We start from the raw sequence: 55,292 nt of genomic DNA, 5'->3' as shown, positions 1-55,292 counted from the left end.
TCTTCCGTGTACTTCGATGGACGCCCCAACGGGGACACCCCTTCCTCTGGACCAACGTCCAGTCTCAGGGTGTCCACATCTCAGGGGGAAGCCCAGTGGGCTGTGGGTCGTGTATCGGGTACGGCCGTCCGGACAGCCGGCGTCCGGGTCGCGGCAGTGGTCTTTGCGCTGACGTGGCTGGTCTTTCCCGGTTTCGGCCTGCCCGACCTCGCGGTGACGTGGGACCCGGCCTGGGCGGTGGCGCTGGAGGCCGGCTGGGGACTGCCGTTCACCGTGTTCGTCGCGGCGGCGTTCGTCCGGATCGCCGCGCGGCCCCAGCGGTCAACCCCCGCCGTCGTGCAGTTGCTGTGCGTTGCGGCGGCCCTCGCGGTCTCCGCCGCCGCCTCGCTTGAATGGGCCTTGGTTCTCGTCGCCCTGGCCGTGGCCGGGGAGGCGCTCGTCGTGGCGTTCGCGCCCGGGCGCGAGCCGCTCACGACGGTCGGTGTCCGGATGGACCGGCCGCTGGCAGTCCTGGCCGGGCTCGCCGCGCTGCCCTGGCTGGCGTACGCCCACGCGATGTACGCGGCGAACCGGGTGAGGCTGCCCGAAGACGTGAGTATCGGGATCGATCACTACGCGGTGCAGGGCGCGGTGGGCCTCGTCCTCGTGGTGCTGAGTGGGACGGCAGCGTGCTGGGTGCGGGGCCGGCGGTTCGTCGGGGTCGGGGTCGGGCTTGTGGCCGCCTATCTCGGCCTCGTCTGCCTCGCCTGGCCTGGCACGCCTGGCGGGTTCGGGCCGGTCTGGTCGGCGCTGAGCATGGCCTGGGGCATCGCCTTCGGCACGCTCGCCGCCGTCCGAAGCGCGGGTCCTGGCACCACCCGAGGCGCCGGCCGGGAGGGTGCCACACCGGCGACCGCGCGGGACGCGGAGGCAGCGGGGACCTCCGGTGCCGGAACACTGAGTGGCTGATCCACCCAGAGATCAAGCATGGCATGCATGCCGCCAATGCGGCGAGAATGGACGCGCCGTGATGCGGCGATGCCGCCGTCCGTGTTTGCTGATTGATCGCGAGCGGTCACCGTCGGCAGCTGGCCTGTGTCGAGGGGGAATCCTGAACTGCCGATGAGCGGGCACACTCGCCGCGATGGGCGTGGCTGTCACCCCACTGGATGATCATTGGTCCAGGGATCGGCCAGGCCCGAGGACCGGGCTTCGTCGCAATCCCGATCCCCGGGCTCACCGCCCGCGTCTCCAGTTCACGTCGATGATGCGCAGAGGCGCGTCGTCACACCGCGGCCACTCAAGCCTTGCTCTGACGCGGTGGGTCTCCCTCACTCAGACGTCGTCGAGGGATGGCACCACCTGCCAGCGTCGCGAAGCCACGCGTCTTGTTCAGGGTCGGGCATGAGCTCCCTGACCTCTTGGGCGCATCGGCAAGAGACGGCGATCTTGGCAGCCCACGCCAGCGCCTCCTCGCGTGAGGCCACGTCGACGATCGAGAACCCGCCAATGACGTCCCTGGTCTCCGGGTAAGGGCCGTCGGTGACCATCCCGTCTGTGGCCACAACGCTCGCTCTTTGGCGTTCGAGTCCGGCGCCGAACACCCACACGCCGGCGTTCACTGCCTCCTGGACCACCGCGTGCGAGGCCTTGCCCACGTCGGGCATCTCCTCGTCGGGGATGTGGTCCATCGCGCCGTCATTGAACGAGATCAAGTACCGCGTCATCCCATCGCTCCCTTGTCCCGGCGGCCTTCTCCGGCCGCCGCTCGCCTGTTCCACGATCTACTCGCCCTGAAGGGCGGAGGTTCCCTCCGCGCTGCAGCAGTTGACAACCCCCATGCACCGGTCCGGGGTCAAGGCACTATGGCGGATACCTACGACATTCGCGTGGCCCGGGGCCAGCCCGAAAAGGCCGAGAGCCCAGCACCTCAGTCCGCCCGAGCCCACAGGCCACGGCCAGGACCGCCTCGGCCGGGCGTACCGGACCGGCCGGTGCGAGCGCGCCGCCGACCGCGCAGGGCCGCCGCGGCGGCGGACCCGGGAGGACAACGGGGAACGGCTGCAGACTCCAGCGTGACCAACTCGCATCCCCAAGCCAGCTCTTCGGAGAAGTCACTTCCCGGACCCGCCGACACCCAGCCCGCTCGCGACGGTGTCATGACACAGAGGGGAGCCATATGTGTGCACCTGATCAAGATGCCACCGGAAGGTGAGCCGTTCGGCTCGTCGAGCAGGAGCCACATTCGGTGTACCGCAAGCCCTGAGCCCGCCCCCAGGAGTCGGGGGCGGGCTCAGACGTCAGCTGGAGCGGTGCCGGATCCACCAGAAGCCGAAGGCGGCCAGCAGGAGGGTGACCCCGAGATACGCCGAGAGCTCGATCCACTGGAACGGCCAGTAGCGGTTGGCCGGCTGGTAGGTGTAACTGAAGTGCAGGTTCTGGCCGGCCATGCAGGCCATGTTCTCGGCCGGCAGGCCCTTCCCGCACGCCACCGCCTGCCGGTTGGTGTACGGGGTGCCGTCGGCGTTGAGCACCTTGGCCTCGTCCGTCAGGGACCAGGCGCCCGCCATGGTGTAGCCCACGATCGTGGCGCCGCGGTCGTTCATGCCGAAGGCGTCCGACCGGCTCATCGCGTCCTCGTCGAACGCCACGGTGCTCGTCACCGACGTCATGAGGTGCTCGCGGACCACATTGGGCACGATCAGTTGGACGACGGCAAACACTGCCAAGGTCAGCGCCATGGCCAGCAGCGTGCGGCGCACGACGAGCCCGATGACGGTGCCGAGGACGAATGCGAAGGCGGCGTAGCCGAGGGGGACGATGTTGCGGGAGGCGAAGTTCAACGCACCGAAACGGTTTCCGATGAACTCGTCGTAGCGGCTCGCGCTCCAGGTGAGTAGGAGGCTGAACAGGCCGGTGACCGCGACGCTGGCGAGTGTGAGGAGCACCAGCTTGGTCGCCAGCCAGCGGGTGCGGGTCACGCTTTGGTTCCAGACCAGGCGGTCGGTCTTCTCCTCCAGCTCCCGGGTGATCAGGGGGGCGCCCCAGAAGATGCCGATGAGGGCGGGGGCGGCGATGAGCAGCACGCCGACGGCCGATAGCTGGCCGCTGTAGGCATCATCGAAGGCGTGCCGCGCGGTGACGCAGTCGCTGGGCTGGCAGCCCAGGACGTCGGTGTAGTCGTCGCGGACACGGGAGCCGAGGTACACCAGGTAGATCGCGACGGCGGCCAGGGCGGCGGCGGCGACCAGGGCCTGGGTGCGGAACTGCCGCCAGGTCAGCCAGATCATGCCGCACCGCCGATCGACGCGACCGCGGCGCGGGTCATGTATGCCATGCCCAGGTCCTCGAGGTCGACCGGCTGCGCGCCCGGCACCGCGGCGTCGCAGCGCACGACGTCCTCGTGAATGCGCTCGGCGCTGGACGGCAGGGCACCGGCCACCCGGTGGTGCACGGCCAACAGGTCAGCGACGTCACCCGCCAGTTGGACCCGGCCCGCGGCCAGCACGATTAGGTGATCGCAGACTTTTTCCAGGTCACCGAGCAAATGTGAGGACAGCACCACGCTGACCCCGAGCTCGGCGACGAAGTCGAGCAGGTCGTGCAGGAACGCGCGGCGCGCCAGCGGGTCCAGCGACGCGACCGGCTCGTCGAGGATGAGCAGCTCGGCGCGCTTGGCGGCGGCGATGGTGAGGGCGAGCTGGGCCCGCTGCCCGCCGGAGAGCCGGCCGGCCTTCTGCGCGGGGTCGAGGCCGAGCCGCTTGACCCGCCGCTCGGCGAGCGGCCGGTCCCAGCGGGGGTTGAGCCGGGCGCCGAGCCGCAGGTGGTCGGCGACCGACAGGCCGCGGTAGACCGGGGCGTCCTGCGCGACGAACCCGACCCTGGCCAACTGGGCCGCGCCGGCTCCTGGGCGGTTGCCGAGCACCTCGATGCTGCCCGTCGTGGGCGCGACTATTCCGCAGGTCAGCCCGAGCAGCGTGGACTTGCCGGCGCCGTTGGGGCCGACCAGGCCGACGATCCGCCCCGCCGGTACGCGCAGGGTGCAGTCGGCCAGGGCGGTCGTGCGGCCGTACCGTTTTCCGAGCCCCCCGGTCTCGATGACCGGTGTCGTTGCTGTCGCCACGATGCGATCCCCTATCTCGAGTAGATATGGCGCCAGTTCTAGCCAGCCGGCGGTCACAGCACGGTCAGCGTCGCTGTGACCGTGGTGTGACGCCGGTGCGGATAATCTCGGCCGATGAGGGTGCTCGTGGTCGAGGATCAGGTGGCGCTCGCCGACTCGGTGGCGCGGGTGCTACGCCGCGAGGGGATGGCGGTCGACGTCGCCTACGACGGCGCCGCCGCGCTGCAGCGCACCGCCGTGCTCGACTACGACGTCGTCGTGCTCGACCGCGACCTGCCCGGCGTGCACGGCGACCAGGTGTGCCGCGCGCTGGTGGCCCGGAAGTCGCCCAGCCGGGTGCTGATGCTGACCGCCTCGGGCACCGTCGCCGAGCGGGTCGAGGGGCTCGGGCTTGGCGCTGACGACTACCTGCCCAAGCCGTTCGCCTACGCCGAGCTGGTGGCCCGGATCCGCGCGGTCGGCCGGCGCTCCCACCCGGCCGCCCCGCCGGTCCTCGTGCACGGCGACCTGCGGCTCGACCCGGCGCAGCGGATCGCCACCCGGGCCGGCGCGCGGCTGGCGCTGAGCCCGAAGGAGTTCGCCGTGCTCGAGCACCTGCTCACCGTCCAGGGCCGGGTGGTCTCCGCGGAGGAACTGCTCGACCGGGTGTGGGACGAGGCCACCGACCCGTTCACCACGACGGTCAAGGCGACGATCAACCGGCTGCGGGCCAAGCTCGGCGACCCGCCGCTGATCGTGACGCTCGCCCGAGCCGGCTACCGGATCTGACATGCGAATCAACCGGCTCAGGTGGCGCCTCACGCTGCTGTACTGCGCGGCGTCGATCGCCTCCGGCGTCGTGCTGCTGCTCATCATCGTGGTGCTGTCCCGCAGCCTGCCACCGGCCGACGCGCCCGCGCCCCAGGGCGTCCCCGTCGGGCCGGGTCGAGGCCGCCTACCCGTCGCCGTGCCGGTCGAGCTCGAGAGCTATCGGTCGAACATTCTGGTCCTGCCGGGCATCGCGCTGGCCATCATGGCCGTGCTCTCGCTCGCGGTGGGCTGGGTGATCGCCGGCCGGATGCTGCGCCCCGTGCGCACGATGACCGAGCGCCTTCAGCAGATATCGGGCCGCAACGTGCACGAGCGGCTCGCGGTGGCGGGCCCCCGCGACGAGCTCAAGGACCTCGCGGACACCGTCGACGGGCTGCTCGGCCGCCTGGAGACCGCACTGGACGGGCACAAGCGGTTCGTCGCCAACGCCGCGCACGAGTTGCGCACGCCGCTGACGGTCGAGCATGCCCTGCTCGAGGAGCCGCTCATCGACCCGGACGCGACCGTCGAGGCGTACCGCGCCAACTTCGAACGCCTGATCGCGGTCAACCGGGAACGGAGCCGGCTGCTGGAGTCGCTGCTGACACTGGCCGGCAGCGAGCACGGCCGGGGTCGGGCGGAGCCGGTGGACCTCGCCGGGCTGGCCGAGCAGGCGGTACGCGACCGGGCGGCCGAGTTCGACCGGCACGGGCTGCGGGTGAAGACGATGATCCGGCCGGCCCGGCTGCTCGGCGATCCGGCGTTGATCGGGCGGCTGGTGGCCAACCTGTGCGACAACGCCGTGCACCACAACACCCCCGGCGGGGTGGTCGAGGTGGCCACCCGCCTCGCCGCCGGCCAGGCGCTCCTGGTCGTCACCAATACCGGTCCGGTCGTACCACCTGAGGATGTGGACCGGCTGTTCGAGCCCTTCCAACGCATGCGGCGCGTGGCCGACGACACCCACCACGGGCTGGGCCTGTCGATCGTGCGGGCGATCGCCGTCGCCCACGGCGCCGTGCTCACGGCCCACGCGCATACCGAGGGCGGGCTCACCGTCCAGATCAGCTTCCCCGCTGTGTCGTGATCCGGCGGTACGTGCTGCTGCGTAAGCACCGGGTCGACAGCGGAGCAGTTCGACGCGATGCAGGCCCAGACCTGGCCACCACACGACACACGCAATTCGGCAGGACCGCGCCCGCTGCCCGGCCCTTCGTGACGCACTGCGGCGCCCGGTCAGCGGCTTGACTGGGCGGCGCTAGCCGGCTTCGACGAGTCTGGCGAGGTTCGCCAAGGCGATCCGCGTACCTGTCTCGTTGTCTTCGGCCGGGATCGCGTCGGGAATTCCGTCGTGCACGACGACGACTTCGGTGCCGCCGTCCACGTCGGTGAGCGTCGTGGTCATGGTCATCGCGCCGCGAAGCGCGGGATCGTCGGTCTCGAACTCGACGACCTCGACCACCTGCTGGTCGGGCACGATCTTGACGAAGTGGCCGTGGTAGCTGTCGGTGTGTGCCGTCGACTTGCCAGTATTGTCCGGCGCCTCGTAGGTGAGCGAGACGCGCAATGCGCCGCCCTCGCGCGCGTCGAACTCGTGCACGTGGCCGCTCATGCCGGTGGGCACCCGCCACTTGGCGACCGCAGCCGGGTCCAGCAGTGCCCGATAGACGGCCGAGCGCGGTGCCTTGACGAGTTGGGATACCCGGGTTGAGTACATAGAGTGAATCTAATGTCCAGCCCCCGGGATGGCATCGAGGCGCACTCACATCGGCAGGACCGCGGGTCGAGCGCCGCGACGTCCCATCACTCAACGTGACGCACGGTCGGCGGCATCCCGGCGGTGTGGCTGGAACGCCGCGAGCCGCCGCGCGGCCGCCGACACAGCGTGCGGGCCCGTAGCTCCATGCACGCTACGGAAGCTCATCGCTGCGGGGCGGCCGTACCACGTCCACGTACCGCCGGTGGCTCGCCCCGTAGATGGCGAAGTTGAGTTGGGCATCGCTCAGACTGACCTCCCCATTGGGGCCACCGGCCACCGTGCCGCCGTCTGCATCGCTCTGTCCGTCATCTGTCCAGAAGCAGACCGGGCAGGTAGCGCACCCGGTCCGATAGCCACAGCAGGGACACCGGCTGACGGAGTGGTAGATCACACCGGCAAGCCTTCCATGACAACCCATCAATAGGCAGCCCGGCGGACTGCAATTTCTTGAACGATATGGCGCCGGCGATAACCGGGGTCATCCCTGCGGCCGTCCACGCCGCGACCGGAGCGACCCCCGGGAACGCGTGTGCAGGTCGTGGTAGGCAGACGTTCAGGTCGCACGGAGCTGGATCTCGCGTCCGTGCCACCTGGAGCGCAGCCACCGGTCGTGGCTGGCGACCACGACGGCGCCGGGGCTGCCGCCGAGGGCGTCCTCCAGTTCGTCGCAGAGTCGGGGCGAGAGGTGGTTGGTGGGCTCGTCGAGCAGCAGCAGGTCGGGTGGGTCGGCCACCAACAGTGCCAGGGCGAGCCGGCGTCGCTGGCCGACCGACAGCTCGCCGATCGGCCGGCGCGCGTCGTGGGCGGTGAGCAGGCCGAGGTCGTCCAGCGGTACGGCGTCGGCGCGCACATCACCCAGGACGTCGGCGTAGATCTCCTCGGCGGTGCGCTCGGGCCGGTCGAACACAGTGTCCTGTGTCAGTACACCGATGCGCAGATCGGGGCGGCGCCGGACGTGACTGCCCGGGTCCAGCCAGCCGGCGAGGACGGCGAGGAGCGTCGATTTGCCCGCACCGTTGGCGCCAGTGACCAGCAGCCGATCGGTGGCGGTGAGGTCGAGACGGTCGAGGGTGAGTCGGCCGGGTATCCGCACGTGACGCAGGCTGACGAGGGTTCCGTCGGCGGTGGCGGTGGCGAGCGCGGTGGCGCGGAACCGCAGCGGTTCGGGCGGTGCCGGGACGGCGGCGCGTTCGAGGTCGTCGAGCCGGCGGCCGGCGGCGCGTACCCGTCGGGCGATCTGGTTCTGCACCCGGCCGGCGGTGTGGCCGTATCCCATCTTCTCGTTGTCGCGCCGGTCCCGGCCCGGCGCGACCTCGTGCGCGGTCACCGCGAGCTGCCGGCGCAGCTCGGCCAGTTCCTCCTGCTGTTCGGCGTGGCGTCGCTGCCAGCGCTCCCGCTCGTTGCGCTGGTGAGCCAGATAGTCGCGGTAGGTCCCGCCGAAGCGGACCGGGCCGGAGACAGCGGGGTCGAGGTCGATCAGGTCGGTGCAGACCGCGTCGAGGAAGGCCCGGTCGTGGCTGGCTACGACGACGACTCCGGGCAGGTCGCGCAACTGCTGTTCGAGAAAGGCCGCTGCGGCGTCGTCGAGGTGGTTGGTGGGTTCGTCGAGCAGCAGCGCCGAGGGCAGGCGGATGAGCAGGGCGGCGAGCGCGAGCCGGCCGCGTTGGCCGCCGGAGAGCGCGGCGAGCGCCCGCTCCGGTGCCACATCGCCGAGACCGAGTGCCGCGAGGACCATGCCGGCGCGTCGCTCGGCGCCCCAGGCGTCGATGTCCCGCGCGCGGTCGAGCAGATCGCCGTAGTCGGCGAGCAGCCACTCGTGGTCGGGTGTGTCGTCGGCGGTGCGGGCGAGCTGATCGGCGAGTCGATCGAGGTCGGTGAGGAGGGCACGGGCCTCGCGCAGGGCTTCGTCGCGCACGTCCGCCACGGTCGCGGTCGCGTCGTAGGGGGCTTCCTGCGGCAGGTATCCGAGGTCCGGTGGGCGAACGACGGTGCCGGCGTCTGGTTCGTCCGCACCGGCGAGCAGGCGGAGCAGGGTGGACTTGCCGGCGCCGTTCTCGCCGATCAGGCCGATCCGGCGGCCGGGGGCCGCGGTGAGGGAGACGCCGTCCAGCACCCGGCGGCTGCCGAGGGTATGGACGAGGTCGTGAGCGAGCAGTGCCTCGGGCATGGCGGGTCACCTTCGGGGTGCCCCGGGCCACGGGCCGGCAGGACCCGTGGCCCGAAGCGGGCGGAGTCGGTGGTCAGGCGCGGTCGGGTGCGGGGATTTCGCGCAGGTGGCCATCGTCGAGGCGGAGCCACCGCTGCACACCGATGTCGGTGAGGAACCGTTCGTCGTGGCTGACCACCACGAACGCACCCCGGTAGGCGGTGAGGGCGCTCTCCAGTTGGCTCACGCTGACCAGGTCGAGGTTGTTGGTGGGTTCGTCGAGCAGCAGCAGGTGGGGTGCCGGCTGGGCATAGAGGACGCAGGCGAGGGTGGCGCGCAGCCGTTCGCCGCCGGAGAGCACGCCGACGGGAAGGTGGGCTCGGGCGCCGCGGAACAGGAACCGGGCGAGCAGGTTCATCCGTTCGGCCTGCGGCCGGTCAGGAGCGTACGCGGCGAAGTTCTCCGCGACCGTCCGGTCGAGATCCAGCAGGTCCAGGCGTTGCGACAGGTACGCGACGCGACCGTCGGCGCGGTGCACCTGCCCGGCGTCCGGGTCGAGGTCACCCTGCAACAGGCGCAGCATGGTGGACTTGCCGGCGCCGTTGGGGCCGGTCAGCGCGATCCGCTCCGGTCCCCGGATGGTCAGGTCGGCGCCGTCGCCGGCGAAGACGGCCCGGTCGCCGTGGTAGACCTGCATACGCTCGCCTGCGACCACGGTGCGGCCGGCGGGAACGGTGGTGTCGGGCAGGTCCAGGGTCAGCACCTGGTCGTCGCGTAGCGTCCGACTGGCCTCGTCGAGCCGGGTCTGGGCCTCGCTGACCCGGTTGGCGTGCGCCTGCTGTGCCCGGCCGGCGGACTCCTGGGCGCTGCGCTTGAGCCCACCGGCGACGATCCGGGCCAGACCGGCGTTGCCGAGGTTGCGGGCGGCGTTGCTGGCGCGGCGTTCGGCCCGCTCCCGGGCCTGCTGCATCTCCCGCTTCTCCCGCTTCACGTCCTGCTCGGCGCTGCGTACGCTCCGCTCCGCCGCCTCGCGTGCCACGCGCGCCGCCTCCTCGTACGCGGTGAAGTTCCCGCCGAACAGGCGCACCTCACCACGGTCGAGCTCGGCGATGCGGTCCATCAGGTCCAACAGGACCCGGTCATGGCTGACCACCAGCAGACACCCGGACCAGCCCTCCAGCACCGCGTACAGCCGGTGCCGCGCGTCGATGTCGAGGTTGTTGGTCGGCTCGTCCAGCAGCAGCACGTCCGGACGCCTGAGCAGCTGCGCCGCCAGGCCGAGCGATACCACCTGCCCGCCACTGAGAGTACGCAGGCGGCGGTCCAACCCCACGTCACCGAGGCCCAGCCGGTCAAGCTCGGCGCGGCTGCGCTCCTCCACGTCCCAGTCATCCCCGACGGCCGTGAAGTGCTCCTCCGCCGCGTCACCCGCCTCGATGGCACGCAGTGCCGCGAGGACCGCATCGATCCCTAGCACCTGCGCGACGGTCAGGTCACCGGCGAAGGGCAGGTCCTGCGGCAGGTAGCCGAGCACACCCTCGACCGTCACGCCGCCACCGGTCGGGGTGAGGTCGCCCGCGATCACACGAAGCAGGGTCGTCTTGCCGGCGCCGTTGGGCGCGACGAGGCCCGTGCGGCCGGGCGGCACGCTGAAGGACAGATCCCGGAAGACCGGAGTGTCGTCCGGCCAGGAAAAGGACAGGTTGGTACAAACGATGCAGACGTCAGACATCGGGAGACACCCTCGAAGAGAGAGCCGGGGTACGCGACAGACGCCCCGGTCGGGCAGACAGGTCTACGACAAGGCAGGCCACCGTCGGCGCAGGCCGGCAGGCGGCCGGGGCCGCTCACCCCGAGATGTCGTCGTCCCCCGTCACCATGATCCGCTCCCTCGCACCCTCATCGCGGTCTCCGCCGCGCAGCAACAGCCTAACAACTTCCGGCGTGCCACCGGCACCGCAACCGCCTCGCGCTTCGGGTGACCGACGGGCTGAGCTCGCCGCAACCGTCGACCAGCCGGAACACACGCCGCCGTCCTGCCACCAGTCGAGCCGACCCCCACCTTCTCTGGCGTAACGCCGACGCCCCACCCCGACATCCCGGCAGCGTGAGCGCCGACCTGGACCGCAGCATGGCACAGGTGGCGATCATGTTGTTGGTTCGGGGTCACCACGGCAGGTGACACCGCCACAACAGGATGCGCTCCCAAAACGGATCCAGTCCTGGTCGGCGTGGGTTTCCGTCGGGCTCCGCGCGCCAACTTTGGCGCCATGGTGCGGTGTCCGAGAATGCGACATTGCCCCATTCCCGTTCCACCAACTCCCGGAAGGCCGCGCGCACGGCGTCGTCGGTGAGGTCGACCTTGTACTCCCGCGGCCCCCGGACGTCGTCGTTCGACACCGAGTACGGGTACTCGGCCTGGCCAAGGGCGACCAGCGCCTGCCACAAGAAGGTGGTCCAGCGGCTCATCTCGCCACTCCTCTGTTCGGTCGGTTTCTCTTCAGCCGACGAAGTCCATCGCCCTGCTGTCGTCCTCGGGCAGCACTCCTGCAGGTGGGCGGTGGACGCCCTCGATCGCCGGAAGCAACGGCACGACCGAGCGGCACCCGCCCCGGGTGGCCCAGGTCGTTCGGGGCGTACTCGACCCGGGGCGGGTGCGGCATGGCGCAGGCTGCGCTCGAGGAATCCGGCGGATTCCTCAGCGGCCGGGAAGGCGTTCGGTGATCTCCTGCAGCAGGAAGCCGTTGCCGTCAGGGTCGCTGAACGACGCGAACGAGCCGTACGAGCGCCGGCCGGGGTACAGCCCGGGCACCCGCTTCTCGGTCCCCGCGTGGTGGAAGACGCCGCCCTCGTCGTGGAAGATCTCGCTCACCTCGACGCCGTGACCGATCAGCTCGGCCCGCGCCTGCTCGATGTCGCTCACGATGAGGTGCAGGTTCTGCACCGAGCCCGGCTCCGCGGTGCTGATCCCCTTGCCGACCACGATCGAGCACTGCGAGCCGGGCGGGGTGAAGTGCACGACCCGGAAATCCTCACCGTCGACGTAGTCGAGGTCCTCGCGGAAGCCGATCCGCTTGTAGAAGTCCTTGGCCCGGTCGACATCCGCCACCGGTAGCACGATCAGCTCAAGCTTGTACTCCGTCATTGCCCCTCCTCAACGATGCCGGATGCTGTCCGGCGTCCGGCATTCACGATCGCGTGCGGGGCGATGCCGTCGCCCCAGGGAAACACCCTGGCGACGACCCTGGGGCACCGGTCCGACGCCGCGGGCAAGTCGCGGCGTGAGCAGATGCCGCCGCTCCGTGAAGACCTTGTACCGGTGCCGTCGACGGCACGCGGGCTGGCGAACAACGTGGCGCCGATCTCGGGGTTTGATCCGCCCGGCGAGGCCAACCGGGCGCGCGGGATGCGGGATGTGCCGGCAGGCCCCGAACCCGTCGCTCGCCGATTAGCCGCGCTGGGATGCGCCTCCGCGAGGAACCGCTTCCGATGTCCGGTGCGGACCGGCACACGAACGCGGAGGCACTCACCCGTATCGAGTCGACTCGTGCGGCCCCCGGACACATACTCAGCCGCACCCCAGGTGGCGCCGCGGCGCGCCACGCCCCACGTCAACGCCGATCAGAAACCGTCGACTTCGAGGACTGCCGCCGCGAACGCTTCGGGGGCCTCCTGTGGCACGTTGTGACCGACGCCCTTCAACGTCCGATGAGCGTACGGGCCCGAGAACTTGTCGCGATAGTTCGCGCCGTCTCCCGCAGGCGTGAAGGGATCCACCTCGCCATCAAGCGTGACCGTGGGCACTCCGATGACCGGACCTTCGGCAAGTCTCTCTTCGAGGCGGTCGTATCGCGGGTCACCCTTGGCCAGGCCCAGACGCCAGCGGTAATTGTGGATCACGATGCTGGTGTAATCCGGGTTGTCGAACGCCCTCGCGGTCCGATCGAACGTCGCATCATCGAAATCCCAGGTCGGCGAGTTGAACGTCCAGACCAGCTTCGCCAACTCGTCCGGATACGCCTCGAGGCCCAGTCGACCCCTCTCGGTGGTGAAGTAGTACTGGTACCACCAGGCGAACTCGGACTTCGGCGGCAGCGGCGTCTTGTTCATCTCGCGGTTGGTGATCAGATAGCCGGTCACGGAGACCAGGGCCTTGCAACGGTCTGGCCAGAGCGCCGCGATGATGTCGGCCGTCCGGGATCCCCAGTCGAAGCCGGCGAGAACAGCCTTGTTGATCTTGAGTGCGTCCATCAAGGCGATGATGTCGAGAGCGACCACCACCTGCTGGGCATTCCGGAACGTCCTGCTCGACAGGAAGCGCGTCGTACCGTGGCCGCGCAGATACGGGACGATCACCCGGTAGCCCTCCGCCGCCAGCAAAGGCGCGACGTCGACGAAACTGTGAATGTCGTAGGGCCAACCGTGCAGCAGGATGGCCACGGGGCCGTCGGCGGGGCCGACTTCGGCATAGCCGATTCTCAGGACGCCGGCATCGACATACCTCAGCGGTCCGAAGGACCTGGCCGTCCCCGGACTTTTCGAGGACAGCCGCGCCCCGTTTCTTCCGTCGGGCGTGGCCGCCGAGGCGGGCGCCGAGGACGAGGGCCAAATGCCCAGCGAGGCTGCGGCGGCCCCCGCGCCGACTGCCTTGCCGAAAGTTCGCCTGTTGATCATCTGATGCCTTCCATCGCGAGGGTGTGCCGGCTGCGTGCCGGCCTGGCAGTGGCCGGCACGCAGCCGTTGTGGACGGTCAGTCTGGTGGCGCGGCGGCCCCGGCGAGAGTTCCGTGGCCGCCGCGTCGTGTGGATGTGGTCAGGCGGCGACGCAGCGGTAGTTCGCGGCCGAGGCAGGGTCGCCGTGGCCGGTGTAGCGGGCCACCATCGGGTAGCGGCAGATGTTGCGGGTGACGCTGCCGTCGGGGGTGGCGGCGGCGAGGGTGGCCGGGGCCTGGCCCTTCTCCACCCAGTTGACCAGCGCGCCCAGGTCGTCCGTGGGCTGTGGGCCGGTGCCGCCGCCGCAGTGGTTCACGCCCGGGAGCAGGAACAGACGGTAGAAGTCGTCGACCCGCTCGTTGCCGCCGAGGGTGCGGTTGACCCGCTCGCGGTAGTCGACAGTGCCCTGGGTGGGCACCAGTTCGTCGGTCTGGCCGTGCCAGCTGAGCAGCTTGCCGCCGGCCTTGGCGAACGCGGACAGGTTCGGGTCGTCGGTCCCGATGATGTCGTTGAACTCCTGCTGCGACGCGCGGAAGATCTGGTCGAACGACTTGTAGGTCAGCTTCGTGGTGTCGAACGACGGGTTCTGCGTCACGAAGTACCTGACCCAACTGTCAGCGACGAAGAAGGGCGCGCCGGGGGCGGCCAGGGCGGCGAGGCTCGCGCTCTTGTTCGGCCCGTACCAGAGCTTCTTGCCGGTCGGGGAGACCGGGCCGGCCCAGATCTTGCGCACCGCGTCGGCGGTGGCGTAGGAGATCGTGATCTCCTTGCCGTCGCAGACGACCGTGGTGCCGGCCAGCCGCCGGGCGTCCCAGTGGCAGTCCTGCGGGTTGTCGATGATGCCGTCCTTGACCCCGTCGAGGGTGTCACAGGCCTCGACCGCGGCGGTGTTGAAGGCCTCCAGCTCACACTGGGTGGGCGCGACCTTCTCCTCGCTGAAGACGGCCTGCGACCAGAGCGTCGCGACCGCGAACCGGTCCCAGTTGATCGCCGGCGCCTTGGCCAGGATTCCGTCGAAGTCCGTCGGGTAATCCTGGGCCTCCTCGTAACCCTGGCGGCCGCCGGTGGAGCAGCCGTTCCAGTACGAGTGGGACACCGGGTTGCCGTAGAACTTCTTGGCCACGTCCTTGCCGATGACGGCCATGTCGTGCAGCGAGCGGGAGGCGAAGTTCTGCAGCAGCGGGGTGTTGACCTCGCCGGCCGGGGTGAGTGCCCAGCCGCTGACGTCGATCGGGTTCGTGCCGACACCGGCGTCGGTGGCCGCGGCGACGTAGCCGGCCTTCACCGCGGCGACCAGCGGGGATCCGAAGTCACCGGCGAGGTAGGCGCTGCCGCCGGTGGCCTGGAACCGTCCGGTCCACTTTTCCGGGTCCTGGGGCAGCGAGACTTTGATGTTGACGTGGTCGTCCGCTCCCGGGTGGGTCACCGTGACCGTGATGTCACACCAGGCCGGCACGTCGGTGAGCGTCTCCTCGACGGGGTTCAGCGGAGGAGCGGCGGGGAACGTGACAGTTCCGCTGGCGTTGGCGACCGCGTTCACCGCTTCCACTGTGGTGCCGGAGGGCGCGGAGACGGGAATGACGGCACAGGTCGTGGCGGCTACGGGGCCGCTGTCGCTGTCGGCGGCGTTGGCGACCATCGGCACCAGCGCCGCCGACAGCGGCACTGCCGCCGCCATCAGCAAGATCAGTTGTCGTTTCATGCCCATCACCCTCACCTGGGACACACGGGCAGCGCCCCAGGGAGACACCCTGGGGTGAACCCTGGCCGGGGCACGGGAACCGAAACCGGCGATGGGCCTGGTCGCCCTCGCGCTGTCCGTGGTGGTCCCGCGATCGGTCGGTGATGCCGTCCGACATCTGGCGCTCACGATCGCGTGCGGAATCCGACCCCAGGGTGACACCCCGGGCACCGCCCCAGGGTCACCGGTCGCGAAGGGCGGAGGCCAGCTCGCGGCGCGAGCTGATACCGAGTTTGGTGAAGATCTTGCGCAGGTGCCACTCGACGGTACGCGGACTGAGGAACAGCACGGCGCCGATCTCCGGATTGGTACGACCCGCCACGGCCAGCCGCGCGATCTGCGCCTCCTGCGGGGTGAGCTCCTCACGTACCCCCGGGGCCCGCTTGCGCACCGTCTCGCCAGTGGCGGCGAGCTCTCGCCCGGCGCGCTCGGCGAAGCCTTCGGCACCCATGGCGGTGAACGCCTCGTGCGCGGCGCGCAGCTGGTCCCGCGCGTCGCCGCGCCGGTTCTCGCGGCGCAGCCACTCGCCGTAGAGCAGGCGAGCGCGCGCCAGTTGCAGGCCGAGCCGGGTCGCGGCGAACTGCTCGATCGCCTCGCGGTAGTACTCCTCGACCGGCCCGACCGGGCCGGCGAGCGCGTCCGCGAGGGCCTGGGCGCCGCGCGCCCAGCTCGTGTCGACGACACGCGTCCGGGCGGCGAGGCGATCACGTGCCTCGGCCGCGACGGTGTGCGCCCCGGCGCGTGCGGCAGCTTCGATCAGCTCCCCGAGCGTCCACTGCAGGACGGCGAGGTCGTCGTACCGAGCCGCCTCGAGGGCTGCCTCCAGCGCGGCCGGGTACTGGCCGAGCCCGTTGAACAGCACCGCTCTGCTGTATCCGGCGACGGCGAGCAACCACCCCAGGCCACCCGCTTCAGCATCCCTGACCAGAGCCTCGTTGAGTTCGAGCGCGGGCTCCTGGCGTCCGCGATGTGCGGCCAGGATGACCGCGGTGGCCGGGTGTGGGGACGAGCGGGTGACGTTCCCGAGGGCCTCGGCCTCGTCGAGCAGGTCCGACGCGTCGGCGAAGCGGCCGCCGTAGATCAGCGCGGTGGCGCGGAAGGTCAGCGCGGTCGGCAGGAGGGACAGCGTGCCGGTCTCGCGGGCGTACCCGACGGCCCGTTCGGTCCTGGTGAAAAATGCCACGTCGTCCCAGACCTCGTGCACCACAGCCCCGCTCAGCCAGGCCAGGTCCACATCGTTGTCTGGAGTGATCGCGGCCAGGGCACGGGCGAACAGCGGCACCGCCGCCGCGTGCCCCTCCAGGCTCCACGCCGTCAATCCGGCGAGGAGCAGGCCGGCCGGCTCCTCGCCCGCGGGAACGCCGCGGGCGGCCTCGGCCGCCCGGCGCAGGTCGGCGCCGCCGAGCCGCCCCGCGTTCACGGCCGCGCCGATCGCCGCCAGGTAGGTTTCGCGGGCCGCGGCGGGATCCAGCGTCTCCAGGCGGCGTGCGGCCGCCAGCAGCGGCGGACCCGCTGCCCGTCCGGCGTTGAGCGCGAACGCGACCTTGGCGCGCAGCCGTTCCACTCCGGCCTGCTTCACCGGGTCGAGCGGACCGAGTTCGGCGGCGGCCAGCAAGTCCGGCACCTCGGCGAGGGCTCCGGCGGCGAATCGGGCCACGGCGGCTGCCAGGGTGCGCCCGGCGCGCTTCGCCGGGTCGGGGGTGAGTTCTGCTGCGCGCTCGAGGAAGGCGGCGGCCGCCGCCCGGCCGCCGCGGGCCGTTGCCCGGTCGGCCGACTGCTCCAGTTCGGCGGCGACCTCTTCGTCCGGTCCCAGCGCGGCGTGCGCCCGGTGCCAAGCGCGTCGGTCGGGGTCCTGCTCCGGGTCGGTCACCTCGGCGAGCGCCCGGTGCACTGCACGCAGTTCGGCGGGCTCGGCGGAACGCCGGCTGGCCGAGCGGACCAGCGGGTGTCGAAACCGCACCCGGGCCCCGATCTCGATCAGGCCCGCGGCCTCGGCGGGTGCGGCGTCCATCCCGACACCCAACCGCTCGAGCGCGCGCCAGAGTAGCGGCACATCGCCGACCGGTTCGACGGCGGCGGTGAGCAGCAGCGTGCGGGTGTCCGCCGGCAACGCGGCGATGCGCCGCTGGAAGCCCTCCTCGACCCGGCTCACCAGCGGCGTCGCGCTCTGCCCGCCGAACCCGAACGCCAGTTCCGCTTGCGTGAGACCGCGCGGCAGCTCGAGCAGGGCGAGCGGATTGCCGCGCGTCTCGGCGACGATCCGGTCACGCACCCGGGCATCCACCGGCCCGGGCAGCACCGAGTCCAGCAGGGCCCGCGCGTCCGCGTCCGGCAACCCCTCGACGTGCAGCGCCGGCAGCCCGTCGAGGATCCGTTCGTCACCGGGGCTGCGCGCACCGAAGACCAGCGCGACCGACTCGGCATCCAGCCGCCGGGCGACGAAGGTGAGGATCACCACCGACATCCGGTCCAGCCACTGCACGTCGTCCACGACACAGATCAAGGGCTGCTCCGACGCGGCCTCGGCGAGCAGCCCGAGCACGGCCAGCCCGATGAGCAGCGCCTCCGGCGGGTCGCCGGCGCTCAGCCCGAGAGCGGTGGCGAGCGCGACGCGCTGCGGCTCGGACAGCCGGTCGAGGTGGCCCAGCAGCGGCGCGCAGAGTTGCTGCAGGCCGGAGTACGCGATCTCGGACTCCGGCTCCACTCCGGCCGCCCGTATCACGCGACCAGCTGAAGCGTGCTCGGTCAGGTAGTCCAGCAGGACCGTCTTGCCCGCTCCGGCCTCGCCGCGCAGCACGAGCACTCGGCTCTGCCCGGCGCGGACGTCACGCACCAGCCGGTCGAGCGCCTCCTGCTCGCGTCGCCGCCCCCGCAGCGCAGGGGTCACGGTGTTGATCGGCACGTCAGCCGACGTTACAGCGCTCCTGATCTCCACCGAGTGGACAAGTGGGCCAGATCTCGTGACGTGCCGGTAACTGCATGCCGACGCGAATGGGACATGATGGCCGCCCCTGGCTGACGCCGGCCTTTGTCGCTGCTCAGAGCGGTTGGCAAACCCCTTTACCGGTACGACGGGACACACGGAGAACGGCTGCGGCCTCTCGGCCGTGACGGCCCCGCACGCCGTTCGGGTGTGCGGTGGCCCGACTCATGGTCAGACTCCGAGGCCAGCCGCCTTGGCCATGTACCCGGCGTACCAGGACGGCCAGTCCGCGTCCTCGTGGCCGAGTTCCCGCTCGTGCTCGCCGTGGGCGACGGCCGCGGCCCGCAACGCCTGCTCGATCTCGGCCACCGATCCGTACGCGACGTGGTTGATCCGTCCCGGTTTGCGCGCGGTCACCTCCTGCAGCACGAACTCGTTGCCGTCCGGGTCCGCGAATGACAGGAAGGAGCCGTACGACCGCCGGTCCGGGTGCGGGCCGGGCACCCGGGCCTCGGTGCCGGCGTGGTGGAACACCCCGCCGGCGTCGTGGAAGATCTCGCTCACCTCGACGCCGCGGCCGACCAGTTCGTCCCGGGCGGCGACGATGTCGTCCACGACAAGGTGCACCCCCCGCGTCGAGCCCGCGGCGGCCTCGGTGACCCGCTCGCCGATGACGATCGAGGCGGCCGAGCCGGGCGGGGTGAAGTGGACGACCCGCAAACCGTCCGCGCCGACGTAGTCGACGTCCTCGCGGAACCCGAGCCGCTTGTAGAAGTCCTTCGCGCGGTCGACGTCCGAGACCGGCAGGACGATCACCTCGATCTTGAAGTTCACCATGTCAGTTCCTTCCTCAACGATGCCGTACGGCATCCGAGGTCCTACCTTCGCGCCGTGGAGGGGTGGCTCGCCCCAGGGACAGTCCCTGGTCGACACCCGGGAGGCCCTCCGCCCGGGCCGATCCGTCCTGTCCTTTCTCCTATTCGACGGTTGCCAGCGCCGGTGCGCCGGATGCGTCGGATGCCTCATCCCGGGCGGCTCGGCGCCCGGCGACGGCCATGACGACCGCCAGCGCCAGGGCGATCAGGAAGAAGACGGCGGCGCCGGTGAAGGCGGCCCGGAAGCCGCCGGTCGGGCTCCCGGCGCGGGTGTATGCGATGGTGAGGATCGCGATGCCGAGCGACCCGCCGAGCTGGTGGGCAACGTTGACCAGGCCGGACGCGGCCCCAGCGTCCTGCGGATCGACGTCGGCGACGCCGGCCTGGGTCATCAGGATGATGGCGATGCCCTGGCCGACGCCGATGACCAGCAGCGGCAGTGCCACGTCGGGGAAGTAGCTGGAGCCGGCGGAGACCCGGGACAGCCAGGCCATCCCGACCAGCGCCACGACCAACGAGGCGATCAGCAGCGCGGGACGGCCGACCCGGTTCAGCAGCGGCCGGACGACGTACACCGTCGCGAAGAACATCCCGGTGATGGGGACGTAGGCGAAGCCGGTCTGCAGGGCGCTCAGGCCCAGCACGTTCTGCAGGTACTGGCTGAGGAAGTAGAAGGTGGAGAAGGTCGCGCCGACGATCAGGATCCGACCCGCGTACGCCCCGGAGCGTTCCACGCTGGCGAACAGCCGTAGCGGGGTGACCGGTTGAGACACCCGGTGCTCGATCAGCACGAAGACGGCCAGGAGCAGGACTCCCACCGCCAGCGACAGCACGGTCCCCGGGTCGCCCCAGCCGACCGCGGCGGCCTGGATGAACCCGTACACCAGGGCGGTCAGGCCGATCGTGGAGGTCAGCGCGCCGGCCAGGTCGAAGCTGCCGGGACGGCGCCGCGTCTCGGGCAGGAACCGGGGGGCCAGCAGCGCGATGGCGACGCCGATCGGGACGTTGACCAGCATTCCCCAGCGCCAGGACAGCAGGTCGGTGAAGACGCCGCCGACCACGATGCCCACGCTGCCACCCGCGCCGATCACGGCGCTGTACAGGGCGATGACCCTTGCCTGCGCGGCCGGTTGCGGGTAGCCGGCGACCAGCAGCGCGAGCGTGGACGGCACGGCTAGCGCGGCGGCGACGCCCTGCGCCACCCGCGCCGCGATCAGGACCGGGCCGGCGGGGGCGAGACCGGCCGCCAGCGATGCCACGGTGAACACGGCGATGCCGGCGACGAACACCCGGCGCCGGCCGAGCAGGTCACCGGCGCGGGCGCCGAGCAGCAGGAGCCCGCCGAAGGCGAGGACGTAGGCGTTCTGGACCCAGGACAGCTGCGCCGGTGAGAACCCGAACTGCCGCTGCACGTACGGCAACGCCGTCGTGATGATCGAGGTGTCGAGGGCCATCATCAGCTGCGAGCCGAGGATCAGGGTCAGGGCGACCCGGCGATCGGCGGGAGGGGCCGAGGACATGACGTTCTGCCTTTCTGGAAGGTGGATGGATGCAGGCCGGGTGAGCTCGTCCCGTAGGAGCGGCAATTCGCCCGACGAGCCCGTGACGGCCGGTCGAATGCGGAGATCGGCGTGGAGTTGTTCCTCAGCCCCCGCACCGTCGAATGGAACCTGGGCACAGTGCTCGGCGGCAGCGCCAAGCGCCGCACGCTGCCCCGCCCCGACGGCGGCCTGCTCGCCCGTCCCGGCCGAGCCCGACGCGGCTCAGCCGGGCACCGTGACGATCGGCCCGGGCATGACGGCAACCGCGCGTCCCCGCCCGGATCCGGGCGGGTCACCCGGTAGGCAGCTGCTTGTTGCGGGCCTCGACGACCTTGACCGTGTTGGCCAGCGCCTTTGCCAGAACCCCCCTGGCAACGGTACCGAGCAGGAACGCGGTCACCCGCCCCTTGGCGTTCTTGCCCTCCCGCACCACCACGACATCCACATCCGTCGTCCCGTGGGGAGTCCGAGTGATGGTGTACGTGTGTCCCGACGCACCGCCCCAGAGGTTCGAGTCGATCGTCCTCATCACCACTCGGTGCGGATCCGACCAGTCGTACCGCAGCCGTTCCCAGGCGCTACCGGTGCCCTCGGTGACATCCGCGAACGTCGGGCCCTGCTCGTGCACCCTCAGGAACTCGTCCGAGGTGGCGCTGAACAACGTCGATCGGCCCGGCCCGAAGTCGGTCAACGCGGCCAGGAACTGCTCCGGCGTCGCGGTGGTGGTCTCGTGAAGGTGAATCGTGGCCATGATCTGCTCCTTGTGGATCACTTCTGACTGGTCGTGTGACTCAGGCGCGCGCGACGGCGACGGCCCGCAGGATCGACCCGGCGACCGGGCCGGGCTGGGTGACCGGCAGGGCGTGCCCGGCATTGGGGATCTCGGTCAACTCCTTGCCGCCGGCGCGCTCGCCCATCCAGCGCAGTGCGGCGGCCGGGATGTTGCGGTCGGCACTGCCCCAGACGAACCAGCTGGGCAGCTGCCGCCAGGCGGCCTCGTCGCCGGTGAGGCCCTCGTTGAGCGCCGCCTCGGTGATCGGCCGCTGGGTGACGGCCATCAGCGCGGCCTCGGCCGGGTCGGCGTCGGCCGCGAACTGCTGCGGGAACTTCGCCGGATCGATGAAGAGTTCAGCACCACCGCCGGCCAGCGCGCGGGTCACGACGGCGTCACCCAGCGTGCTGCCCGCGAACCGGTTCGACAGCGCCAGCGCGGTCTCGCCGATCTCCGGCGCGAACGCGGCCACGTAGACCAGGGCCCGAACGGCAGGCTCGCCCGCGGCGGCCTGGGTGATGACCTGACCGCCGTACGAGTGGCCGACCAGGACCGCGGGGCGGCCGAGGGACGCGACGACGTCCCTCACGTACCGGGCGTCGGTGCGGACGCTGCGCAGCGGGTTGGCGACCGCCACCGCGGTGACACCCTCGGCGGCGAGGCGCTCGATCACGCCGTTCCAGCTGGACGACTCGGCGAACGCGCCGTGGACGAGGACGACGACCGGCTCGCGGGCGACATCGGACATGATTTCCTCCTGAGTTGGGGTTCGGCAGGGGTTCGTGTGGGTGAGGCCCACACCGGCCTCGCGGCCGACTAGATGCCGAGGGCGTTGAACAGGGCGAGCCAGATCTCGCTGCGGGTCGGGAACGGCGGGATCGCGTGGCGCAGTCGGCCGACCGGTACCTCCCCGACGATCGCGATGGTCGCCGCCTGCAGGAACTCGGCCACTGCGGTGCCCACGACGGTCACGCCGACCAGCACGTCGCGCCGTTCGTCGACGAGGAAGCGGGCCGTGCCACGGTCGCCGCCGGTGAACGACGCCCCGGCGTTGCCGTCGGTGGGCACGTCGATGATGCGTACCGGCAACCCGGCCGCGGCCGCGCTGGCGCTGGTGTGACCCACCGCGGCCAGCTGCGGGTCGGTGAAGATCACGCGCGGCGAGCCAGGCCCGTCGGCGAGGTGCTCCGCCGTCATGTCGCCGCCGAGTACGGCGGTGGCGGCGATCGCGGCCTGGTACTTCGCCATGTGGGTGAACAGGGCACGCCCGTTGAGGTCGCCCACGACGTACAGCCAGTCCAGGCCGGGCACCCGCATCCGGTCATCCACCTTGACGAAACCCTCGGCCGCGACACCGACGCCGTCCAGGCCGAGGCCGGCGGTCTGCGGCGTACGGCCCGCCGCCACCAGGACCTCCTCGGCGGTGACCGGGCCACCGTCGTCGAGCGTCACGTGCACCCGGTCGCCGTCGCGGCGTACGGCCGTGGCCCGCCGCCCCCTGCGGATCTCCACGCCCGCTTCGACCAGGGCCGCGGTGACCTGCTCGCGGGCAAAGTCCTCCTCGCGGGGCAGCAGCCCGCGCGAACCATCGATCAGGGTCACCCGGGCGCCCAGCGACGCGTACGCCTGGCTCATCTCGACGCCCACCACCCCGCCGCCGACAACGACCAGCGACTCGGGGATCTGCTTGGCCGTGGTGGCCTCGCGGTTGGTCCACGGCTTCGACTCGGCGAGGCCGTCGATGTCCGGCAGAGTCGCGGTAGTGCCGGCGGCCAGGATCACCGCCCGCCGGGCCCGCAGCGTCTCGCCGGCGACCTCGATCTGCTTCTCGCCGGTCAGCCGGCCCCTGCCGCGCACCAGCGTGATACCACGATCGGTGAGCCAGGGCAGCTGGCCGACGTCGTCGAGGCCGCCGATCAGCTCGTCACGGCGTCGCAGCACGGCGTCACGGTCGAGCCCTCCGGTCACCGCCTCGGCGACGCCGGGCACCCGCCGCACCTCGGCGAGCAGCTCGCCCGGGCGCAGCAGGGCCTTCGACGGCATACACGCGTAGTACGAGCACTCGCCGCCGACCTTGTCGGCCTCGACGATCGCCACGGAAAGGCCGGCCTCGGCCAGACGGCCTGCGGCCACCTCGCCGCCGGGTCCGGCGCCGACCACCACCACATCAAACGTCCGCATACGGAGCAGCCTGGCGGGCGGATGTCGGAGTCGCCCCAGGGTGCACCACTGGTCGCCCCGCACCAGTGCCCTGGCGACTCCTGCTCGCGGCCCTACGCGACCTGGCATCTCCGGTTCCGGTGCCCCGGGCTCGGGTGAGCCCGCGGCCGGAGACCGCCAGTTGCGCGATCGTCGCCTCCTGCGAGGTCAGTTCCTCCCGCGTGCCCACCAGCCGCCGACGTACGGTCTCCCCCGTGGCCGCCAGTTCCCGCCCGGCCCGCTCGGCGAACATCTCCGCTCCCATGGCCGAGAACGCTTCGTACGCCGCCCGCAACTCGACGCGCGCCTCGGTGCGTCGGTTCGCCCGGCGCAGCCATTCGCCGAAGAGCAGCCGCGCCCGGTAACCCTGGGTCGTGGTCTCGGTGACGGAGAGGCGCTCGACCGCCTCGCGATAGCGCTCCTCGGCCTGCTCCGGGGGCCCGGCGAGCGCGTCGGCGAGCGCCTGGACGCCGAGCGCCGACGGCGTCCCTGCGGCCGCCGTACGCTCGGCGAGCCGCTGCCGCGCCTCGGCCGCCACCACCGGCTCCCCCGCGCGTGCGGCCGCCTCGACCAGTTCGCGCAGCGCCCAGTGGTTGAGCGCCAGGTCTGCGTATACGAGCGCACGGCGGCACGCGCCGACGCGGTCCAGGCTTCCGGCCTCGAACCCCTGGACAGGCTGCGCGGCGTTCTGATGCAGGCGGCCTCCATCACGGACGACAAGCACGAGGAGGCCCGGGTATGGGTGGGTTTCCTGGCCGCCGCGCTCGCCGACCCGGAACTCGCCAGGTTGCATCAGGCCCACAACCGCGCGTTCCTGCGCCGGGTCCAGCACCTCCTCGCCACCTGCCGCCCCGACTGGAGCCAGGACCAGACCGGGCGACGCGCCAAAGCCCTCGTTGCGCTCGTGGAAGGGCTCAACGCCCTGGCGGTCGTCGACCCGGACGCCTACTCCCCCGCCGCGCAGCAGACAGCCATCGAGGCCGCACTGCACCAGATCCGTACCGAATGACGTCCCTACGCCGCGCTCGTTCCCCTGCCCGAGGAGCAGGCCGGGCTGTCCGGAGGTGTCGTCAACACCAGCCGATCGCACATGCCAGGGGCGCAAGCCCGAGCAAGCGCCCCTGGCAGGCGTCGGTCACGGCCAGCCGCGCTCGCGGATCGGCGCCACCACGGCTTCGGTGACGGTCAGGTGCGCGGGAGCAGAGACCAGCCAGGCGATGTAGTCGGCGACGTCCTTGGGCGGCAGCGCGTCTTCGGGGGCCATCTGCCTGGGTTCACCGCGGTCGGCCGGACTCCAGGCGCCCCAGTGGGTCGCCATGGCGCCCGGGTAGAGGCAGACGACGCGTACGCCGTGCGGAGCGCCCTCGGCGGCGAGGGCCTGGGTCAGTCCGGTGAGTCCGAACTTGGTGGCGCAATACGCCGACGCATTGGCCCAGCCGCGGCGGCCGGCGACGGAGGAGACGTTGACGATGGTGCCGCCGCCGGCCGCACGCATGAGCGGGAGCACAGCCCGGCTGAGTAGAAATGGCGCCGTCAGGTTCACCCTGATGACCCTTTCCCAGGCCTCCAGCGAGACTTCATCGGCCGGACCCGGGGCGTCGGTCGCCGCGACATTGACCAGTACCCGCAGTGGGTCGGCGCGAGTGACGATCCGCTCGGCGGTCGCAACGACGTCGGTTGGGTCCGAGAGGTCTGTCGGCAGCACGGAGGCGGCGCCGCCGGCGTCATTGATGCGGGCCGCAACGCGGTCGAGATCTGCCTTGCTCCGGGCGAGCAACGCCACCCGCGCCCCCAACTCCGCCAGCCGCAGAGCAGTCGCCTCCCCGAGCCCGCTGCTGGCCCCGGTGACGATCGCAATCTGGTCCCTCAGGTTCAGGTCGGGCATCTCGTTCTCCCTCCCGCCGGCCCCTCACTCGGAAGCGGCACGTCATCTCGGTGGTCATGGGCTGTTCTTCGTTTGGAATGGATCAGCGTGGACGCTACGCCAGCCACCGACGGGTTCCGGCCGCGAACAGTCCCCGCACAGTGTCTTTGGCAGGTGCGGGGCGATCGGGCGGATTCTGGTACCGGGACCGCGGTGAACCTGTGGCGCGACACCGACCCGATCGGCAGTTGGATCTTCCCCGGCACCGGCCCGGGGATCCGCCGGCCGTCCCCGGGCCGGCCGGGCCCAGGCACCCAATTGAGCGGGATGAATGGCGCCGTCATGAGAGCGGCCGACGCGTACTCGGGTGCCGACGAGCATCCGGCCGGCCACAGTAGTAGCCGGCCGGATGGGTGGCTTGGAACAGGCATCCTCGCGTCCCTGACGGGGTCCTTGCGGGTCGGAACCGCCCTCGTCAGTGGACCGCAGGCCGGAGCGTGCAGGGCTCAGCGGGTCAGCGGCTGCATGGGCAGGGCCACCGGGCTGGCCTGCCGCCAGTCCATCACCTGCGCCTGCGACTGCCCGTCCGCCACGATCACGTCGATGGCGTTGGGGTCAGTGGTGTCGCTGTCGTGGCTGGGCGTGTCGGTCCAGACACCCGCACCACCGCCGAAGCGGTACTGTTTGATCCACCACGGGTCGCCGGCATTCCAGTAGTCCCCGTCATACACCGGTCGGACGAAGCCGGTCCCCTCGCCCGGCTCCGCGTTGCCGAACATGGCGATGCCGTACCGTGCCCTGGCGGGGTCGACTGTGCCGAGCGCGGCACGGGGCACGATCGCCGCGATCTGCCGGGTCTCCGCGACGGTCAGCAGCCGGACGCCGCTGACCCTGCTGCCGTCTGGGGCGAACACGCCAGCACTGCCGTACCGACCGTCGACGACCACCGCGGCGCTCCAGGGTGACGCCGTGTCCATGTTCGTACCGGGCAGCGCCGGCACCGCTGCACCATCACCCGCGCCGAGGTACAGGTTGATCCGCTGCAGGGAGATCTGGTCGCCGCCCCACGGGTTGGTCACCTCCCCGGCGATCTTCGTGACGAAGAGGACATCCTCGCCCTCGGCATAGACGTCCACGCCGGTCAGGTCGAACGTCCCGGGCCGGAACACCGCGGCCGTCGGATAGGTGTAGTCGCCCGGGCCGTTGTCGTCGCCGGCGGGGTCGGTGAGGCCACCGATCCGCTGGCCGAAGGAGAGCACGGTACGGGTCGCGGTGTTCGTGCCTCCGCCCGCTGCGACGGCGGCGACCGTCACCTTGCTGCGGATGGCGGGGAGCTGCACCTCGACATCGAAGGACTTCCGGCCGGGTGACACCGGGCTCAGCTCGACGGCCTGCCGGACACCGTTGACGTCGACGAAGACCTCACTGCCGCTCGTCGTACCGGTGACCCGCACGCTGCGCCCGTCCACGGTCGTGACGTCGGTGGGGCTGGTGACGATGAGCTCGGGGGACTGCGGTGGCGTACCGGTCGCGTACCGCTGGGCCACCACCTTCGGCGTCTCCACCGGGCTGCCGTGCGCGAGGCTCTGCGCCAGGCGGACGTATTGCGCCATGGCCCAGGCGAGCGGCGCCGCCGAACCGGTCCCCTTGCCGAACACGTGCCCGAAGGAGGTCGGTTCGGGCCTGTCCCAGACCTGCTCAGGGATCAGGTACCCGGGGTTGGCCGCCGCCTGCATGGTCCGCAGGTACGGCATCGGGTCTCCCCCGTTGGCCAGGACGTACTCGCCCCGTTCGCCGGAGAGCAGCGGCCACAGCCGACCGACACCCGTACCGTCCCACGGCGAGCCGTCGGCCTTCTCCCCGTACCCGTCATAGGTGTAGCGGTGCCACATCCGCCCGCTGGGGGTGTCCTGGGCGATCGTGTCCGTCTCGGCCAGCGAACCGGCCACGTACGCGTCGTCCGGTGCCTTGACGCCGAGCCGTACCAGCTCCAGGAATCCGGCGTCGAGGACGCTGTTTTCCCTGTGCGTTCCGGCGCCGTTGGCGTAGTCGCGTTCCGCCCCGTCGTCCGGCCGCCCGTTCGCGTTGATGCGGACGTAGTACCGCCCGTCGCCGACCGGGCCGGTGGTCGTGTACATCCATTCCTCGGTCCTGCGTTGCCAGGAGTCGGCGGTGCCCTGGTACACCGCTGCGGCGGCCAGGTCGTCGTTGTCGCGGGCGATGGCGGCGGCCGCGGTGAGTCCAGCGATCTCGGCGGCGATGGTGGAGGGCGAGTAGCCTCCGGTCTCCTCCCAGCGCTCCTGGGGGCTCACCGGGCCGTGGGCGACCAGGTAGTCGGCGGCTGGCCGGATGTGGTCGCGGTAGAAGGCGCGGTCGGTGCGCCCGACCTGCCAGGCCAGCACGAGCGGGAAGGCTGTCTCGTCGAGCTGGATGCCGCGCTGGTCCGGGGTGCCATCCACGTGTGAGGTCTGGGGGAAGTGCCCGTCGGCCTCCTGCTGCCGGGTGAACAGCCAGGTCACCGCGGCGTTCGCGGACGCGGTGTCGCCCGCGGCGAGCAGCGCGGTGACCTGGTGGTAGAGGTCGCGGGCCCAGACGAAGTGGTAGCCGCCGCCACCGTTGTCGGCGTTCACCGCCTGTCCCCAGGGCAGGGTCAGCGAGGCGATGAAGGCGCCGGGGTGGGTCTTGTCCTCGTGTGCCTTCACCGCCATCAGCGCCACGTTGTACTGGGTGCGCAGCGCCTCGGTGAGCTGGCGGGGTGCAGGTTTGAGGCCGCCCAGCCAGTTCCGCCAGCCGGCCTGGTAGTCACCGGAAACCTCGGTGAACGGACGGTCGAGGCTGGCGGACGCGGTGTCCATGGCCTCCGCCGTGGTGGTACCGAAGCCCAGCGCCAGGGTGAGGTTCGTCCGTGACCCGCGGGTGGCGAGCTGACCGGTCTGTACGACGTTGCCGGGCCCGGCCGCGGCGTAGGTCCAGTCCATCCGGTGGTCGCCGCTCAGGTCTTGCCAGCCGTCGCTGGTGCCCGCGTAGCCGGTGGAGACGGCGGTGAATCCCGTGGAGGCGAGCAGCGCGCTCGCGGTGGGCCGCTTCGGGTCGTGGCTGTCGGAGGCCACGAGCGCCCTGCCGTACGCGCTGTCGGCGCTCTCCCCCGAGTCATCGCGGGCGTTGCCGGCAAGCGCCGGGTCGTAGAGCACGTGAAGCTGGTACGGGCCGCCAGAGAGCGTTTCGAACGCCACGTCGATCAGCAGCGCGGAGCGGACCGGATCGGTGACGTAGGTTTTGGTCAGCCGCCAGCGTCCCGCCTCGTCACTGGTGATCTGGCGGTACGTGAGCGAGGTCCGATCGGCGAGTTCCACCACCCGGCGCGTGCCGTCGGTCTCCCGCTGGCTGAACGTGGCGCCGTCGGTCACCGCGAACTGCAGCTCGCGGACGTTGGGTGTGTCGGCCGCCGGGTAGTACACCTCGCTCAACGTCCCGCCGGCGAGGGTGTACCACAGTTTGGAGTCGCGGCTCAGTGCGGTGCCGATGCCGTCCTTGTCGCCGGTCGTCCACGTCGCCGAGGCGCCAGGGGCGCCGGGCGGGCCGGGGTCGGCTCCGGCCGCGGCCACGTCGGTGGTCGCGAGGGCGGCGAGCATCGCGGTGGCGCTGAGAATGGACACGGCACGAGATCTGAGTCGGCGGACTCTGGACATCTGTCCTCCCAGGTCGGTGGGCGGCGGTGCGGGTGGTGGGTTCGTTCGGAAGCGGTCGCGCCGGCTCACGCCGCAGGGTTCGGGTGGACCGAGTGGAGCAGCCAGGCGGAGGAGGCGGCCGGCAGCTGGCCCGACTGCGACCCGGTGGAGGCCAGCAAGACGTCGCCCCACGTGGCCGGTGGGGTGAAGGGCTCGGGGCCGAAGACGGTGACGCAGGTCAGGTCGCCTCGGCGGAAGGCCAGTACGTCCGGGCGGTCCGCTACCTCGATCCACCGCAGTTCCGTCCCGGCGAGGAGGTCCGGTAGCCGGCGGCGCAGGTGCAGCGCCTCGGCGTGCAGCCGGAGCGTCGAGTCGGGTTCGGCCCACTGGTCCTCGGCCGCGTAGCGGGCGAACCACGCCGGCTGGGGCAGCCAGCTGGCGTGGTCCCCGAAGCCGTAGGTGGGCGTGTCGGATCGCCACGGCAGCGGCACCCGGCAGCCGTCGCGTCCGTGCTCTGTGCGGCCGGAGCGGAACCAGGTGGGGTCCTGGCGGGCCTCGTCGGGCAGGTCCTGGACCTCGGGCAGGCCCAGCTCCTCGCCCTGGTACAGGTAGACGGAGCCGGGCAGGGCCAGCAGGAGCAGCAGCGCCGCCCGGGCCCGGCGTTCGCCGAGGGCGGCGTCGACCCCACCGCGCAACCGGGCGGGATTCTGGACCGGGGTGTCGGCGGGTTCGACGAGTCCGTACCGGGTGACCGTACGGTGCACGTCGTGGTTGGCCAGCGTCCAGGTGACGGTGGCTCCGGTCGAGCCGATCTGGTCCAGGCCACGGCCGATGGACGTCCGGAAGGACGCCGCGTCCCAGCTGCAGAGCAACAGGTCGAAGTAGAACGCCTGGGGCAGCTCGTCGGGGCGCAGGTACGGGGCCAGGTCGCCCACGGTCGGCACCCACACCTCGCCGACCAGGGTCAGGTCCCGGTGGTAGGAGTCGGCGATCCGCCGCCAACGGCGGTAGACGTCGTGAACCTCCGGCTGGTTCTGCTGGTGGGCGTTGTATTCCGTCAGGTCCGGCCAATCGGGCAGGTCGGCGTGCTTGAACAGCATGTGCGCGACGTCGATGCGGAAGCCGTCGACCCCACGGTCGAACCACAGCCGCAGGACCTGCTCGAAGTGCGCCGCGACGTCCGGGCTGCGCCAGTTGAAGTCGGGCTGGCTGGCGTCGAAGCTGTGCAGGTACCACTGGTTGGTGCCGGTGACGCGGGTCCAGGCGGGACCGCCGAAGACGGAGGTCCAGTTGTTGGGCGGCAGTTCCCCGTCCGGTCCACGGCCGTCGCGGAAGACGAACCGCTCCCGCTCCGCCGATCCGGGCGGCGCGGCCAGCGCCTGCACGAACCACGGATGCGCCACCGAGCAGTGGTTGGGCACGATGTCCATCAGCACCTTCAGTCCCCGCTCGTGCGCCAGGCGCAGCAGGTCCTCAAAGGCGGGCAGGCCCCCGTAACGTGGGTCGATGGTGGTGTAGTCGGCCACGTCGTAGCCATGGTCCGCACCGGGCGACGGGTAGCAGGGGTTGAGCCAGAGCCCGTCCACCCCGAGTCGGGTGAGGTGGTCGAGCCGGGCGGTCAGCCCCGGCAGGTCACCGATGCCGTCGCCGTCGGAGTCGGCGAACGAGCGCAGGTAGACCTGGTAGATGACGGCGTCCCGCCACCAGGGGCGGGTTGGCGCGTCGGTGGCCGGGCCGGCCGGGGCCGTCTCAACCGTTGTCATCGTGCGGGCTCCCTTGGCGCGGTTTGCGGGTCGGTCGACGAGATGAGCACGAGCTGCCAGACGTTGAGCGGTGGCAGTTCGACGTGGGCGTGGTTTCCGGCGGGGATGGCGGGGATGGTGGTGAAGTGCGGCCCCAGCTCGGGGTCGGCGACGCGTACGGTCGGCAGGCCCGGGCCGACACGACGCACGCGCAGGGTGAGCCCGGCGACCGGCGGTACCGGGTGCTTCGCGGTGTCCCAGCCGGTGTCGGACTGGCCGGTCAGATTGATCAGGTGGACGAGTTGCCCGTGCGGCGTGTCGACGACGCGCCGCCACACGGTGCCGGCGACCGCCTCGTGTCCCACGGTGACGTCCGGGCCGCTGACGTCGATCTCGTCGTTGTGGCCGCCGACGACGGCACGGGTGATGTCGTGCAGCCCCGGCGCCAGCAGGACGTCACCGGCGGCGACGAGCAGGTCGTACCAGCGGGCCAGCAGGTCGATCGTCGCGGGGTCCGCCTCATGGTTGTTGACGTAGTACGGGTCGACGAGCAGCCGGCCGTCCTCTCCGACGAGCAGTTGGGTGGCGCCGTGGGAGAAGAGGGTGGCCATGGTGAGCCGGTTGGCGATCGCCGCGGTGCTGGCGTCCTCCTTGGCGTAGACGGTCTGGTAGGCGGCGAGGACGGCGGGCCGGGTCGGCGCGAGGTGCCGTGAACGTACGGCGACGGCGGCCAGGTCGGCGAGGGCGCCGTGCGGCTCCCACGGCTCCGTGTAGGTGACGTCCTGCGGGCTGCTGGTGCTGGCCCAGACCGGGAAGTCGTTGACGTTGTTGAAGATCAACGTCTCGTCCGGCAACGCCGCGCGTACCGCCTCGATGAGCGTTCCGAACGCGGTGGCGACGTCGACGACCCGGCCGTCGGGCCGGACCGCGTACCGCGGGTAGCCGTACTGGTCGAGGTGGAAACCGGCGAATCCGCCCGCCCGCGCGGCGGCCCGCAGGTCGGCGGTGAAGTGGGCGAGCCACGCCCCGTCGGCGGGGTCGACGAGGTTGAGGAAGTCGCCAAGCGCGTAGGGGGAGCCGTCCGGAGCCAGCAGAGCGGCGTGCCGCCAGGTCGGCCACTCCTGCGCGCCCACGGCGTACACGGCGGCGTAGCCGATCGGCGCGGTGCCGACCTGGCGCAGTCCCGCGCTCATGGCCCGGACGGTGTCCATGCTGACCGGTTGGCCCAGCGGGTCGGTGTACGTGTCGGGACCGACGAGCGACGCGTGCCGGTAGGCCCAGTCGTAGAACTGGGCGCCGGTCAGGTGCAGCCGCCGGAACAGCGCGGTGACCGGGGTGACGTCGCGGCCTGGCGGGAACGCGGCGACGAACCCGTAGCGCAGCCGGCTGAGCGGCTCGGCGAGGACCTCGACCGCGGTCCACTCGGTCGGCTCACCCGCCCGGTGCAGCCCGACGGCGTAGCCGCCCTCGGGCAGTTCCGGCAGGGTGACGACCTCGGCGCCGGCCGGGATCTCGATGGTGCTCAGCGGCGTGCCGAGGTGTGACACGGTGAGCTGGCCGGCCCGCCCGGCCGGGTCGAGTTCGATGTGGATTTCTTCGCCTGGACGGTAGGACGCCCTGGTGGGCAGCATCGGGTCTCTCTCCCTAGGATTTGACGGCGCCGGAGGTCAGCCCGGAGATGAAGTGCCGTTGGCCGACGAGGTAGATCAGGACCACCGGGACCAGCGCGATGATGGAGGCCGCGAAGACCAGTCCCCAACTGGTGGCGTGCTGGCCCTGGTACTTGGCGATGGCGAGCGGCAGGGTCTGCTTGGCCGGGTCGTTGATCGTGGTGAGCGCCCAGGAGTATTCGTCCCAGGCGCCGAGGAAGGCGAAGACGGCCGAGGTTGCCAGGGCGGGCCGGGACAGCGGCAGGTACAGCGCGACGAACCGCCGGAGGGTGCCGGCGCCGTCGAGCGTCATCGACTCGTCCAGCTCGTGGGGCAGATCCTCGAAGAAGCCCCGCAGGAGGAACGTGTTGAACGCGATGCCGCCGCCGACGTAGAAGAAGACCAGGCCGGACAGGGAATCGGTCAGGTGCAGGCTGCGGGCCAGTACGAACTGCGGGATGAGGATGACCACGCCCGGCACCATCAGCCCCAGCATCATGGCCCAGAACAACACGTCGCGGCCGGGAAAGCGGAACCGGGCGAAGGCGTAGGCGGCCATCGCCGCGAGCAGGGTGGTGGCGACGGTCGTCGATACGGCGACCATTGCCGAGTTGGCGAAGTAGCGGCCGAAGTCGTTCGCCGTCCAGGCCTGGACGTAGTTGTCGATCGTGGCCGGGTCCGGGATGAGTCTCGGCGGCCAGTCCAGGGCGAGCTGGTTCGGTTTGAACGAGGTACTGACCATGTATCCGAACGGCGCGATCATCACCAGCGCCATGGCGCTCAGGGTCAGCAGCCGGGCAGCCGTACGCGGCCGGTGCAGCCGGCGGGAGTTAACGCTCATCGCGCCTCCTTGTCCGTGCGGCGGAAGATGGCGGTCTGGGCCACGGAGAGGATCAACACGAGCACGGTCATGATCACCGCGATGGCGGACGCGTAGCCGAACTCCAGGTTGTCGAACGCCTGCCGGTACAGATAGGTCAGCGGCATCTCGGTCTGCCCGCCCGGTCCACCGCCGGTCATCAGGAGCACGGAGATGAAGACGTTGAAGCTGCCGATGACGAGCAGGACGCTGACGAAAGCCAGGTGGCGGCGCAACGCCGGCAGCGTCACGTGCCAGACCCGCCGCAGGTACCCGGCTCCGTCGACAGCCGCCGCCTCGTACAGTTCCTCGGGTACGGTCTGCAGCCCGGCGAGCAGGATGACCGCCGTCCAGCCGATGCCCTTCCACACGCCGAGGAGGCAGAGCGCGGCCAGCGCGGTCCAGCGCGCGTCCAGCCAGGCGGGCGGGTCGCTGGTCACTCCCAGTCCGTCGGCGAGCAGCCAGTTGAGCACGCCCTCGTTGGCGAACAGGTAGCGGAACAGCAGTGACACGACCACCCAGCTGGTGACCACCGGCAGGTAGAACAGGATCCGGAACAGGGTGCGCCCGGGCACCCGGGTGTGCAGCAGCAGGGCGAGGACGAGTCCGATGAGGATCTGGCCGGGCACGGTGACGAGCATGTAGATGCCGGCGTTGACCAGGCCGAGCCGGAAGTCCGGGTCGGCCAGGGCGCGTTGGTAGTGGTCCAGGCCGACGAAGGTGTTGTCGGCCCCGGGAACGGGGCTCCAGTCCTGCAGACTGACCTCGACCGCCCGCCCCATCGGGATCAGCATCACCACAACGAAGATCACGAAGGCGGGGGCCAGGAACAGGTACGGCGTCCAGCGTTCCCGGCGGAAGCGGCGCCGACGGCGTGGCCGGTCGACGGCCGGTGCGGGTGGTCGCCCGCCGCTCACGCGCCGGGCGACCGGAGTCGTGGCGGTCATGCGAGCAGCTTGTCGATGTCTGCCGCGGCGGAGTCGAGGGCCTGCTGCAGGGACGTCTCGCCGCGGAAGGCCGCCTGGAGCTTCTTCTGCAGCACCTCGTCGATCTTCGGCCAGGTCGGCACCACCGGCCGCGGCCGCGCGGTCTTGAGCTGCTCGACGAACGGGGCGTAGTTGGGGTCGACACTCGTCACGTCGAGGTCCTTGAGCACCGACATCTGCCCGACCTTCGCCATGGCGAGCTGGGCCTCATCGGACAGCAGATAGCGGGTGAACTCCAGGGCGAGGGCCTTGTTGCTGGTGGAGTTCATCACCACGGCGTCCTCGCCGCCGACGACGCTGACGCTGCCGCCCGGACCGGCCGGCACCGCGGCGGCCCGTAGCTGGAAGCCCGGGAAGGTCTTGGCGAAGATCGGGTACATCCACGGACCGTCCAGGATGGTGGCGTACTGCCCCTTGGCCAGGCCCTGGTCGGTGGGGGTGGCACCGGTACCACCCAGCACGCCCTTGCCGAGCTGCCCCTTGCGGTACAGGTCGTAGAGCAGCTGCACGCCGGCGAGCGACTCGGGTGAGTTGAGGTGACCGGTCGCCTTCGTGTACTCCGGATCGGTGATGTCGCCACCGGCCGACCAGATCCAGGGCAGGATGTTCCAGCCGCCCATTCCGCTGTCGGCGAATGCGCTGACGTTGGTGGCGGCCAGCTTGTCGGCGAGTGCCCGCAGATCGTCGAAGGTCCGTGGGGGTGCGGTCACGCCCGCCTTCGCCAGGGCGTTGGCGTTGTACATCTGCACCCGGGTGTTGGTGTCCAGCGGCAGGCCGTAGTAGCCGCCCTTGTACTTGTTGGTGGCCAGCGTGCCCGGGAAGACCTTGTCCGCGAAGCTGTGGAAGTCCGGCATGCTGCGGTCGAGCCGCTCCAGGACGCCGAGCTTGGCGAGTTCGGGCACCCAGGCGATGTCGGCGCGTACGACGTCCGGCAGCTTGCCGCCCGCCACCGCGGTGATCAGCTTCTGGTGCAGGTCCTTGTCCGGGACGCTGACCTCCTTGACATCGGTGCCCGGGTGCTTGGCCTTGAAAGCCGGGATGACCACCTCGCGGAGGGTCTTGACCTCTTTCGAGTCGGAGTTGTAGCCGTGCCAGAACGTGATGGTGCCCGAGACCGGGCCATCCGCGTCGGCCGAGGTGTCGTCTGAACCGCAAGCCGTGAGCCCGATGGCGGTCAGCGTGGCGGCGGCTGCGGCGAGGATGCGTCTGCGGGTGCGCGAGGGGTGCATGAGGGCCTCCATGGATATCGGTGGGCGCGTGTTCGCGACGACTGGTGCGGACGGTCGTGGTTCGCGGTCGAGTGGTCGGTGCGTCAGGTCAGCGACGACCCCCAGCGGCCGGCGTGGTCCTGAGGGCGCGCGTTCCCCGGTGTGGCCTCCTCGACGAGGCAACCGGCATAGGGCAGGTGGCCCGGTCGCTCGGGAGATCCCGGCTACCGGTCACGCCGCACAGCCTCCGCGAGTTTCTTGCTTTCGTCAAGAAACAAATCCGTAACGAGACGGCCCGGATGCTCCGACACCGGTTAAGATCAGGGCTGCAGGAGCACGCTCAAACTGTGGCACTACGAGGCGCCCAACAACGCGATGGAGATCGCGTAGGCGCAGGCGATCAAGGACTTCGAGGCGTCCCACCCCGGCGTGACGGTGACGTTCGAGGAGAAGACCTGGGGCCAGATCCAGCAGGACGCCGGCATGATCCTCAACTCGAACAGGCCCCCGACATCCACGAGCACAACAAGGGCAACGGCACCTCCGGCCTGCCAGCGCACGATCAGCCGGGGCATCACGGCCGGCGCGGTAAAATGATCTAGAAATGATGGGCAGCGTCGGCGACGACAACGCCGACGGCCATCGAACCCCGCAGCCCAACCCGTATCCTCCGGAGGGAAACGCAGGCATGAAGGCATCGGCGGGAGGTGGCAGCGTGAACGGCGCCGGTCGCATCAGCATCGACCTCCTGCGCCAGGCGCCGATGCCCTCCAGCAGCATCCCCGCCGCCGATGGCACTCGGGCCATGGTGTTCGCCGAGGTTCTCAGCGCGGGTCCGGTGTCCCGGACGGATCTGGCCCGCCGGCTGGGGGTGTCCCAGTCCACCGTCACCAAGGCCGTCAACCCGCTCATCTCCATGGGCTACCTGATCGAGGCCGGCGAGAAGAGTTCCGGGGTGGGCAGGCCGCAGCGGCTCGTCCAGGTGGCCCGCGAACGCCACCTCGTCATCGGCGTCAAGATCGCCCCCCGGCACGTCACGGGAGTGCTCACCGACCTCGGGGCGGCCGTTCTCGCCCGGGCCCGCCGTCCCCTCGACGCCAAACACCGCCCCCGCGCGACCCTCAACGCCGCCCGCGCCGTGATCGGCGAGCTCGTGCAGGCCCAGCCACGCGCGGCCGGGCGCGTTCTGGGCGTCGGCGTGGGCGTGGGAGGGCACGTCGACGGCCGGCGGGGTCGCGTCGTGCACTCCGGCGTCATGGGCTGGGATGACGTGGACGTCGCCGCGCAGCTGACGCAGGCCAGTGGGCTAGCGACGGTCGTCAGCAACGATGTCGACGCCCTGGTCATCGCCGAGCAGTGGTTCGGCGCCGGCCGAACGGCCAAGTCATTCGTGGTCGTGACCGTCGGCCCCGGCATCGGCGGCGGGCTGCTGCTCGGCGGACAGCTCTATGTCGGCAAGACGGGGCTGGCCGGCGAGCTCGGGCACCTTCCTCTGCAGGTTGACGGCCCGCCCTGTAGCTGCGGCAACAACGGCTGCCTGGAAGCCCTCGCCTCCGACGACGCCGTGCTGCGCGACATCGCCGCCAACACCACCGCGCCGCCCCCGGCCAGGATCGACGAGGCCTACCAGATGGCCCGCGACGGCCACCCCGCCGCCGTGGCCGCGTTCCAGCGCATGGGCGACGCCCTCGGGCGCGGGCTGGCCGCAGTGTGCAACCTGCTCAACCCCGAGAAAATTGTTCTCACCGGCGAGGGCGCGCACGCATTCGACCTGTTCGGCCCTGCCTGCACCGCCTCTCTGGCCGCCCATGCCTTCTCCACCGCGGCAGAGGACTGCGAACTTGTGATCGACACAGCCGATGACGACATGTGGGCCCGCGGCGCCGCCTGCCTGGTCATCCAGGAGGCCGTCGGCGCCGCCAGGTCGTAGAACGGCAACCCGACGGCGGTCGACCGGCGGCACCTCGCGCCGGGTGTTCCCGCCACGACCGGCACGCTTGGGGTCCCTGCCCGTCTTGCGACCCTACCCCTCCATCCACCCGCATCAGTTCGAGCGGCCACGGCGGCATCCTCCGTCGATGCGCGGGCATCGCTAGCCAGGGCTCTGTCTCCCCGAGGGTGTGCCACAGGCAGCATGCCCGGCTCACAGGGGATCACACAGGAAACCGGAGACGCTTGCTCGCCGATGGTCGGGGCTGCCTCGTGAGTAGCGCCATTCCCGCCGTCACTCCCGTCCCGGCCGTCCGTCAGACATCTCTCGTGGAACGGACCCGCCCAGCGGCCCTCGGCCGTGTACCGGGCGCCTTGCCTCGGTTCGCGGCCCCACCTGCGCGGAGACGGGTTGCCTCAGTGACAGACCACCGTCGGGCCGGACGTCGATCGGCACCGGATCGCTCAGTGCACCGATGAACGTTCCATCCACGTCGTGCTGCAGGAAGCCCATGAATGCCCAGTCCTGCGTCGCCGGATCGCGCACGATCTTCCCGGCGTACATCGACCCTGCCTCGTCGGCGGCGAAGAGCTCATCGGTCCACGGCTTGAACGGGCCCGTCGCGCTGTCTCCGACGTAGTAGTGCGTTCCGGTCGACCGGCCGACCCGCGCCGCCCGCGCCGCGCTGTTGGCGAACGCGTACGCGCAGAACACCAGGTAGTGGCGCCCGCCGATCGCGACCACCTGCGGCACCTCAAGGTGCCCGAAGTCACCCGGCTCGGTGACCGGTCCGATGACTGTCCAGTTCCGCAGGTCGTCGGAGCGGAGCAAGCCGACCACGCCACGTCCGTCGACCGGACCGTGGGGTACGCGGGCGGTCACGAGCATCGCATAGCCGCCGTTGTCGGGGTCGGCGAACACACACGGGTCGCGCCAGCACAAGTCCGGCCACACCGTGGTGTCGAGCTGCTCGAAGTGTGCCGGATCCGCCTCCAGGACGAAGTGCTCGTCCTTGGTCCAGGTGATCAGATCGGCGCTGTCGGCTCGCCCGATCCGCTGTCGCAGCCCGTTGTCGCTGCGGGAGATGCCGGTGTAAAACATCGACCACCCGCCGTCGACCTTCAGTACGCTGCCGGTCCACGTCGCCATGTCATCCCAGGCGCCGGCGGCGCCCGGTGCCAACGCGTCGGGCAGCACCGTCCAGGTTCGCAGATCCTGGGAAACGGCGTGGCCTATCCGCGCGTTCTGATGCCGCAGGTCGGGATCGCCGAGGTCCCGTGGCGCCTTCAGAAAGAACAGATGAATGTCCCGACCGTGGGTGGTGAACCAGAAGTCCCAGGTCCAGTGGTCCTCGAGGAGTAGCACAGCTGATTCCTCCGTGGGTCAGCGTTCGGTGGGGGTGGTGGCTTCGGAAGACGTGTCGGCTGGCGCCAGTCGCCAGACCCGGCAGGAGGTGATGCGAGTACGGCTGCCGCCGGTCAGGGCGAGCCTGGACGGACCGGTGGTGACGTCGATCCGGGTGGTGATGCTGCGAGACTCGTTGAGGTAGGCCTCCACCATTGAATGGTCGACGAAGAGGCGCAGCCGTACCTCCCCGTCGGGCAGCTCCACCGGGCCGCTGTCTCGGGTGCCCGGGTGCCAGACGTCGTACGCCGCCGCATCTGGCCGTGACACGCTGAGTGTCTGGCGGGCACAGTCGACATCGATCGCCGCACGGATCTGGCCGGCGGTGTCGAGAAGCATCACTTTCAGCGGCTCATCGTCGAGCGGTACCCGCGCGTGCAGCTCGAGTTCCAAAGCCATCCCGGTGAGCACGGGCACCGCGGCCCTGGGTTCGGCGTCGAGCGACTCCGCGAGCAGCTCCGCACGCAGCGACGCCAGTTCGCGCACGGGACGGATGGCCAGGTCGCCGGAGGCGGCCAGGGTCAGCTCGAGGGGCAGACCGGCGTTGTGGGCCCACGCCGCACGGCGCTGTGCCTCTGGCGGTCGGCCGTCCTGGGCGATCGACCAGAGGATTGTCCGCCCGTCGTCGAGTACGTTTCCGCTCGGCCCCGTGAAGTGCCGGCCGTAGTCCAGCCGGCGCGGCTCGGGATGGTCCGGCGTGAACGTCGCGGCCTGCGGTTCCCATCGCCCGATCCAGTAGACGACCTCGACAACCCGTCCTGCGGGCCGTTCCTCCCACCAGGGGCAGACGAGCAGGACGTGCCGGTGGTCGCCGTGGCCGTTGCGGATTGGGAGCAGCACCGGCAGCTCCCACATCTCGCCGGTCTCGGGGTGGGCGAGCTGGTCACCGATGAGCAGCGGCCCGACCAGGTCCCACTCGACTCCGTCCGGGGACCGGTAGAGCACCGCGGTCCCGCCACGTTCGACGACGCCCGCCCCGACCAGCAGAAACCACGAGCCCTGTTCACGCCACGCGAAGGGATCACGGAACTGCCCGGGCACCAGCTTCCACTCGTCGATCTCGCTCGGCATCTCGACAATTGTCGTGTTGTCGGCGATCCACCGGATCGGGCCGGCTCCGGCCGCGGCCGGCCGTGCCACGGCGACCGCCTGATTGGGCGTACGGCTGAGGTCACCGGCGGTGATGAACAACAGCGGCTGTCCCGACTCGTCCAGCAGGCTGTTGCCGCTCCACACCCCGTCGGGCGCCACCGTCACCTGGTCGGGCGTGAGCGCCGGCGGCAGATGCGTCCAGTGCACCAGGTCTGGACTGGTGGCGTGACCCCATTCGATCGCTCCCCAGAACGCACCCCGCCGGTTCGCCTGGTAGAACAGGTGGTGCACACCATCGATCTGGATCGGTCCGTGTGGCTCGTTCATCCAGTGGGCGGGCGGCATGAAGTGGTAGGTCGGCCGGTTCGGATCGGGCCGACGCGCTGACCGCAGGACGGCCACCACATCCAGGTCCTCCCCCGCGTACCCACCGGCCGCCTCGATCTGCCGCACCGCCTCGTCGGTGTCCACCGAGGTCACTACTCGTACGTCGCGTACCAGGCCACAGGCTGTCTCGTCGACCGGCGCACCGTCCTGCCGCGGTGAGTCCGCGCGGCAGCCGATGAACCACTCGCCGTTGACGGGCACGGGCAGCGCCCCCTGCCAGGGCGCGCTCGCGACGCACCGGCCGTCGACGTAGAGCATGATCTGCGACCCCGTCGCCAGCAGGGCGATGCGCGTCCAGTGCGCGAGGGTCAGCGGCTCGTCGGCCACCAGAGCACGCTCCTGGCCTGCTGCGGCCAGTTCCACGCTGGGCCTGCCGCGCCGGTCGTATCCGAGGGTCAGGTGTCCACCCCTGCCGTCACCCCAGCTGACCAGGCCGGACGGCCGGCCGGTCAGCGAGGTGAGCGACAGGGGAGCGAACACCACCTCGACCAGGACCGGCGCGGCCATCCAGGTTGGCTCGATCACTTGGCTGCCCGGTAGCGGTCATACGCCTGCTGGTAGATGCTCACGTACTCGTCGAGTCCAACGCCCTTGAGCCGTTGCACGTACGCGTCCCACTCCCGCTCGACGCCGCCACGCACGATCCAGGCCGCCCTCTTCTCGTCCACCAGGGACTTCAGCTCGGCGTTGATCTCGTTGAGCCGTTGCAGTTCCTCCTGGGTGAAGAACACCAACGGGTATGACTGCTTCTCCGCGTACGGCAGGTAGATGCTCTCCAGGTCCTTCTGCCGCTGGGCCGCTCTCGGTTCGGGGGCCACCACCGTCTTGAAGTCCTCCTTCAGCACGACCCGCGGGCCTCTGGGCGCGATCCGCTGGAGGCGCTCACCGGCAGCCTCGCCTGGCTTGTCAGGAACGCTGACCAGGAGCCCCGAGGCATCCTTCTGCAGGCCTTCCCCGATCGGACCCCACGCCACCTGGGCCGACATGACCGGGTCGTACATCCGGTCCACCCAGCGCATCGTCGCGGCCGGGTACTTGTTGACCCGGGTGATTGCGAACGCGTCGCGGGTGTAGTCCACGCCGTTGGCACGCCCGACGAGTCGACCGGCAGGGCCCTCGAGTGGGGGCATCAGTTCGTATTCGCCCGCGCGGTCGGTGCCGACGACCTCCTCCGTCTCCCACCAGACGTACGACCCGAGGACCGCCTCCTTGCTCTTGCCCTTGGCGAGGTACTGCTTGTCCGTCTGGGTGAAGGCCTCGCGGTCGATCAGCCCCTCGGCGTACCACTTGTGCAGCGTCGCGATTGCGTCCCGGTACTCCTGCTGCGCGGCGGTGTAGATCACCTTGTTGTCGCGGACGATACGGTGGTCGGGGTTGTCCGGCATGCCGGTGAAAGCGGCGAACAGGTCACCCACGTCGGCACACCACCAGCCGCCGATGAAGCTGAGCGGGATCTCGTCAGCCTTGCCGTTGCCGTTGGGGTCCTTGGTCTTGAACGCCTGCAGGACGCGATAGTACTCATCGACCGTCTTCGGCATCGGCAGTCCGAGTTTCGCCAGCCAGGTCTTGTTGATCGACCAGAAGAAAGGCACCGCCCCCAAGCCGAGTTCCTCGGACGACGGGAGGGTGTAGATGTGACCGTCCGAGGCGGTCACCGCTGCCTTGATCTCCGGGCGCTTCTCGAAGACCTTCTTCAGGTTGGGCGCGTACTTGTCGATCAGGTCCTCGAGCGGAATGAGCGTGCCATTGGCGGCGTTCACCGCGATTTCCTGGTCGGTGAATCCCGTGTTGTAGAAGGCGTCCGGCAGATCGCCGCTGGCCAGCAGCAGGTTCTTCTTCTCCTGGTAGACGTTCTTGGGCAGGTTCTCCCACGCGATCGCGATATTGGTGTCCTTCTGCCACTGCTTGACCAGCGTCATGGTGTTGAAGTCCGGCGCGAGCGGCGCCTTCTCTCCAGAGAACCGCAGCGTGATCGTCTTGTCGACGATCGGCAGACCGGATGCATGGAAGCCGACCGCCTGGTCGTCACCGGACTTCTGGTCGTCGGTGCATGCCGTCAGCAGGCCCAGTGCGAGCACAGCTGCGACGCACAGCGCTTTCTTCATTCGTCTGTCCTTTGCGTTCGGTGGTGGTCGGTGGTTGGTTCTGTCCTTTGCGTTGGGTACTGATCCGCCCGTTTCGTTGACTCGTCGTCGCCTGCCGGCCGTCGATGACGAGCGGATGGTGTGCCGGTCGCGCGAGCGGTCCCGCTCGGCGGCAAGTCGCGGCTGTGGTTAGCCGAACCCGGGCTGACGCCGAAAGGAGGTCGGACGGACAGAGTTCATACGTATGACCGGCCGTGGTGGCCCTGACCATGGTGGTTCACGGTCGTCAGCCTTTGACTGCCCCGGTGACTTCACCGCGGCTCAGGTATCTCTGGGCGAAGGGGGAAACGATCAACAGCGGCAGGGTCGACACGACGATCATGGCGTACTTGACCAACTCGCCCACCCGCTGTTGCTCGCTGTACGAGGCCAGGTCACTGCTCAGGCTTCCGGCCCCGGACGCCTCGGACTGGATGAGAATGTTGCGGAGCACCAACTGGAGCGGGTATTTCGACTCGTCGGTCAGGTAGACCAGTGCGTCGAAGTACGCGTTCCAGTTCCACACCATGTGGATCAGCACCAGCACCGCGATCAGCGGCTTGGCCAGCGGCAGCACGACCTGGAGGAAGATGCGCAACTCACTGGCGCCGTCCACCTGTGCCGCCTCGCGCACCTCGTCGGGCACGGACGACGCGAAGTACGTGCGGGCGATCAGGAGGTTCCAGACCGCGATCGCATTCGGCAGGACCATCGCCCAGACGCTGTTCAACATCCCGAGCTCCTTCACCACCAGGTAACGCGGGATGATTCCGCCGTCGAAGAAGAACGTGACGAGGAACAGCCCGGTGATGACGTTGCGCCAGGGCAGGTCTTTGCGAGACAGCGCGTAACCGGCCGACAGGATCAGTACGAGACTCACCCCGGTGGCCAACGTCGTGTAGAGCAGGGAGTTGGTGACGCCCTGCCAGACCCGTGGGTCGGCGAACAGCCGACGGTAGCCGTCCAACGTCACCCCGTGTGGAAGTACCCAGACCTGGCCATCGTTCACCGCGTCCGGTTCACTGAGCGAGGCGATCACGATGAAGTACAGCGGGTAGAGAATGGCCAGCACCGCGGTTCCGAGCAGCAGCGCGACGACGACCGTGTATGCCCGGTCCCCGAACGCGCGCGAGCGGACACGGTGCACCCGGGCCGCCCGGCGGGCCGTGACATCCAGGATGATGTTGTCCACCTAAAGCTCCAGCCGTGTACGGACCCGACGAACGACGGCGTAGAAGGTCAGCAACAGCGCCAGGTTCACGACGGAGTTGAACAGACCGATCGCCGCGCTGTAGCTGATCTGCGCCTGCTGAAGACCGGCTTGGTACACGTAGGTCTGGATCACCTGTGAGGTTTCCCGGTTCAGCGGCGTCTGCATCAGCAGTGCCTTCTCGTAGCTGATGTTCATCAGGTTGCCGACCGCGAGGATGAACAGGACGACCACGGTCGGCATGATGCCGGCGAGGTCGACGTTACGGATCCGCTGCCAGGTACTGGCGCCGTCCACCCGGGCCGCGTCGTGCAGTGCCGGGTCAATCCCCGCCAGCGCCGCCAGATAGATCACCATCTGGAAGCCGGACTCCTGCCACACCGTTGACGACACGAAGAGCGGCCGGAACCACTCCGGCGATCCCATGAAGAGGATCGGTTCGCCACCGAAGAGTGTGATCACGTGGTTGACCAGGCCAGAGCGGGGTGACAACAGGACGTACATCATCCCCACGACCACGACGGTCGAGATGAAGGTCGGCGAGTAGAGGACGCCTCTTACGAACGCCCGCAGGCGCCCGCCGCGCACGTTGTGCACCATCAACGCCAGCACAACCGGAATGGGAAACGCGATGAGCAGGTTGACGACGGCCAAGACAAGTGTGTTGCTCAGCACCCGTGCGAACTGTGGTGAATCGAAGAACCGCTCGAAGTGTTGCCAACCCACGAACGGACTCCCGGTGAAACCGTCGATCGGGTTGTAGTTCCGGAAGGCGATCTGGACGCCGTACATCGGCCAGAACTTGAACAGCACCAGATAGACCAGCGCGGGCAACACCAGCAGGTAGAGCTGCCACAGACGGGCCATCCGGCGCAGCGTTCCAAGCGATCGGCGACGACCGCCGACACCAGTGCGCCCGCCGGCCGCGCCGCGGCTGGTGAGGAAGACCTGGGTCATGCGTCCACCCCCGGCGCAGCAACCGAGGAACGTTCGACCAGCGGGCAGTTCACCGCATCGATGGGGGACGCGCTGCTGCCCGACAGCAGACTCGCGACCCCGCGACGACCCATCTCCGCGAACGGCAACGCCATCGTGGTGAGCCCCGGTCGCAGATGGGCGGCGATCAGCGTCTGGTTGTCAAAACCTATGATCGACAGGTCACGCGGTACGCGCAGCCCGAGTTCCGCAGCAGCCTGGTAGGCACCCCACGCGGTCCGGTCATTGCCGCAGAAGATCGCCGTCGGGCGACGCTTGCGCGACAGCAGCCGACAGGCATGACGGTAGCCGGCCTCGGCGTCGCCGTCCCCGTGCCTGATCAGCGTCCGGTCCAGGCGGAGCCCGGCCGCCTCGACCGCATCGACGAAACCACGTTCGCGGTCGACTGCGGCAGGAAGCTTCGACGCGAGGGTGTTGATGTTGATGAACCCGATACGCTCGTGACCCTGGTCGATCAGGTGCTGGGCAGCAGTCCGGCCACCGCCGTACTCGTCAGGTATTACCGCCGGCAACGACTCGTCGTCAGTCTCCGCGTTGAGCACGACGGTCGGTACCTCCCGCAACGCGGGCGGCACCTTCAAACGCCGGTGATACATCGCGGCGTAGACGATGCCGTCGACCTGACGAGACAGCAGTGAGTCGATCGCCCGCTCCTCCAGCGCGCGATCTCCCCCGGTGTTCACGATCAGCATCAGGTAGCCATCAGCCCAGGCGCGATCCTGCGCGCTCTCGATGATCTCCCCTGCGAACGGCGTGCTGGCTACCATGTCGCCAACGAAGCCGATCAGCCTGGAGTGTCCTTCACGCAGCGACTTCGCCGCCGAGTTGACGCGGTAGCCAAGCTCTGCGACGGACCTCAGGACTCGAGCCCGGGTCTCCTCAGAGATGCGCTTACCTTGCACGCCATTGAGGACGAGACTCACCGTTGACTGGCTCACGCCCGCCAGACGCGCGACATCGTGCATCGTCGGACCTGACCGGTCGGATGAGCCTCGTCGGGGCATCGCGAGCTCCTTGTCCGCTCGTGGGTGACCGTAGTCATACGTACCACTAGATGTTGCGGCGAAGTTACACCCGGGCTAGCGGCGAGTCAACGCCCGAATTTCCGAGGAACGGCCCGAACGCTGCGAGGCATGCGACCACGCGTTCACCAACTGGAAGCCTGGTCAGCGATCACGGCATCCGACCCTCGGCCGTTCCCGTCGTCCATGACCTGCACACCGACCAGGAGTCCGCGGAGGCCGTGCGCCGGTTGCTCTCCGCCTCCTCCCGCCGGCCGCGCTCTTCACCTCGCAGAACCTGATCACGATCGGGGCGGTCCGGGCCTTGCAGCAGTTCGACCGCCAGAACGAGGTCGCCCTCGTCGGCTTCGACGACTTCCCCCTCGCCGACCTCCTGCAGCCGGCGGTCACGGTGATTGCGCAGGACCCGGCCGAGATGGGCTGCGTTGCGGCTTCGCTGATCTTCCGGCGGCTCGACGTCGCCACCTGACCAACAGCACCCAACAGCAACGGGAGGCAGCACTGGCCGAACACCGCGCGATCCTCGAAGCGGTGACCGGCGACGACCCGAAGCACGCGGCCAGATCGCCTAGGCACACGTCCTCGCCGCACGGGACCAGGCGCTCCAGGCGATCAGCGCCAGCCTCAACAGCTGACAACCCACGAACCCGCTCCCCGGCATTGGCCAACCGGCTCGCCGAGGCGACGGCGGCTGATCGAGGTAGCGGCGTAGGTGCCACGCCGGTCATAGCCGCCGGGATGCTGTAGCGCCACCGCCGCGTCGGAAAATCGCACGACAATGGCCGGGAGATTCCGGAGAATCCCCGGTGATGTTCGCCGCCGTCCTCCGCCGAGCGCGCCCCCCGTCGCCTCTCGCCGGCCAGCTCGCTGCCCAGTCACTCCTCTTCGCCCTCGGTGAGGGCACCTTCATGACCGGATCGGCGGTGTTCTTCACCAAGATCGTCGGACTGTCCGCCGCCCAGGTTGGTCTCGGCCTGACCTGCGCCGGCATCGCCGCCTTCCTGGCCGCACTGCCGATGGGCAAGCTGGTAGACCGGTTCGGGCCAAAGAAGATGTGGGCCGTCAGCGCCACCGGGCAGGCGGCGATGTTCGCGGTGTGGCCGCTCATCACCGATTTCAAGGGCTACGTCGCCATGGCCGTCGGCATGGAGGTCATCGGCGCCCTCGGCAACGCGGCGCACGGCGCGTACACGATCGACGTACTGCCGCCGGACGAGCGGGTGAAGTCACGGGCCTACATGTACTCCGCACTCAACGTCGGCTTCACCCTCGGCTCCCTGATCGGTGGCATCGCGCTGGCGTTCCACTCCAACGACGTCCTCCACGCGCTGCCCTGGTTCACCGCGGTGGTCTTCTTGGTGAACGCCGCCGCAATCAGCCGGCTGCCGCGGGCCTCGCACGACGACCGCACCCCACAGGACCGCAAGGCGAAGATCGCCGGGCCCGGACCGCTGCGAAACCCCGGCTGGCTCCTCACGACGTTTTTCAGCGGCGTCTTCTGGACCAATCAGGTGCTGCTCAACATCGTGATTCCGCTGTGGCTGGTGGAGCAGACCGACGCCCCGCGGGTGCTGCTGGCCTTTCTGTTCGGAACCAACACGGTGATGTGCATCTTCCTGCCGATGGTGGCGGCCCGCGGAGTCGAGGACGTGCCGACCGCGCTGAAGGCGGTTCGGGTGTCGTCCACCTTCTTCGTGCTCTCCTGTCTGATCACGCTGGCGACCCACGACACCGTCGGCTGGGTCACGATCGCGCTGGTCTGGCTGGGTCACGTCACCGTGACCGGGGCTGAGCTCTATCTCTCGGCCGCCAGCTGGTCCTTCGAGGCCGAGCTGATGGACCCGCGTCAACGCGGCGCCTACCAGGGCGCCGCCGAGCTGAGCAGCACCCTGGGCCGGGTGTGGGCGCCGGCGGTGTACACCTTCCTCGCGATGAACTGGGGCGCCGTCGGCTGGCTGGTGATCGCCGGCATCATCGTGGCGGCCACTATCGGCGTGCACCCGTCGACCCGGCTGGCGCGGCGATTCCTGGAGCAGCACGTACCTGCCGAGGTGTTAGCCGACGCCCGTGCCTCCAGCCGCGAACCCGAGGAGGCCGTCGCGGCCGGGCCGCCTTCGCTCATCAACACCGACGAGCCGCTGCCCGAGTCCACCGGTGGTCTGATCCGCTAGGTCACGCCCGGTCAGTTTCCGGTGCCCAGGGCAGCGAATCGGCGTCCATCGTTCGCCTCTGTAAGTGAGCGTCCGGGAACTTTGGTTACCAGTTGCCGGTGCGGGCGAGTCGGCGTGACATTGTCATGATCATGGCGATGTAGATCATGGCCTCGTGGTGGCCGGGCTTGGTCTCATAGTCGCGTACGCAGCGTCGATGCTTGCTGATCCAGGCGAACGTTCTCTCTACCACCCACCGGCGGGGCAGGACGACGAAGCCCGGCTCGGTGCGTTTGACGATCTGGACAGTCAGGTGCAGGACGTTGCGGCCCAGGCGAGCATGCGTCCGGCGTATCCGGCATCGGCCCAGACCAGGGCGATGGTGGTGAAGCGTTCGCGGAGTCCGGCCAGTAGTCGGTGGGCGGCGTCGCGGTCTTGCAGTCCGGCCATCGTGACGATCACGGCCAGCAGCAGGCCGCCGGTGTCCACGGCGAGGTGCCGTTTCGTTCCGTTGATCTTCTTGCCCGCGTCGTAGCCGCGGCTGGTGCGGGGCACCGTGTCCGCGCCGCGCACCGACTGGGAGTCGATGATCGCGGCGGTCGGCTGCGGGTCGCGGCCCTCATACACGCGGACCAGATCGCGTAGCGCGTCATGGACGGCCCGCCACACACCGGACTTGGCCCAGGCGCGGAACCGGTCGTGGACGGTGGTCGGTGGCGGAAACCCGACCGGCAGTTGCCGCCACGCGATCCCGCCCCGCACCAGATAGAAGATCGCATCCAGGACCAGGCGACGGGGATGCTTCTCCGGCCGCCCGCCCCGCCCGGCGGTGTTGCCTGGCGCGGGCAGCAACGGCTCGATGATCGCCCACTGGGCGTCGGTCAGCGAGGAGGACGGGTAGAACCCGCAGGTTGGCGGTACTGACACGCCGGCCGGGTGGGCTGGGCATGACGAGCAGACACACGCAGGCGACAATGACACAACGAGCTCCTGGTGAACGGCTGGCCTAGACAACCGCCGATCTACCAGGAGCTCGCTTCATATCGATCCACTACACGCCGTGCTTCATCGCCTTGTGACCATGCGCCCTGCCGAGTTCCCGGACGCTCACTAACGATCTCGTGCGCAATAGGACGGTCGGTGGGGTCCGTCCGGCGTAGGTGATGATCTCCGGGTGTCGGTCCGGTGGGCTCGTCGTGTGTTCAGTCATCCCGCGTTCACCGGGATCTCCCGTCGTCATCTGCACCTGCTACGTACCGAGCTGCGTGTGGTGTGGCTGGCCGGGCGAGAGGGCCGGCTGTATGCCCGTCGGGGTGGCCACCGGCAGCGGGCGGCTGGAGCCGGCCGGCGTTTGACGCTGCGGTTCACCGATCGGCTTGTCGCTACCCTCGCTCATCTGCGTCTGGGGGTGCCGCACGAGGCCCTGGCGGTGGCGTTCGGGGTGGACCGCTCGACCGTGACCCGGGCGATCGGGCAGGTACGGCCCTTGCTGGCCCGTCGCGGGTTCGCCCGCCCGAGCGGGATCCGGCTGCACACCCTCGCGGACGTGTTCGCCTACGCCGCCGCGGAGGGTGTGACACTGCGGCTGGACGCCACCGAGATCCGGGTCCGCCGACCACGCGTCGGCCGGCCCGGCCGCAAGGCGTTCGTGTCCGGCAAGGCGAAGCAGAACACGATCAAGGCCACCGTGGTGGCCGACGAGTACGGGGCGACGCTGTGGTGCGGTGGGCACCGGCCGGGCCGGATGCACGACACCACGGCCGCCCGGGTTGAGGGCATCGAGGCCTTGCTGGACGCCTACCCGCAGGTGAAGGTGCTGGTCGACGCCGGCTACCAGGGCCTGGCCAAAGACCATCCCGGCCAGATCACCGCTCCGCCGCTGAAGCTACGCCCTGGCGCACCACCAGTCCGGCAGGCCCAATGGGAAGCCGAACGGAAACACCAATCGTCACAACGTATCCCGGTCGAACATGCCATCGCCGAACTGAAATGGTGGCGACAACTCCAACGCTTCACCGGCCGCCGCGAACTGCTGCCCGAGACCATCGACGCCGTCGCCGGCTTGGTCTCCGATCGCATGATCACCTGGTAGCTGAAGCGAATCACCGCAGCTCACGGCTCTACGCAATTGCGCACGAGATCGTAAGACCATTGCGGGGGCTCGGCATGTGCGTACCGCTGCCGATGCCGTGCAGGGCTCAGGGCCTCCGGTTTTCGATCACATCGGTGACGAGCGAAGGCGGCCGTACGCGGGGAATCACAGCTGGCCACCACCAGGCTTCCGACCTATCAGCAGGGCGGGTGGTAGGCGATGTCCGGGATGTGCTGGCTCCATTCATCGCGGCTAATGGACTCCCCGCTGCTGGCGCAGATCCAGGCGGCGACACGCTCTGGGTCGGGGTCCCACAGCCGGATCGTGCTGTCGGCGCTTGCGCCCGCGAGGGTGTGCCCGTCGGGGCTGAACAGGGTGGTGTAGAGGGGGTTGGTGGAGTTGGTCAGGGTGGCGGTGATCTGCGGGCGACGGGGGTCGTGGGTGTTCCAGGCGGTGATGGCGCCGTCGAGGGAGGCGGCGGCCAGGGTTTGGCCGTCAGGGCTGAAGGTGACCCAGTAGACGCTGCCGGTGGGGCCGGTTAGTGGGGGCCCGAGTGGGACGGGACGCCCGGGAGCGGTCAGGTCCCACAGTCGGGTGGTTTTGTCGGCGCTGCCAACGGCGAGGATCTTGCCTTCTGGGTGGAAGGCGATGCCGTAGACGTAGCCGCTGAAGCCGGACAGGGGTGGGCCCAGGGTGGTGGGTCGTGCCGGGTCGGTGAGGTTCCACAGGCGTGCGGTGTTGTCGGATAGGGCTGCGGCGAGGGTGGTGCCGTCGGGGCTGAACGTGGCGGCGAAGACCAAGCCGCCGGTGTTGGTGATGGTGGCCAGGTGGGTGGGAGCGGCCGGTTGGGTGAGATCCCACAGGTGAATGTTGGTGTCGTCGCCGCCGGCGGCGAGGGTGTGTCCGTCGGGGCTGAACGCGAGGGTTTCGACCAGTGCGGTCGGGCCGGTCAGGATCGCTGGGAGCGGGTTGGGCAGGGCGGGATCGGTCGTGTCCCAGAGCTGGACGGTGCCGGTGCGGGTGCCGATCGCAAGGGTTCGGCCGTCGGGGCTGAACGCGGCGGTGGCGGCGAAGGGCGGCTTGCCAGGCGGACTGGTGATGGTGCTTAGGAGTCTGCCGTGGCGCGGGTCAGTGAGGTCCCACAGGCGGACGGAGGCGTCGCGGCTGGCCCCGGCCAGGGTGCGCCCGTCCGGGCTGAAGGACATGCTGAACAGGGCGTCGGTGGCGCCGGTCAGCTGCGGTGCGGGGACGGTCCACAGCCGGATCTGGCCGTCGTTGCTGCTACTGGCGAGGGTGCGCCGGTCCGGTGCGAAGGCGATGCCGGTCACGGGTGTGGGATGCGGGAGGGTGCTGGTCAGCCGGCCGGTGGCGCTGTCCCAGGTGGTGACGGTGTTGTCGGAGGTGCCGGCGGCGAGGGTGCGCCCGTCCGGGCTGTATTGCAGGGCGTTGATCCAGCTTGTCGGGCCGGTGAGGGCCGGGCCGCGCGGGGTGGGCCGGGCGGGGTTGGTCAGGTCCCAGCGGCGTACGGTCTGGTCGGCACTGCCGCTGGCCAGGGTCTTGCCGTCTGGGCTGAATGCCACGGTGAGAACCTTGGTGGTGTGGCCGGTCAGCGGTGGCCCGACAGCCGTGGGGCGGTTCTGGTTGGTGGTGTTCCAGAGGCGGACCGAGGCGTCGGCGCTGCCGGCGGCCAGTAGGTGCCCGTCAGGGCTGTACGCGACGGCCTGCACGGCTGCGGTTGGGCCGGTCAGGGGCGGGAGCGGGTGTGGAGCGCCCGGCGCGGACAGGTCCCACCGCCGGATCGTCTTGTCGTCGCTGCCGGCGGCTAGGACTCGTCCGTCGGGGCGGAACGCCAGGGAGTAGATGGTGGACGAGGGCCCGGTCAGCGGGGCGCCTACCGGCTGTGGCCGGTTGGGGTCGGTCACGTTCCAGAGGTAGACGGCGCGGTCGGCGCCGGCTGCGGCGAGAGTGGTGCCGTCGGGGCTGAAGGCCAGGGTGTACAGGGCTTGGGTTGGTCCGGTCAGCGGTGGGCTGGCCAGTTCGCGTGGCTGTTCGGTGTTGTGGGTGTCCCAGAGCCGGATGATGTGGTCGAGGCCGGCTGCGGCCAGCAGGTGGCCGTCTGGGCTGAACGCTACCGCTTGGGCGGCGGTGGGGAAGCCGTGCAGGCGGGCGACGGTTGGCTGTAGGTAGGAGTTGAGCAGGCTGGAGCGGGCTTCGGCGGTGGGGGCGATCCGGTACCCGGCCAGGCTCAGCTGAGCGGCCAGGGACACGTCGCGGCTGCGGAGCCGATCTGCGCGTCCGGCGACCAGCCGGGAGATGGCCTGGTTGCGCTGCTCGACTGCCTCGTGCCGCTGGGTGTCGGCGAGGGCCCGCTGGTGGAACGCGTAACCGGCGAATACACATGTCGCCAGGGTCAGTGCCGTGAGCGCGGCGATCACCTGCACAGCCCGGCGGCCGCGGCGGCGCTCGTGGCGGGCGCTGGTCTCGAGGAATTCCCTGCCCACTGCGTTCAGTTCGGTCCGGTGGTCGGCGGCCCACTGTTCGGCGGCGGCCAGCCGGGCACCGCGATAGAGCGCGGCCGGGTCGCGGTTGTCCCGCCGCCATGCGGCGGCCGCGGTATCTAGTTCTTGGCCGATGACCAGCCCGGCACGGTTGGTGTTCAACCAGGACCGCAGTGTCGGCCATGCGGTCAACAGCGCCTCATGACTGATCTCGACCGTGTCGATGTCCGCGGTGATCAGCCGTGCGGCGATGAACTGGTCCAGCAGGTCCTCCATCTGCGCGGCCTGCCGTTCGCCGTCGGTGAGCAGTTCGGCCAGGCGGACCCGGCGGCGGGCGTCGGCCATGTCGGGAGACACGTGCACGAGGCGCAGGAACAGCCGTCGGGCCAAGGCCTGCTGGTCGGCGGAGAGTCGGGCAGAGATGGTGTCGGCGGTGGCCGCGACGGCCCGGCTGATGCCGCCGACCTCCCTGTAGGAGGTGATCGTCAACTGGTGCCGCTGTCCGTGCTCCCAGGTGGCGTAGAGCGCGTGCGACAGTAGCGGCAGCATGCCGGCGGCCTGCCCGCCGGTGCGGTCGTCGCCGCGCGGGGACAGGTCCCGCAGTAGCAGCTCCACCAAGCCTTCTTCTACCTCGAGCTTGGCCTTGCGGGCCGGTTCGATTATCGCTTCGCGCAGTTCGGCCTCGGTCATTGGACCGACCGTCAGCTGCCCCTCCTGCAGCGCCGCGAGCAGTTCCGGGTAGCGCAGCGCGTGCGCGTAGAAGTCCGCGCGGAGGCCGAGCACTACGAGCGCTCCGGTTGGCTGGGCGGCGAGTTCGGTCAGCTCTGTGATGAACCGCTGTCGTTCGTCTGGGTCGGCGCAGCTGGTGAAGGTTTCCTCGAAGTGGTCTACGACCACGACCAGCCGGCCTGCACCAGTTGTGGTGTTGTCCCAGTGAAGGCCGTCCAGTTGGGCCGCGAGCGCCTTCACCGGCTGCGGCCCGGGAGTGAACAACAGGACCGGCCAGCTCGCCGAGCCTTCCAGGGCGTCGTTTCGCAACGCCGCGATCATGCCGGCCTGCAGCAGCGACGATTTGCCCGAGCCGGACGCGCCGACGACCACCAGCACGCCCCCGTCGGTTGCGGTCAGGTCACCGAGCCGGGCCACCAGCTGCTCGGTCAGCCCCTGCCGTCCGAAGAACCAGTCGGCGTCATCGACCCGGAAGGCTGACAGCCCTCGGTACGGCTCGGCTCCACCCGGGCGCCGCCCTGGTGGTCGGCGCACCCGCCGCCACGCCTGCAACCACCGCTCGACCACACTCGGGTCATCCACCCCGCAGGCCGACAACAACTGCTTCAGCGGCTCCTGGGACGAGATCGACGGCAGACCACGGCCCGCGAACCAGTCCCCCACAGTGCTGCGCCCGCCGACCCCGTGGACCTTGGCGGCCACCTGGCGAACGGTCAGGCCGGCTCGTTCCCGCAGCAGGGTCAACTCCCGCGCGAATTCGGCGCGGGTACTGATCCCGTCGATGTCCGAGGACAGCTCGCCAACTGGTACGTCCGGCATGGTTCCCCCACGGCACCGCGCACGATCAGTAATGAAGCGTCTACATCTTATGGAGCGGCGCGTGGGCAACCCCGCACAGAAACTGTCCGGATATTGGTTGCAAAGACTGAGGAATTGCCCTCAGAAGGTGGCCCAGCAGCCAGAGCAGGAGTGCATCATCATCGATACCTACTGACGTCCCGCAATCCTTATACGTTTGGACACCGGGACCTCCTACGGTAGGTGTCCGAGGTTGTCCGGGGAATTGCCGTGGCCGTTCTGAGCAGGGCGTACGGGACCGACGATGGACGCGGCCCGCTGGCTTCCCAGCCGGCTGTTCGTCCCGCGCCGTTCGATCAGGAGCAGGTGACTCATGCCCAGACCACCCTCGTCCCTCCGCACGTCCCATGAACCGGCCAGCCGCCCAGGAACTCTCGCCCGACGCGCGGCCCTCATCGTCTCCATTGTCGTTTCGCTGCTCGGTGGGTTCGATGTACTTGGCGCCCCTCCTGCTTCGGCTGCCGACACCGTGGTCGTCTCCGGGGTCGTCGTCGATGGCGCCGACTTCCCCCAAAACGGAGTGACTGTCGAGGTGGTTAACGCCGGCACCAGCGTGACCACGGGCACGGATGGCACGTTCGAGATCCACGTGTCGCCGGGCGTCTACGACCTGCGATTCACGCCGCCATCGAACTCCGGGCTGCGGAGCTATCTGGCCACCGGCGTCGACGCCACCAGCACGGCCTCCCTACGGATCATCCTCAAGCCGATCACCGTCATTCACCTGGAGGGGGTGGTGCGGGACGGGAACGACAACCACTACCCGCGTACGTCGCTGACGTTCATCCCGGCTGCCGGCGGCCCGGCCACCTCCGTCACCGCCGACACCACCGGCCACTACTCCGTCGAACTCCTCGCCGGCCAGTACCGCATCAGCGCCTTCCACTTCCCCGGCACGGTCTACAGCAGCGTCAACTTCAAGAACCCGGTCGACTTCGAACAGAGCCAGACCTACGACGTGGTCATGCCGATGTCCACGCTGACCGTCTCGGTCCGCGACCTGGACGGCAAGCCGGTAACCGACGCGAGCATCGCCTCCGACCCCGACTACCCCAGCACCGCCGACTACTCCGGCTTCACCTTCATCAACCCCGCCGCCGTCGACACCACCACCGGCGATGTCGCCCTCAACATGATCACCGGCACCAAACCCCAGAACGCCAGAATCACCCTCAAATCAGGACTGACCGTGCCGTTCGCCGCGCCCACCGTCGACCACGATCAGTCCATCGCGGTGACGATCCCCCGCTCGATCCACCTCGAGGG

At 70.0% G+C, this 55,292-nt stretch carries 44 protein-coding genes; 10 read left to right on the top strand and 34 right to left on the bottom strand.

Annotated features, from left to right (window positions below; genetic code table 11):
* Positions 1-156 precede the first annotated feature (156 nt).
* A complete protein-coding gene (locus ACGFI9_RS36235) occupies positions 157-948 on the top strand; it encodes a hypothetical protein (protein ID WP_393185440.1) in 792 nt (263 codons plus the stop codon).
* Between the two features lie 362 nt (positions 949-1,310).
* On the opposite strand, the gene ACGFI9_RS36230 is transcribed toward ACGFI9_RS36235, so the two are convergent.
* From ACGFI9_RS36230 to ACGFI9_RS36220, 3 genes are all read right to left on the bottom strand, one after another.
* Positions 1,311-1,706: a YciI family protein gene (locus ACGFI9_RS36230; protein ID WP_393185438.1), complete on the bottom strand. Its 396-nt coding sequence runs from the start codon at positions 1,704-1,706 to the stop codon at positions 1,311-1,313.
* A 573-nt stretch (positions 1,707-2,279) separates the two neighbouring features.
* Positions 2,280-3,269 (bottom strand): ABC transporter permease subunit, encoded by a 990-nt coding sequence (locus ACGFI9_RS36225; RefSeq protein ID WP_393185436.1) that lies wholly within the window; start codon positions 3,267-3,269, stop codon positions 2,280-2,282.
* Positions 3,266-4,105 carry an ABC transporter ATP-binding protein gene (locus tag ACGFI9_RS36220; protein WP_393185443.1) on the bottom strand — a complete coding sequence of 280 codons (840 nt, stop codon included), beginning with the start codon at positions 4,103-4,105 and terminating at the stop codon, positions 3,266-3,268. The genes ACGFI9_RS36225 and ACGFI9_RS36220 overlap by 4 nt, the downstream gene beginning before the upstream one ends.
* A 111-nt stretch (positions 4,106-4,216) precedes the next feature.
* On the opposite strand from ACGFI9_RS36220, the gene ACGFI9_RS36215 reads away from it, so the two are divergent.
* Entirely contained in the window at positions 4,217-4,870 is a 654-nt protein-coding gene (locus ACGFI9_RS36215; protein WP_393185435.1) for a response regulator transcription factor, read from the top strand.
* Between the two features lies 1 nt (position 4,871).
* The gene (locus ACGFI9_RS36210) at positions 4,872-5,978 is read left to right on the top strand and encodes a sensor histidine kinase (protein WP_393185433.1); all 1,107 of its coding nucleotides are present in this window, start codon (positions 4,872-4,874) and stop codon (positions 5,976-5,978) included.
* Positions 5,979-6,149: 171 nt separating this feature from the next.
* Here ACGFI9_RS36210 and ACGFI9_RS36205 read toward each other — a convergent pair whose 3' ends face one another.
* From ACGFI9_RS36205 to ACGFI9_RS36155, 11 genes are all read right to left on the bottom strand, one after another.
* On the bottom strand, positions 6,150-6,608 hold the full coding sequence (locus ACGFI9_RS36205; protein ID WP_393185431.1) for an SRPBCC family protein: 459 nt from the start codon (positions 6,606-6,608) through the stop codon (positions 6,150-6,152).
* Between the two features lie 193 nt (positions 6,609-6,801).
* A complete protein-coding gene (locus ACGFI9_RS36200) occupies positions 6,802-7,068 on the bottom strand; it encodes a CPCC family cysteine-rich protein (RefSeq protein WP_393185429.1) in 267 nt (88 codons plus the stop codon).
* 135 nt (positions 7,069-7,203) lie between these two features.
* Complete coding sequence (locus ACGFI9_RS36195) at positions 7,204-8,817, bottom strand: ABC-F family ATP-binding cassette domain-containing protein (protein ID WP_393185427.1); 1,614 nt, start codon at positions 8,815-8,817, stop codon at positions 7,204-7,206.
* 73 nt (positions 8,818-8,890) lie between these two features.
* Complete coding sequence (gene abc-f / locus ACGFI9_RS36190) at positions 8,891-10,528, bottom strand: ribosomal protection-like ABC-F family protein (protein ID WP_393185425.1); 1,638 nt, start codon at positions 10,526-10,528, stop codon at positions 8,891-8,893.
* A gap of 434 nt (positions 10,529-10,962) precedes the next feature.
* Entirely contained in the window at positions 10,963-11,265 is a 303-nt protein-coding gene (locus tag ACGFI9_RS36185; RefSeq protein WP_393185424.1) for a hypothetical protein, read from the bottom strand.
* 229 nt (positions 11,266-11,494) lie between these two features.
* On the bottom strand, positions 11,495-11,941 hold the full coding sequence (locus ACGFI9_RS36180) for a VOC family protein (protein WP_393185422.1): 447 nt from the start codon (positions 11,939-11,941) through the stop codon (positions 11,495-11,497).
* A 476-nt stretch (positions 11,942-12,417) separates the two neighbouring features.
* Positions 12,418-13,470, bottom strand: a complete 1,053-nt coding sequence (locus ACGFI9_RS36175; RefSeq protein WP_393185420.1) for an alpha/beta fold hydrolase — start codon at positions 13,468-13,470, stop codon at positions 12,418-12,420.
* Positions 13,471-13,608: 138 nt separating this feature from the next.
* The gene (locus ACGFI9_RS36170) at positions 13,609-15,210 is read right to left on the bottom strand and encodes a tannase/feruloyl esterase family alpha/beta hydrolase (RefSeq protein WP_393185418.1); all 1,602 of its coding nucleotides are present in this window, start codon (positions 15,208-15,210) and stop codon (positions 13,609-13,611) included.
* 220 nt (positions 15,211-15,430) lie between these two features.
* Positions 15,431-18,184 carry a BREX system ATP-binding domain-containing protein gene (locus tag ACGFI9_RS36165; protein WP_393185417.1) on the bottom strand — a complete coding sequence of 918 codons (2,754 nt, stop codon included), beginning with the start codon at positions 18,182-18,184 and terminating at the stop codon, positions 15,431-15,433.
* Between the two features lie 219 nt (positions 18,185-18,403).
* A complete protein-coding gene (locus ACGFI9_RS36160; protein WP_393185416.1) occupies positions 18,404-19,009 on the bottom strand; it encodes a VOC family protein in 606 nt (201 codons plus the stop codon).
* A 139-nt stretch (positions 19,010-19,148) separates the two neighbouring features.
* The gene (locus tag ACGFI9_RS36155) at positions 19,149-20,567 is read right to left on the bottom strand and encodes an MFS transporter (RefSeq protein ID WP_393185415.1); all 1,419 of its coding nucleotides are present in this window, start codon (positions 20,565-20,567) and stop codon (positions 19,149-19,151) included.
* 111 nt (positions 20,568-20,678) lie between these two features.
* Between ACGFI9_RS36155 and ACGFI9_RS36150 the strand changes: the two genes are divergently transcribed.
* The gene (locus ACGFI9_RS36150) at positions 20,679-20,891 is read left to right on the top strand and encodes a hypothetical protein (RefSeq protein WP_393185413.1); all 213 of its coding nucleotides are present in this window, start codon (positions 20,679-20,681) and stop codon (positions 20,889-20,891) included.
* Here the strand turns inward: ACGFI9_RS36150 and ACGFI9_RS36145 are convergent.
* The 4 genes from ACGFI9_RS36145 to ACGFI9_RS36130 all read right to left on the bottom strand — a co-directional run bounded on the left by ACGFI9_RS36145 (position 20,881) and on the right by ACGFI9_RS36130 (position 24,097).
* Positions 20,881-21,339 carry a hypothetical protein gene (locus ACGFI9_RS36145; protein ID WP_393185412.1) on the bottom strand — a complete coding sequence of 153 codons (459 nt, stop codon included), beginning with the start codon at positions 21,337-21,339 and terminating at the stop codon, positions 20,881-20,883. The two genes, ACGFI9_RS36150 and ACGFI9_RS36145, sit on opposite strands and share 11 nt — an antisense overlap.
* Before the next feature lie 40 nt (positions 21,340-21,379).
* Complete coding sequence (locus ACGFI9_RS36140; RefSeq protein WP_393185410.1) at positions 21,380-22,108, bottom strand: alpha/beta fold hydrolase; 729 nt, start codon at positions 22,106-22,108, stop codon at positions 21,380-21,382.
* Positions 22,109-22,176: 68 nt separating this feature from the next.
* Positions 22,177-23,541 carry a dihydrolipoyl dehydrogenase family protein gene (locus ACGFI9_RS36135; RefSeq protein WP_393185408.1) on the bottom strand — a complete coding sequence of 455 codons (1,365 nt, stop codon included), beginning with the start codon at positions 23,539-23,541 and terminating at the stop codon, positions 22,177-22,179.
* On the bottom strand, positions 23,528-24,097 hold the full coding sequence (locus tag ACGFI9_RS36130) for a hypothetical protein (RefSeq protein WP_393185406.1): 570 nt from the start codon (positions 24,095-24,097) through the stop codon (positions 23,528-23,530). Before ACGFI9_RS36130 ends, ACGFI9_RS36135 begins: the two co-directional genes overlap by 14 nt.
* A gap of 51 nt (positions 24,098-24,148) precedes the next feature.
* On the opposite strand from ACGFI9_RS36130, the gene ACGFI9_RS36125 reads away from it, so the two are divergent.
* A complete protein-coding gene (locus tag ACGFI9_RS36125; protein WP_393185404.1) occupies positions 24,149-24,568 on the top strand; it encodes a TetR family transcriptional regulator C-terminal domain-containing protein in 420 nt (139 codons plus the stop codon).
* Positions 24,569-24,694: 126 nt separating this feature from the next.
* Here the strand turns inward: ACGFI9_RS36125 and ACGFI9_RS36120 are convergent, their stop codons facing one another.
* From ACGFI9_RS36120 to ACGFI9_RS36085, 8 genes are all read right to left on the bottom strand, one after another.
* Positions 24,695-25,444, bottom strand: a complete 750-nt coding sequence (locus ACGFI9_RS36120; RefSeq protein ID WP_393185402.1) for an SDR family oxidoreductase — start codon at positions 25,442-25,444, stop codon at positions 24,695-24,697.
* A gap of 485 nt (positions 25,445-25,929) precedes the next feature.
* Positions 25,930-29,079 (bottom strand): glucan 1,4-alpha-glucosidase, encoded by a 3,150-nt coding sequence (locus ACGFI9_RS36115; protein ID WP_393185400.1) that lies wholly within the window; start codon positions 29,077-29,079, stop codon positions 25,930-25,932.
* Positions 29,080-29,177: 98 nt separating this feature from the next.
* Positions 29,178-30,854: a glycoside hydrolase family 13 protein gene (locus ACGFI9_RS36110; protein WP_393185399.1), complete on the bottom strand. Its 1,677-nt coding sequence runs from the start codon at positions 30,852-30,854 to the stop codon at positions 29,178-29,180.
* Positions 30,851-32,464, bottom strand: a complete 1,614-nt coding sequence (locus ACGFI9_RS36105; protein ID WP_393185397.1) for a glycoside hydrolase family 66 protein — start codon at positions 32,462-32,464, stop codon at positions 30,851-30,853. The genes ACGFI9_RS36110 and ACGFI9_RS36105 overlap by 4 nt, the downstream gene beginning before the upstream one ends.
* A 13-nt stretch (positions 32,465-32,477) precedes the next feature.
* Complete coding sequence (locus ACGFI9_RS36100; RefSeq protein WP_393185395.1) at positions 32,478-33,323, bottom strand: carbohydrate ABC transporter permease; 846 nt, start codon at positions 33,321-33,323, stop codon at positions 32,478-32,480.
* Positions 33,320-34,288: a carbohydrate ABC transporter permease gene (locus ACGFI9_RS36095; RefSeq protein ID WP_393185393.1), complete on the bottom strand. Its 969-nt coding sequence runs from the start codon at positions 34,286-34,288 to the stop codon at positions 33,320-33,322. The genes ACGFI9_RS36100 and ACGFI9_RS36095 overlap by 4 nt, the downstream gene beginning before the upstream one ends.
* Entirely contained in the window at positions 34,285-35,556 is a 1,272-nt protein-coding gene (locus ACGFI9_RS36090) for an extracellular solute-binding protein (protein WP_393185391.1), read from the bottom strand. Before ACGFI9_RS36090 ends, ACGFI9_RS36095 begins: the two co-directional genes overlap by 4 nt.
* A 332-nt stretch (positions 35,557-35,888) precedes the next feature.
* Positions 35,889-36,113 (bottom strand): hypothetical protein, encoded by a 225-nt coding sequence (locus ACGFI9_RS36085; RefSeq protein WP_393185389.1) that lies wholly within the window; start codon positions 36,111-36,113, stop codon positions 35,889-35,891.
* A 26-nt stretch (positions 36,114-36,139) separates the two neighbouring features.
* Between ACGFI9_RS36085 and ACGFI9_RS36080 the strand changes: the two genes are divergently transcribed.
* Positions 36,140-37,465, top strand: a complete 1,326-nt coding sequence (locus ACGFI9_RS36080; protein WP_393185388.1) for an ROK family protein — start codon at positions 36,140-36,142, stop codon at positions 37,463-37,465.
* A gap of 294 nt (positions 37,466-37,759) precedes the next feature.
* Here the strand turns inward: ACGFI9_RS36080 and ACGFI9_RS36075 are convergent, their stop codons facing one another.
* The 6 genes from ACGFI9_RS36075 to ACGFI9_RS36050 all read right to left on the bottom strand — a co-directional run bounded on the left by ACGFI9_RS36075 (position 37,760) and on the right by ACGFI9_RS36050 (position 45,642).
* Entirely contained in the window at positions 37,760-38,830 is a 1,071-nt protein-coding gene (locus tag ACGFI9_RS36075; RefSeq protein WP_393185386.1) for a glycosyl hydrolase family 32, read from the bottom strand.
* Between the two features lie 18 nt (positions 38,831-38,848).
* A complete protein-coding gene (locus ACGFI9_RS36070) occupies positions 38,849-40,873 on the bottom strand; it encodes a GH32 C-terminal domain-containing protein (RefSeq protein WP_393185384.1) in 2,025 nt (674 codons plus the stop codon).
* Complete coding sequence (locus ACGFI9_RS36065) at positions 40,870-42,453, bottom strand: ABC transporter substrate-binding protein (protein ID WP_393185382.1); 1,584 nt, start codon at positions 42,451-42,453, stop codon at positions 40,870-40,872. Before ACGFI9_RS36065 ends, ACGFI9_RS36070 begins: the two co-directional genes overlap by 4 nt.
* 265 nt (positions 42,454-42,718) lie before the next feature.
* Entirely contained in the window at positions 42,719-43,663 is a 945-nt protein-coding gene (locus tag ACGFI9_RS36060; RefSeq protein ID WP_393185380.1) for a carbohydrate ABC transporter permease, read from the bottom strand.
* On the bottom strand, positions 43,664-44,638 hold the full coding sequence (locus tag ACGFI9_RS36055) for an ABC transporter permease (RefSeq protein ID WP_393185378.1): 975 nt from the start codon (positions 44,636-44,638) through the stop codon (positions 43,664-43,666).
* Positions 44,635-45,642 carry a LacI family DNA-binding transcriptional regulator gene (locus tag ACGFI9_RS36050; protein ID WP_393185376.1) on the bottom strand — a complete coding sequence of 336 codons (1,008 nt, stop codon included), beginning with the start codon at positions 45,640-45,642 and terminating at the stop codon, positions 44,635-44,637. Before ACGFI9_RS36050 ends, ACGFI9_RS36055 begins: the two co-directional genes overlap by 4 nt.
* A gap of 334 nt (positions 45,643-45,976) precedes the next feature.
* On the opposite strand from ACGFI9_RS36050, the gene ACGFI9_RS36045 reads away from it, so the two are divergent.
* A complete protein-coding gene (locus ACGFI9_RS36045; protein WP_393185442.1) occupies positions 45,977-46,168 on the top strand; it encodes a substrate-binding domain-containing protein in 192 nt (63 codons plus the stop codon).
* A gap of 340 nt (positions 46,169-46,508) precedes the next feature.
* Positions 46,509-47,870: an MFS transporter gene (locus tag ACGFI9_RS36040; protein WP_393185375.1), complete on the top strand. Its 1,362-nt coding sequence runs from the start codon at positions 46,509-46,511 to the stop codon at positions 47,868-47,870.
* A 288-nt stretch (positions 47,871-48,158) separates the two neighbouring features.
* On the opposite strand, the gene ACGFI9_RS36035 is transcribed toward ACGFI9_RS36040, so the two are convergent.
* On the bottom strand, positions 48,159-48,776 hold the full coding sequence (locus ACGFI9_RS36035) for an IS5 family transposase (RefSeq protein WP_393185373.1): 618 nt from the start codon (positions 48,774-48,776) through the stop codon (positions 48,159-48,161).
* Between the two features lie 424 nt (positions 48,777-49,200).
* Between ACGFI9_RS36035 and ACGFI9_RS36030 the strand changes: the two genes are divergently transcribed.
* The gene (locus ACGFI9_RS36030) at positions 49,201-49,941 is read left to right on the top strand and encodes a transposase family protein (protein ID WP_393185371.1); all 741 of its coding nucleotides are present in this window, start codon (positions 49,201-49,203) and stop codon (positions 49,939-49,941) included.
* A gap of 197 nt (positions 49,942-50,138) precedes the next feature.
* Here the strand turns inward: ACGFI9_RS36030 and ACGFI9_RS36025 are convergent, their stop codons facing one another.
* A complete protein-coding gene (locus ACGFI9_RS36025; protein WP_393185370.1) occupies positions 50,139-53,987 on the bottom strand; it encodes a helix-turn-helix domain-containing protein in 3,849 nt (1,282 codons plus the stop codon).
* 571 nt (positions 53,988-54,558) lie between these two features.
* Between ACGFI9_RS36025 and ACGFI9_RS36020 the strand changes: the two genes are divergently transcribed.
* The coding region (locus ACGFI9_RS36020) for a hypothetical protein (RefSeq protein WP_393185368.1) at positions 54,559-55,292 on the top strand (734 nt) is incomplete at its 3' end.

This window comes from Micromonospora sp. NPDC048930, assembly GCF_043197935.1.
Taxonomy (GTDB): domain Bacteria; phylum Actinomycetota; class Actinomycetes; order Mycobacteriales; family Micromonosporaceae; genus Micromonospora.
Note: the sequence above shows the minus strand (reverse complement) of the source record. Positions and strands in the feature narration are given on the sequence as shown.

Coding starts and splice junctions, on each gene's coding strand:
- ACGFI9_RS36230 (WP_393185438.1), bottom strand. CDS start 1,706: ATGACGCGGTACTTGATCTCGTTCAATGACGGCGCGATGGACCACATC.
- ACGFI9_RS36225 (WP_393185436.1), bottom strand. CDS start 3,269: ATGATCTGGCTGACCTGGCGGCAGTTCCGCACCCAGGCCCTGGTCGCC.
- ACGFI9_RS36215 (WP_393185435.1), top strand. CDS start 4,217: ATGAGGGTGCTCGTGGTCGAGGATCAGGTGGCGCTCGCCGACTCGGTG.
- ACGFI9_RS36210 (WP_393185433.1), top strand. CDS start 4,872: ATGCGAATCAACCGGCTCAGGTGGCGCCTCACGCTGCTGTACTGCGCG.
- ACGFI9_RS36205 (WP_393185431.1), bottom strand. CDS start 6,608: ATGTACTCAACCCGGGTATCCCAACTCGTCAAGGCACCGCGCTCGGCC.
- ACGFI9_RS36200 (WP_393185429.1), bottom strand. CDS start 7,068: ATGGGTTGTCATGGAAGGCTTGCCGGTGTGATCTACCACTCCGTCAGC.
- ACGFI9_RS36195 (WP_393185427.1), bottom strand. CDS start 8,817: ATGCCCGAGGCACTGCTCGCTCACGACCTCGTCCATACCCTCGGCAGC.
- abc-f (WP_393185425.1), bottom strand. CDS start 10,528: ATGTCTGACGTCTGCATCGTTTGTACCAACCTGTCCTTTTCCTGGCCG.
- ACGFI9_RS36185 (WP_393185424.1), bottom strand. CDS start 11,265: ATGAGCCGCTGGACCACCTTCTTGTGGCAGGCGCTGGTCGCCCTTGGC.
- ACGFI9_RS36180 (WP_393185422.1), bottom strand. CDS start 11,941: ATGACGGAGTACAAGCTTGAGCTGATCGTGCTACCGGTGGCGGATGTC.
- ACGFI9_RS36175 (WP_393185420.1), bottom strand. CDS start 13,470: ATGATCAACAGGCGAACTTTCGGCAAGGCAGTCGGCGCGGGGGCCGCC.
- ACGFI9_RS36170 (WP_393185418.1), bottom strand. CDS start 15,210: ATGAAACGACAACTGATCTTGCTGATGGCGGCGGCAGTGCCGCTGTCG.
- ACGFI9_RS36160 (WP_393185416.1), bottom strand. CDS start 19,009: ATGGTGAACTTCAAGATCGAGGTGATCGTCCTGCCGGTCTCGGACGTC.
- ACGFI9_RS36155 (WP_393185415.1), bottom strand. CDS start 20,567: ATGTCCTCGGCCCCTCCCGCCGATCGCCGGGTCGCCCTGACCCTGATC.
- ACGFI9_RS36145 (WP_393185412.1), bottom strand. CDS start 21,339: ATGGCCACGATTCACCTTCACGAGACCACCACCGCGACGCCGGAGCAG.
- ACGFI9_RS36140 (WP_393185410.1), bottom strand. CDS start 22,108: ATGTCCGATGTCGCCCGCGAGCCGGTCGTCGTCCTCGTCCACGGCGCG.
- ACGFI9_RS36135 (WP_393185408.1), bottom strand. CDS start 23,541: ATGCGGACGTTTGATGTGGTGGTGGTCGGCGCCGGACCCGGCGGCGAG.
- ACGFI9_RS36120 (WP_393185402.1), bottom strand. CDS start 25,444: ATGCCCGACCTGAACCTGAGGGACCAGATTGCGATCGTCACCGGGGCC.
- ACGFI9_RS36110 (WP_393185399.1), bottom strand. CDS start 30,854: ATGACAACGGTTGAGACGGCCCCGGCCGGCCCGGCCACCGACGCGCCA.
- ACGFI9_RS36105 (WP_393185397.1), bottom strand. CDS start 32,464: ATGCTGCCCACCAGGGCGTCCTACCGTCCAGGCGAAGAAATCCACATC.
- ACGFI9_RS36100 (WP_393185395.1), bottom strand. CDS start 33,323: ATGAGCGTTAACTCCCGCCGGCTGCACCGGCCGCGTACGGCTGCCCGG.
- ACGFI9_RS36095 (WP_393185393.1), bottom strand. CDS start 34,288: ATGACCGCCACGACTCCGGTCGCCCGGCGCGTGAGCGGCGGGCGACCA.
- ACGFI9_RS36090 (WP_393185391.1), bottom strand. CDS start 35,556: ATGCACCCCTCGCGCACCCGCAGACGCATCCTCGCCGCAGCCGCCGCC.
- ACGFI9_RS36080 (WP_393185388.1), top strand. CDS start 36,140: ATGATGGGCAGCGTCGGCGACGACAACGCCGACGGCCATCGAACCCCG.
- ACGFI9_RS36065 (WP_393185382.1), bottom strand. CDS start 42,453: ATGAAGAAAGCGCTGTGCGTCGCAGCTGTGCTCGCACTGGGCCTGCTG.
- ACGFI9_RS36055 (WP_393185378.1), bottom strand. CDS start 44,638: ATGACCCAGGTCTTCCTCACCAGCCGCGGCGCGGCCGGCGGGCGCACT.
- ACGFI9_RS36050 (WP_393185376.1), bottom strand. CDS start 45,642: ATGCACGATGTCGCGCGTCTGGCGGGCGTGAGCCAGTCAACGGTGAGT.
- ACGFI9_RS36040 (WP_393185375.1), top strand. CDS start 46,509: ATGTTCGCCGCCGTCCTCCGCCGAGCGCGCCCCCCGTCGCCTCTCGCC.
- ACGFI9_RS36025 (WP_393185370.1), bottom strand. CDS start 53,987: ATGCCGGACGTACCAGTTGGCGAGCTGTCCTCGGACATCGACGGGATC.